Below are 56636 nucleotides of genomic sequence, written 5' to 3'. Positions count from 1 at the left end.
ATCGAAATGCCGAGGATGGACGGCATCACCTTTCTGCGCAAACTGATGAGCGAACGGCCGACGCCGGTGGTGATTTGCTCGACGTTGACCGCGCGCGGCGCCGAAGTGACGATGCAGGCCATGAGTGCCGGCGCGGTCGATATCATTACCAAGCCTACCGTCAACTTGAAGGGCTTTTTGCAGGAAGCCCAAAGCCAGGTTGCCGACGCAATCCGCGGCGCCGCCCGTGCCCGCGTCAAAAAGACCGCACCGGCCGGCCCGAAAGCCACGTTGACCGTCAACCCGAAATTGAACGCCGACTCGGTGATCGCGCCCTCGACCGCGACGACGATAGGCGAAACCACCGACCGGGTCGTGGCGATCGGCACTTCGACCGGCGGCACTCAGGCCCTGGAATACGTATTGACCCGACTGCCGCGCACCACGCCGGGCATCGTCGTCGTGCAACACATGCCCGAAGCCTTTACCGCCGCGTTCGCCAAGCGCCTGGATAGTTTGTGTCAAATCAACGTCAAGGAAGCCGAGCAGGACGACCGGGTTATTCCCGGCCTGGCGCTGATCGCGCCGGGCGGCAAGCATATGTTGCTGAGGCGTAGCGGCGCCCAATATCGGGTGGAAATCAAGGACGGCCCGTTGGTCAGTCGGCATCGGCCGTCGGTCGACGTGCTGTTCCGCTCGGCGGCCCAGGCGGCCGGCCGAAACGCGTTGGGCATCATCATGACCGGCATGGGCGACGACGGCGCCCACGGGATGAAGGAATTGCACGACACCGGCGCCTTGACCGTCGCACAGGACGAGGCCAGTTGCGTGGTCTACGGCATGCCCAAGGAAGCCGTGAAACTGGGGGCAACCGACGGCGAACTGCCGCTATCGGCGATACCGGAGTTAATCATCCATTCGCCGACTCGCGCCAAGTTCCTGAAAGGCTGAAGCGCCAAGGCATTAAGCAACTTGCAGCGCGCGGCACCGCCAGCCGTAATAGCCGATGTACAGATAGCACAGCAGCGGGACGATAAACGCATGTTGTATCCCCCAAAGGTCCGCCAACGCGCCTTGCAACACCGGTAAAATCGCGCCGCCGACAATCGCGGCGCAGAGTATCCCGGAGCCTTGCCCGGTATGTTTGCCCAAGCCGGTCAAGGCCAGCGAGAAGATAGTCGGAAACATGATGGAGTTAAACAAGCCGACCGCTAAGATCGTCCACATCGCCCAGCCGCCGCCGATCAACATCGTCGCGGCCACCAAACCCGCCGCGCTCAAGGCGTTGAACGCCAGCACCCCGCCGGGCGCCAATGAACGCATCGCCGCCGCGCCGACGAAGCGGCCGACCATCGCCCCGCCCCAATAAAACGACACATAGCGACCGGCTTCGGCGTCGGTGAAGCCGCCGATGTCCGGCTGGCTCAGAAAACTCACCAAGAAGCTGCCGATAGACACTTCGCCGCCGACGTAAACAAAAATCGCCAGCGCGCCCAGCACCAGATGTGGGTAACACCAGGCGCTGGCCCGGCTGTCGCCGCCTACGCCATCGGCTGACGACGCTTCGGCTTCGACGGCCGGCAGTTTCAGCAGCGCAAACACGACCGCCAGTAAAAACAGCACCGTCGCCAACAGCAAATACGGATGCTGTACCGCCGCCGCTTCGACGGCCTGATAGGCCGCCAAGTCCTCCGCGCTCAAACCTTGAATCTGCTCGGCGCTTTTCACCGCCGTCGCCAATATCAACCAGGACCCGAAAAACGGCGCCAGCGTTGTGCCCAGCGAATTGAAGGCCTGAGTCAAGGTCAAGCGACTCGATGCGGTTTCCGGTGGCCCAAGCACCGTGACGTAAGGGTTAGCGGCGACCTGCAACAAGGTAATTCCTGAAGCCAACACGAAAAACGCGGTCAAAAACAGCGGGTACAGGCGCAGCCAGGCCGCCGGATAAAACAACAGACAACCGCAGCCCGCCACCGCCAAACCGATAACGATGCCCCGTTGGTAACCGAGCTTTTCGACCAACAGGCCGCTCGGCACCGACATCACGAAATAGGCCGCGAAAAAGCAAAACTGAATCAGCATCGCCTGGAAGTAATTCAACGTGAACACCGCCTTCAAATGCGGAATCAGAATGTCGTTCAGGCAGGTGATGAAACCCCAGATGAAAAACAGCGAAGTCAGGATCGTCAGCGAACCCAGATGCGGGTTGGCGGCTTTCTGCGCGTCGGTCATGGCATTCTCCGCTTAATTCGGCAAGACACTGAACGGCACGGATTCGTCGCCGACCATCACCTTGAAATCGCCCGGTTCGACGACGCGCCGCATATTCAATCCGATGAAGGACATGGCCTGAGCGGTCAACGTAAAATGCAAGGTCTTTTGCTCGCCGGGCTGCAACTCGACTTTCTCGAAGGCTTTTAGCTGCTTGACCGGGCGCGATACCGAAGCCGCTATGTCGTTCAAGTAAACCAGCACGGTTTCCTTGCCGGTCCGCGTGCCGGTATTTTTAACCTTGACGCTAACTTCCACGCTGTCGCCGGCTTTGATTTGCGCCGGTTTCACCAACAATCCACTGGTTTCGAAACGGGTGTAACTCAAGCCGTGGCCGAACGGATACAAGGGCCGATATTGATTGGTCTCGTAAGCTTCGATGGGTTTGTGGTCGTAGGGCGTGATGTCGTTGACCGCGCGCGGGTAGGAAATCGGCAGTTTGCCGCTCGGGTTGACATCGCCGAACAAAATGTCGGCCAACGCCGCGCCGCCTTCCATACCGGGCAAAAAGCCCAATACCACCGCCCTCGCCTTTTCCGCAATTTCGGTGATGATGCGCGGCCGGCCGCCAAAAGTCACCAACACCACCGGCTTGCCGATCTCGAAGATCGCCCTAGCCAACTGCAATTGCACCGGATCCAGCGCCAACGAGTCGATATTGCCCTCGGTTTCGGTATAGGTTTTTTCGCCCAGCGCCAACACCACCACATCGTGTTTGCGGGCCTCGTTGACCGCTTGCTCGATGTTGATTTCATCGCTGAAACGCTGGCCGCCAACAAAGGTGACTTGGCCGCTGGTTTTGCGCTGAATCGCTTGCAACAATGTCGGATATTGTTTCGGATACAGTTCCTCGGACGCGCCTTGCCAGGTAATCGTCCAACCACCGTTCATCACACTGAGCAGATTGGCGGTCGGACCGGTCACCAAAATACTGGCTGTTTTGGATAGCGGTAGCATGCGGTTGTCGTTTTTCGCCAAGACGATGGCTTCCCGCGCCGCTTGTTGATTGATCTCGATCGCCTCTGCGGTGGCGACATAGCCGGCCACCGGCAAGGCCGGCTCGGTACGTTCGAACAAACCGGTTTGGAATTTGACCCGCAGAATGCGCGCCACCGCCTCGTCGATGCGGCTGAGCGGCACTTCGCCGCTCTTAGCTAAATCCAGCAACAAATCGTAAAAGCTGAAATTGAACGGCACCATGCTCATATCCACGCCGGCCATCACCGCCATTTTCACCGCCTCGCGCGGGCTGGCCGCCAGTTTGTCGCGGGTGTGCAGACGGATAATATCTTCCCAGTCCGACACTGTAAAACCGGTAAAACCCATCTCACCGCGCAGGATCTCGGTCAGATAATGATAATTGGCATGGCCGGGTATGCCATCGACTTCGGCCGAGTTAATCATCACGCTCGGCGCGCCGGCCAATATCCCGGCTTCGAACGGCGGTAGAAACCATTCGCGCAAGGCCCGTTCGCCAATCCAGGCCGGCGTGCGATCCTTGCCGTTCAACGGATAGCTGTAGCCGACGTAATGCTTTAGACAGGTCGGCGCCTTGTCGGCGGCGGCCATATCCTCGCCCTGGTGGCCTTTAATAAACGCGCCGCCCAAGGTTTGCGCCAGATGCACGTCCTCTCCGTAGGTTTCCCACAATCGCGGCCACAGCGGCTGGCGGCCAATGTCCATCACCGGCGAGAAATTCCAGTCCAGACCGGAGGCTTTCACCTCGCGGGCGACGATTTCGCCTTCCTTGAACGACAATTCGGGATTGAAGGTCGCCGCCATGCTGATCGCCTGCGGAAACAAGACCGAGTTTTGGGTATAGGTGGCGCCGTGGATCGCGTCGATGCCGTAAATCACCGGAATTTTCAAGCGCGACCGCGCGGCGGTGTCCCGAATGCTTTGGGTGATGTTCCGCCATTTTTCGATAGGCTGGGCACGGTTGTTCGGCGTGGTCGGCGTATTCAGAATCGAACCGACGTGATGATTAAAGATGGCGTCGTCCAATTTGGCTTGATCGACCGGATTCTCGGCATCCTGACCATTGGCGACCGACACCACGCTGAAGTCGATCTGGGTCATTTGGCCGACTTTTTCTTCCAACGTCATTTGCGCCAATAGCGCTTGCACTCGCTCTTCCACGGGACTTGGGTTGGGTTCAGCGCTCAAGACGGACTCCGACAAAACGAATAAGGAAAGGGACACTAAAACGGCTTTGATATTCAAGGTTTTGGTAAAGGTAACGGGATAAACCGGCCGGCCGGCGAACATACCGGCCGCGACACGACCGGAAAAACGGACGACATTAAATCATCTGCCCGCCTGCGTCTCAAGGCATCGCCGGACTTTTCCGGTCGGTTCGGAAGGTATAATCGCTCATTTAACCACGAACACAATCCGCCGATGACAACGAACGCCCAACGCTTGGATGTACTTTGCATAGGTCACGCCAGTTACGACCTGGTATTCGCGATTTCGCACCATCCCGGTCCCGACGAAAAGACCGTCGCCGACGACTTGCTTGGCTGCGGCGGCGGACCGGCCGCCAACGCGGCGGTGGCGGTCGCCCGATTGGGCGCTAGCGCCGGCTTCTGCGGCTATTTGGGCAACGACGTCTACGGCGACAGCCACTTGCGGGAATTCCTGGCGGCCGGGGTCGGTACGCAATGGGTGGTGCGCGGCGATTCGCCGACGCCGCTATCGGCGGTACTGGTCAAGCCCAACGGCCAACGGGCCCTCATCAATTTCAAAGGCGGGACCGAAGCCTTGCCGGCCGAGCGATTAAGCTTCACCGGCCGGGAAGCCAAAGTCCTGCTTTGCGACGGTCACGAACCGGAACTATCGCTGACCGCGCTGGCGGCGGCGGACGACCAGACCAGCAGCGTGCTGGACGGCGGCTCGCTGCACGCCGGCACCTTGGCCTTGCTGGACAAAGTCGATTACGCGATTTGCTCGGAAAAAATGGCCGTGCAATATGCCGGCGACGAACAGGCGGCGCTGGTCAAATTCGCCGAACTGGCGCCGGTTGCCGTCATCACGCTCGGCGCGCGCGGTTTGATCTGGCGGCGCGGCACGGAAACCGGCGCGTTGGAAGCGCCGCCGGTGCTGGCGGTGGACAGCACCGGCGCCGGCGATGCGTTTCACGGCGCCTTCGCCGCCGGTCTGGCCGCCGGCCTGGAATGGCAAACCCTGTTGCGCTACGCCAGCGCGGCAGGCGCCTTGTGCTGCACACGCTTGGGCGCCAGACCCGGCCTGCCGACGCTCGAACAACAGCTCGCGCTGCTCGCGCAATGGCGTCAGTAAACCAATGCCGCCAAAATCGGCTCCCTCTGGACTCTATTGCGTGACAGACATAAAAGCGTGAGCATGTACGATTTTTAACGCACCGGCCAATCTAGATTTTCCGGTCCGCCGCGACGGGCGCCTCTTTTATTTCAATCGCGGATTGGGAGAATAAAACTACCGGTTATATTGGAACCGATAGATTCAGGAAGCCGGTTGAATAAACCTTGGTCAGAAAATATAAGCTGCTTCGAACTGGGCGAGTTTCATAATTGGCGCGCACCGCTCTAACTGCCGATCAGAGATAACCTTAGCCTGGCATTATCTCAAAACACTGTGATTTGGAATATCGGCAACGACACAGTACGCGATTCGGTATCGGGAAATTATCCTGTTTATTATCGTGAAAATATCCAAATAGACTCGAAGCTACTCCAATGTCGAAACACCCGCCATCACGGCTAAACTCGCTCCAACACCGTTATTTTTTTATTTTCCGGGGCGAACACAGTTTCACGATCGTAAGGCGGCCATGGTATCCGAAAGATAGCCGTGGCGGTATTTGTGCGTGATATACCTCGGTAATTAACCAAAAATACCCGAATTAACATAGCTTACTATTTTTAAACTTACCGGCTACCCGAATCGGCGCTGAGTGAAAGTCGCCTTTTCGCCCGGCTGTCCTGGCCTCGCGCGACGCGACTCCCTCGCCTCAATCGGCACGTTTCGCTCGAATGACTCTGGCATCAAAAGTGCTTCGCCATTCGCCGAGTGCTTCGCGCCACGGTTGTCTCAACCAACCACTAAGCGATCGGAGCACTCATTCTTCAACAACAATAGTCGGGTTCGGTTGGCTTGCAATCGCTGGCGGCCGTTCCGGGACACATTCATTAGATTTTAAGAGGAGTCGTGGATTCATGAAACCCAAACTAAACCCGCTGGCCTTTGGCGCTAGCCTAGTACTTTGCAGCCTGGCGTCGCCGGGAGCTCATGCGACTCTGGCCGGCGGCACGGCTTATCTCAACTTCGATCAGGCGGCCTTGGCGACCGACTTAATTGGAGCTACTCAGTACATGAACACCAAAGCTAAGCCACTATATGGCGGCGCCCAATTTTCACCAGCTGACACAGACGGCAAACGCTTTTTTTATATTCAGAGCTTCGACGATTACACCGTCAACGCCCCGGTACTCAACCCGAGTTACGCTTCGGATTTAAATATCGGCCGCCAATTCCCAAACCCGGAGACCAACGCTGCCGCAGTAGAACAGTGGCGCATCCCAACCGCCGAAGAAAAGCCAATGAGCTTGCCTGATAGCGGTTTCGCGCTGCCGGTGCATAGCTATACTACCGGTACCGATGCCGGTTGGGGTTCCGGTTACGCAGTGACGACCTGGGATTCCGAATCCAATCCGAACGGAATCATCAGCCTGGGTGGCTCATTCCGGGTCGCGAGCGACTTCAACCAGTCTTCAATTATGGCGGCAACGGGTACCGGCCCAGACGATCCCAATAATGTCTTTACCTATAATCCGAACGGCGGCGGTTCGATTTGGTGGCGGGGACTGGATTTACGCCACGACGCCAACGGCTGGTGGATAGGCAACAACGCTTATGCCGCCGCCGCCGGCACGATTTTCCATCTGGTCAACCCGACTATATCAATCAACCCCGATAACGGCCTACTGAGTATCGATGCTGATTTCAACTGGGGTTCGGATGTAAACGGCGGACTAGGATCGGCTTGGTACCTATTTTTGCAAAGTAGTAATGGCAACATTGACGGAACAAAAATCCTCGGCCATCTATCACTTAATCTGTCAAGCGACGTCGCTCCGGTGCCCTTACCCGGCGCGGCTTGGCTGATGTTAAGCGGCTTGCTCGGCGTGATAGGTCTAAAACGGCGCAAGTCCGCGGCGCTGTAACAACCGTAAACTCTGGACAGGCGCTGCGATAGTCCGCTCAGCGAAACCGCCGCGCCATCCGTATTACACCAATCAAATTAGGATCCAACCCTTGAATACCCAAACTTCGATGCTATTCGGCGGCCTGTTATTGGCCGCAACCTTCAATGCTCAGGCGACACTGACTACATATACCAATACCGGGGCTGACTTGGTGTACAGCAGCGTCAGCGATGTGACCTGGACCGCCGACGCAAATTTGCTCGGCACCATGATGAATCAACAGGGCTACGGTAATGTAGTTGGTGCAATACTGGCGGTTACGTCGGTGATTTACGATACTCCAAATTCCCTTGACACCCCCGCGAACAGCGGACAATACACGCTAAGCAGTGGCGATTTTAGCGCTAGCACTTACGGCCAAACTAACTGGTTCGGCGCAATCGCGTTTATAAATTACTTGAACAGTATTAATTACGGCGGCGGTAATCAATGGCGCTTACCAAGCGCCGGCACGAATCCCCAAGCAGATACCGGGCAAACAACCAGCGAATTGGGTCAGCTCTATTACACCGAGCTAAATGGGATTGGCGGAAACGGTAATGCTTTACCCGATTCAAGCTTTTTCATCAATGAGCCCGGTGTCGGTGGCACGAATTGGACCGGCACTGAAGCCCAGAACCCTCGCTCCGCTTGGACATTTAATCTGAATAATGGCAACCAGAGCACCACACGAAAAAATAGCGCAACTGTTGGTGTATGGGCAATCTCATCCGGCCAGATCGCCCCAGTTCCATTGCCCGGAGCGGCCTGGTTGTTTGCAAGCGGCTTGGCGGGCTTGATTGGCTACCGCAAGCGTACATTCGCGGGGATTCAATAGGCCTCTTCGCAGTCCCTAAGCGCCGTCTTCAATCTTCGCGTTAGTTCAGTATCCGTGAGAGACATTGTGACTACCTCGCGCCCCTATCCCCCTTCCGAGTAGCGCCACGACCGCAATGGTCGGCGGCGCTTTTTCTCCCCGGTATCTTCCGGTAGTTCGATTCCGTTTCCGTTCGATTAGTCCCCAAGAAACCTAAGGTCGCGGACGGACATGTCCTGTTACATCGTAGCCAGAGTCCAACCGTAGTGACAACGCTATTTCTCTCGGCATTCGATTCGCCGAAATGCACCGGTATGCCAAGACTCGGTTCCTATCGAACCCACCGCGTGCCAGGAGTACAAACCTGGCTTTATACGGAATTGAAACCAACCGGAAAATTGCGAGTTTCCGCTCCGTAGGTCTGGGACACAGGATGCTATAACGACTAGGAATATTCAGTATTGAAATACCTCACTAAGGTACAATTTCTGATAGGAATTACTCCCGGTATAAAATGCCAACTAGCTCACGATTTCCATTGACTTTAACTCGCGTGAACTTTCGGGACCGTACGCTGAATAAATAAACTGTGTTACGAATCATTGGGTGATTACGTTTTTGGCGACAGCGACAATAAATTTGCAACATTCTCCCGCAAAACCACAACGATTTTCTTCAATTATACGGGATACGACATCGAATTAGCGAATCATCCAGGCAGTTAACTATGTTATTTAATGTTAAATATTTAATTTAAATAACTAAAATTCAATCAGCTCCGAATACCTTATCAATACCCTTTTGATTTAACTAAAATTTATTCCATCCGATTTTTTCAGAATTATGTTATATCGCTCATGCAGTCATCGCGGTCCTCGTCATTCAGGCCGCATTCGGCCGATTGTTCCCTAAACAAGCGATCACCTTTTTTCGCGTATCCGACTCTCGCACAACGGTGCTATTTCTCCTGTTAGCCACAAACCATATATTTCTTTATTTATCAAAGCCATATGCTTTATTTATTTAGCCAACATACTGATGGCATATTTCTTGGATACTAATTTTCGGCGCTAGCCGTTACAACATGACTCCTATCGAAAATGGACGTTACGAAGGAAGTAGGTCAGGGATAGCGACCAGAAAGTTGTTAACGACGGGCGCCTAAAACATTCGTTTAAAACGCTACCGGTTCCGAGGCATAGCTTCTTCGAACCGGCGGTATCAAACACCAAGAGGAACTTATGAAAAAGCAAAAACTAAGACCCGCAATGGTAGGCTTTTCAGCGTTGTGCGTGTCGCTATTCGCGGCGGAAGCCAGCGCTTTGAGTTGCACTAACGGCTCTAGCAACACTGGAATGCTTACTCTGAACGGCCCGGCCTTAAATACTGTCGGGAATATCTATTTGAATAAGTTTTATACCGATAGCGCCTTCACTTACTCGTCTTCAGGTGGAAATAGTGGTTGTAGTAACCCTGCAGCGCCTCCGGCGGCGGTCCACACCCCGGCCTATTCTGCCTCGAATATGTTGTGCAACGACTCTCCGACTGGCGTTTCTAGTCCCGTCTACAGCGATTATTATTACACCGCATATACTGATACTGGCGCTCTGAGCTACGACAACGGTAGCGATTGGGAAAAAGATTTGCCAGTGGTTTGTTCGACTGGCGGAACCTACCAAACCGGCAATACCGTGACCAATGTCAGTTATACCAGCGGCTCAACCGTCAATTCTGGTACCGTATTAGGTCTTGCTGGCGCACTGAAAGTCAGGAGTTCCAATACTAACAATCCAGATAGCCCCACTCGTTCAGTCAGATGGGCGCAGTTATCTCTTGTTAAGGACGGTTCTACTTGGTGGTTGGAAGATTACTACGGGAAATTATTCAAATTAGCCGGAACCGTATCTGAAGTAGTCAGCGGCAGTGGTGTCAATAGGCATTTAACATTGAGCGCCACGGCATTGTATTACACTGTTGACTCAGGTACCTGGGGAGAATGGTTCCGAGATAACGGGTTGTACAAAAACGGTAATACCACTATCGTTCCCGACAGCGATTATACAGGTACCGATCTTGGGGCTTTTGAAGTTGAAGTCTATTTTTAACAAGAGCCAGACTTTTATTGTGTTATTAGGCTAATAATTGCAGGGCAGGCGTCGTCTGTCCTGCATTTTTATGCCAACCTAGATTTCAACTGTATTCGGATGGTTTAATGATATGGGGATGACATGCCTGATACTCGTAAAATTTTCTTTTTATGTGCAGTAATATTAGTGTTATGTATTTCGACTTATTGGTGCTCAGCAAAGTTAAGCCAAGGTGGCGCGTTAAATCCGATCCACCTTAACCACGCTTCGAATATCGAAGCACCTGAGGCAAAGCCGAATTCTGACAAAGCCGGTAAAATAATCCGTTATTCGCGTGGCGATCTGGACGTAGTGGAAATGGAATTGCTCGATGCGGTGGAAAATCCTACGTCTGCCGAAAAAGTAGACGAATTACTGACTGCTTTGGAACAGTTGTCCACTCAAAAAACGTCAGAATTAAATTCTGTTATTAATAGCCTAGAATTTACCCGTTTGAGACGCTTATTGGGCCGCGACCCGGCAGCGCGACTAGACACCTTAAACAGGTTGCAACAATCCGCCGGCACGCCTTATGGTTCTACTTTAGCCAGAGCGCTGAGCATGTCGGCGAATGCTAAAGAGCTACCGGAAGTCAAGACCTTGGCGATGCAGTTGCTTCGTTCCGATAACAAGGCTAAGCAGCTCGATGCGTTGCATTTGCTGAAGCACACCAACATCCAAGATGCCGACACTCGCACTTACGTTATCGATCTGTTACAACGAAACCAAGGCGGCGACGCCAGCCTGACTTTAGCGGCAATGGAAACAATACGGGCCAACGGCGAAGCGTCCGCCGAACGGCAAGCTGAATTGACGAATACCTTGTCGCCGTATTTGCACAGCGACGATGTGACTTTGCGCGCCGGCGGTTTACGAGCCTTGGCGCAAGCCGGCGGCAACGGTGCCGAAGCCTTACAGGCCTTTACCGAAGCGGCGCTTGGCGAGGAAAACCCCGGCGTGCGGGCGATCGCGATTTCGGCCTTGGGCGAGGCGAAGTTTCAATATGAAGACGTCAGGTCGACACTATTGAATATCTTGGCCGATCCCAATGAATCCAAGGGAGCAAAAGCCGCCGCCGGCCGGGCGATAGGCGTGTATCCGCTGGATAACGACGCGGAAGCACAAGCAATTTACGCCAGTCATAAGCTTGAGCAACAGACTGAAACCAAGCAAATCGGTTTTAACTAAACATAATACGCCGATAGCCTGCGATTCCAGGTTTGGCGGATTTGGCAGAAGTTATCAGGCAAATCGAGATTTGCCACTCCGGGCGTAGCAGTGCAAAACGATATTCGCCGCTCACGGATTATCAGTCGGGCCTGTTTTTGACCCGCAATCGCGACTCGGCGGCCAACTTGGGTCCATCCGAATCGTCTCTTGCCTCTCGCGTCACTTACCGAAATAGTCCAGCAGAAATTCGACGAAGGCGGTGAGTTTGGCCGGATAAAATCGGCGTTGCAAATAGGTGGCGTAGACCGCCAGCGCCGGGCGCTGGTAATCCTTGAGAATTTCGACCAACTCGCCATTTTGCAAATGCGGCGCGGCCGACAGGCGCGGCGCCCGCACGATGCCCATGCCCAACGCGGCGGCTTGGCATAGCGCCCGGCCGTTGTTGGAAGCCAGCAACCAATCCACTTTAATCCGCTGCAATTCGCCGGCGACGTTAAACAACCAATAATCGCCGTGCGGTGTATCGACGTAATGCAGGCAGCGGTGGTCGCTCAAATCCTCTATATGTTGCGGCGTGCCTTGTTCGGTCAAATAGGCGGGAGACGCATAGGTGCATAGTTCGGTTTCTGCGATCTTGCGCGCCACTACGCCTGGGTCCAGGGTATCGGTGACCAACAGCGAAATGTCGAAGTTGCCGATGCGCAAATTAGGCGGTTTGTTGTCTAAGGTCATCAATATCTTGATTTCCGGATAGGTCAGCAAAAAGCGTTCGATGACCGGTACCATGTACATGCCGCCGAAATCGATCGGCGCACTGACCTTGATGTGGCCCTTGATGCGCTCGCCCATCTGACCGGTAGCGGCTTCCAAATCGGCCAAGTCCTCCAGCAACTGCCGACTGCGATGGTAGTAAGCCTCGCCGGCGCTGGTCAAACTCAAGCTACGCGTGGTGCGGTTCAACAGAACCACGCCTAACGACGCTTCGAGCTGGGCCATATATTTGCTGATCATCATCGTCGAGCACTTCAATTCTCGAGCAACCGCCGAGAAGGTGCCGAGCTCGACGATCCGGCAAAACACCCGCATGTTGTTAAACTTATCCATGGCACCTATTTATAAACCTGTGGTTTAAGATTTATAAACCAATTCGCCTCTTTAAACCAGAGAGCAAGGTCGGTAGAATGCGCCCCGGAGATAGTCGTTACATCGTCTGGTTTTGCTGTCTTAAACCAGACGTCTTTTCCCCCACCCCACCGAGGTAATTATGAGCAAAATTCTTAACGAAGTACTCCTAGCCAATCGCGGCTATGTCGCCGAATTCAACAAAGGCGATCTGGCAATGCCGCCCGCCCGCCAATTCGCCATTCTGACCTGCATGGACGCCCGCCTGGACCCTGCCAAATACGCCGGTCTGTCCGAGGGCGACGCCCACGTCATCCGTAACGCCGGCGGCCGCGCCAGCGACGACGCAATTCGCTCGCTAGTGATTTCTTATAAATTGCTGGGCACGAAAGAGTGGTTTGTGATTCACCATACCGATTGCGGCATGGAAACCTTCACCAATGAGATCATGAGCGATTTGCTGGCCAGCAGCCTGGAAACCGCCAGCGTCGACGCGTCCGGCTGGCACGATCACGGCGCGGGTCCAGGCTCCACCGACGGCAAATTCATCAATTGGCTGACCATTAAGAATCAAGCGGACAGCGTGTTGGAAGACGTCAAGCGCATCAAGGCCCATCCATTGGTTCCGGGTAACATTCCGGTGTATGGATACGTTTACGACGTCAAAACCGGCAGCCTGATCGAGGTTCCGGAGGCCACCGCGGCCGGCGCCGCCAGTTAAGCGCCCGCCACGCGGAAAAATGCCGGCTCGTGCGTCACACCAGCCGGTTTTCAAGCATTTCCTTACTTCGAAAGCCGTCGATCGCGGCTGAAGCCACTACAAGCATTTTTTTCGTTCTCCAGACCGAAAACCATTTGACGATCATTGGTGCAAGGTGACCGAGCGACTAAAGCCACGGCCATCTCAGTCGCGGCCTTTCCCGCGATAAGCAACCCAGCCCAGCAGAGCGGAACCGAACATCCAAAACGCCGCCGGTAGCGGTACCGGCGCGACGTAGCCGGCCAAATCGGCGGCCGAAGCCTTGTAGGCGTGCAGCACGCCCGGCAGCAGGCTGTATTCGTCGGTCAGACTGGCGGCACTACCATTTGAAGTCCACGCGCAACCGCTGGTTTCGCCCAGCGGGCATTGAATCGAGCCGGCATAAGGATCGGCATCGCTAAACCGAAAGTACACGTCGAATTGCTGGCCGCTACCGTTTTGAGTGACGCTGTAGTCGTTGTCGGTGCCGGCTAACATTAGATAACTGCCGTCGGCCAATTTAGGTCCTATTGCCAGTCCTTCCCATTTCTCCGGCGACTTATTGCCCAACGCCGCCAGCGTGTTGGCGTCCAGGTCGATAATTTGCGCGGACTTGCTCACTTTGATATAGCCGACGCCGGAGTCCAGATCGATGTTGCTGACATCGGTCGCCCCGGCCAGATCGATCTTATAGACTTCCTTATCGGCGGTCGCCAAATCGGCGCCGACGCCGACACCGCGATTGTTGCGCTCCAACACGAAAAACTCGTGGTCGTTGATCGCCACCAACGCCGATACGCCCTGGCCTTGGCCGGAACGCTTCATTTCGTAGGCATACTGCGCCACGGCGGCGCCGGTTTCGGTATCGAACTTGACAATGCGGTTAACTTTGCCGTTACCGGCCCCTTCATCCAGCATCGCGCTTTGCAGGATCGCGTAGGCGTATTTGCCGTCCGGACTGATCGCCAAGCCTTCGAAACCACGGTTGGTGCGCTTGCCGGCATCGTTACCGGTGTCGGCCGCGTAATTGGCCGTACCGCTGGCGCTGTTGCGCGGCACCAGATTCGCCGGCGTCGCATAGGTTTTCACCACGGCGCCGGTGTTGCGGTCGATTTCGTACAAGGACGGACCGTATTCGTCGGACACCAGCAAATTACCACTGCGCGGACTGACCACCACACCTTCCGGATCGAAGGCGTTACCCAAGGTTCCGGTCGGATTGGGGGCAATGCCGTTCAGAGCCGCGCCGGACTTGGAAAACTTCAGCGTTTGCAGCAGCGTGAAATTCGAAATCGCGCCGGTTTGGCTATCGATGTCCAAACTGAAGCGTTGCACGCGGGTCTCGTAATTCAACGAACCGCCGCCGGGACCGCGGTCGGACAAGCCCCACCACTCGTTACGGTTGGGATCGTAATAAATGTCGGAGAAAAAGCCGACCCGGCCGTCGTTGACCGACGTGCCGAAACTGTCGCCGGTCGCACCGGAAATGGTCAATCCGTTGACGAAAACCGGTGTCGCTATAGCCGCATTGGCCAACAGCATCCCGGAGCAAAACAGGGTGGATGTTAAACGCATGAAGGATGTCTCGAATCATGGGATGGAAAAGCCCCGATTCTATCCAGCGTTTATGACAGCAACGTTGCAAAAAACCGTCGCTCTGCTTTAGTGGTCGGCCGTCCGGCCGGCGGCGTTTATTCAGGCCTTTTTAACGAATTCCGACTTCAAACCCATCGCGCCGATACCGTCGATCTTGCAATCGATATCGTGGTCTCCGTCCACCAAACGGATGTTCCTAACTTTGGTCCCGACCTTGACGACAGCCGACGAACCCTTGACTTTCAGATCCTTAATCACGGTCACGCTGTCGCCGTCCTGAAGCACGTTGCCGTAGGCATCGGTCACGACCTTGGCCGCTTCGCCGGCGTCGGTGTCGGCTTGCTTCGCCCATTCGTGTCCGCACTCGGGACAAACATAACTTTCGCCGTCTTCGTAGGTGAACTCCGATTGGCATTGGGGACAGTTGGGCAGTTGAGTCATATCGAGCTCCAGGCTTGGTTTTAAAAAACCTGCCAATTTACAGCGCAACCGGCGGAAAAGTCAAAGCGCTTGGACGCAACCACCCGGTAAAAATCAGCTGCTGCGAGGGATTTGTATGACTTGGCCGGCACGCAGATTGCCGTCGTTCATTGCGTTGGCATCGCGGATCGCCCGCATCGAAACGCCGTATTGTTGGGCGATTTCCGATAAAGTCTCACCGCGCCCGATCACGTGTTGGTTGGCCGACGGCGCCGCGATCACAACGGTTTCGCTAACTGCCGACGGAGTCGGCTCCGTTTTGACGGCCACCACCGGCTCGGTTTTTTCGATCGCGGCCAAACGGCTACCGCCGCCGGCTTTATACAACTGCGCCATCAGCGTGCCGGCCGGCGCGTATTGCCGGAAATGCGCCATGATGCCGCCGAACACCGCCGAGGCCATCTGTTGCTGATACCCGGCGCTGTTCAGTCGGCGCTCTTCGTCCGGGTTGGAAATAAACGCCGTTTCCACCAAAATCGACGGAATCGGCGACTTCAACACAACGAAACCGGCTTTTTGGACGTTGCTGCGATGTAAATGTCCCACCGACTTGACGTTTTTCAGGACCTTATTGCCGATGTGCAGGCTGGCATCCTTGGCCGCCTTTTGCGAGAGATCCATCAATACCGAAGCCAAAGCCTCATCGCGACCGTCGCCGCCCCCAACTTTATCCGCCGCGTTTTCGCTGTCCGCCAAAAACCGGGCCACCGCGCTGGACGCACCGTTATTCGACAGGGTATAGACCGAAGCGCCATGGGCGGACGGATCGTCGAACGCATCGGCATGAATGGACACGAACAAATCCGCCTTGGCGTCTTGGGCGATGCGCACCCGCTCGCGTAGCTTGACGAAATAGTCGCCGTTCCGAATCATCACGGCTTTCATGCCCGGTTGGCGATTGATGGAAGCCGCCAATCGTTTGGCGATAGCCAGTACCACGTCTTTTTCTTGCGTGCCGTTGTTACCCTGAGCGCCGACGTCCTTACCGCCGTGACCGGCGTCGATGGCGACGACAATGTCCCGGCCCTTGGCCTTAACGGCGGATTTCAATACCGCCGGCTTTAACTCCGGCTTCGCAACCGGCTCTTGGGCAAGCGCGGCTTTTTCCAACTTAGCGACTTCCGGCTTAACCAGCGGTTTCAGTGCCGCTACCGGCTCGTCCTTGGGCGTTAATTGAATTTGCAAGGCGTTACCGGACAGCGCGGCCTTGGCATCGGCGTCGCTTTTGAGTTCGACGACGACTCGCACATCGTTGCCGTTGTGCATGCCGCTACGGACATTCAGAAACAAGGGATGATCGGCGGGCGGCTGCGCGGGTGGCGCGGCGAATTTGGCGTCGACGAAATCGACGACCAAACGGCTAGGACTTTTCAACACGAATGCGTGGTGTTTGACCGGACCCGGCAACGCGAACGACACTTGCGACGCGGCTCCGTACTGGATACCGGCCAGTTCGGCCTGAGCCGCCAAAACGGCATGAGCGGCGGTAGACAAGACCACCGTCCAGAAAATTCGAGACATTCGCTGCATAGCCGTTAGCCCAAAAGTGACAATTCCGTTGAGATTATAGCAATAGGTCTTTGTTTTTCCAGTGTAGTTTTATCAAATTTTCCCAATCGCCACGTAAGTGATTGATTTGAACCGTGCGATGCTCGCCAACGTAATTCAGGGTCAATTCCAGGTCGGCCGCCGGCAGTTGTCCCATCCCCATCTCCGGCCATTCGATACAACACCAAGCCCGCTCGCCCAGATAGTCGGCCATCCCTATCCATTCCAATTCTTCGGGATCTTTCAGCCGATACAAATCAAAATGAAACAAGGCGCGGCCGTTCAAGCGGTATTCCTCGACCAAACTGAAAGTCGGACTTTTGACGGTTCCGCCATAGCCCGCCGCGCGCAACGCGCCGCGAATCAGCGTGGTTTTGCCCGCCCCCAGATCGCCGTTCAAAAACATCAGGCATTTGTCCGGCATTGCTTGCCACAACGCCGCGCCGAAGGCCTCGGTTTCCGAAGCGTCGATCAATTCGATTTCGATCAATTGAGTAACTCTCTGATTTCCGCCGGCAAATCGCCGGCCAACAAGCCGCGCTCACCGTGACGCAAGGCCAGGCGATCGGCGGCTTCGCCGTGTACGTAAACACCCAGTCTGGCCGCTTCCGGCGCCGACCAGCCCTGCGCCAGTAGTCCGCCCAGCAGTCCGGCGAGAACATCGCCCATGCCGCCGCTCGCCATGCCGGGATTGCCGGTGGACGACACGTAGATGCGTTCGCCATCGCCGACCAGGCTACCCGCGCCTTTCAGTACGCAAACGCCGCCGTAGCGCTGTTGCAAGCTCACTAACGCCGCAAACCGGTCGGCGCCGACTTGGGCGGTCGTCGAACCCAACAATCGAGCGGCTTCGCCGGGATGCGGCGTTAAAATCCAATGATCGCGGCGCTCCGGCCGAGCCGCCAACAGGTTCAAGGCATCGGCATCCACCACGCAGGGCTTGCCGGACGCCAGTACCGCCGCGAACATCGTCCGTGCCCAGGCGTCTTGCCCCAAACCCGGACCGACAACGACGACGCTGGCCTTGTCCAACAGACTTGCCAAATCCGCGGAGGATTCGACGCCGTGGCACATCAATTCCGGCCGGCCAAGATTCAGGACGGCGCTATGCACGGCTCGCGTCGCGATGCTGACTAAGCCGGCACCAGTGCGTAACGCGGCTTCGCCGGCCAATCGAATCGCGCCGCTATAACCCAGATTGCCGCCAACCGCCAATACATGGCCGCAGTGGCCTTTATGCGCGACGCGCGGGCGAGGCGGCGGCGGGGTTTTGGTCAGTCGGTAAATCGAACCGGCACCCGCCAGCACCTCGTCGGGCAAGGCCAGGCTATCGCACACGACTTCGCCGCAATAGTCGGCCGCAAAACCGGTCAACAAGCCGCGTTTCAGCCCGATAAAGGTCACGGTCAAATCGGCGGCCACCGCACAGCCCAAGACATTGCCGGTATCCGCGTCCAATCCGGACGGTACATCGAGAGCGACTACCGGCGCGGCGGATGCGTTGATCGCGGCGATTGCCGACGCGTAAGGCTCGGATACCGGCCGGCTCAAGCCGATGCCGAGTAGTGCGTCGACGACCACGCTGTCGCCGGGCAGACTGTCGCCCAAAACCTCGATGCGGCCGCCGGCCTGAAAATAACGCTCGGCGGCGTCGGCGGCATCCACCGGCAAGCGGGCCGAATCCGATAGTGCATGCACGTCGACGCGATAACCGGCCAGCAAGGCCAAGCGCGCCACGACATAGCCGTCGCCGGCATTATTGCCGGCACCGCAAAACACCGTCAGGCGCCTATGTTCCGGCCAGTGGCGCCGGATTTGTTCGAACGCGGCCGCCCCAGCCCTGGCCATCATGACCGCACCGGCGATGCCGTGTTCGGCCATCGCTCGCCGCTCGGCTTCGCGGATTTCGGCAACGCTGTAGAGTTGGTCGGCTGAGGGCATGGGCTTGTGTAAAATGACGCAGTAAACCCATTATATTTTCCAGCCCGCCATGCCCCCAAGTCATTTCGTCGCCACCGAAGAATTCGTTGCCAACATTCGGGCCTGGGCCCTGGACTTGGGCTTTCAACAACTCGGCATCAGCGATACCGATCTGACCAGCGCCGAAGGCCACTTGCAGCGTTGGCTGGCGGACGGGATGCACGGCGAGATGCACTATATGGCGGCGCATGGCCTTAAACGCAGCCGGCCGGCCGACTTGCAGCCCGGCACGCTCAGCATCATTTCGGCGCGGATGGATTATCTACCGGAGCATCGGAGCAGCATGGCCGAGCGGCTGAACGATCCGGCCGCTGCCTTCGTGTCGCGCTACGCCCTGGGCCGCGACTATCACAAACTGTTACGTAGCCGTCTGCAAAAACTGGCCGACAAAATCGCCGCCGCGATCGGCCCATTCGGCTACCGGGTGTTCGTCGACAGCGCACCGGTGCTGGAAAAAGCCATCGCCGAGAAAGCCGGGCTAGGCTGGATAGGCAAGCACAGTAATTTAATCAACCGCCGAGCCGGCTCCTGGTTTTTCCTCGGCGAAATCTATACCGATCTGGCCCTGCCGGCCGACACGCCGGTCGCTTCGCATTGCGGCAGTTGCCGAGCCTGCCTGGACATCTGCCCGACCCAAGCCATCGTCGCGCCTTACCGAGTCGATGCCCGGCGTTGCGTGTCTTATTTGACGATCGAATTGCACGGCAGCATTCCCGAGGAACTGCGACCGCTGCTCGGCAACCGGATTTACGGCTGCGACGACTGCCAATTGATTTGCCCGTGGAATCGCTACGCCACACTCAGCGGCGAAGCGGACTTTCAACCGCGCCACCGCTTGGACCGCGCCACGCTGATCGAACTATTCGGCTGGAGCGAAACCGAATTCCTGCAACGCACCGAAGGCTCGGCGATCCGCCGCATCGGCCACGCGCGCTGGCTACGCAATATCGCCGTCGCGCTCGGGAATGCCAGGCCAGACGCGGCGATTCGCGCGGCGTTGGCCGGCCGGCTGGACCACGATTCAGAGCTGGTCAGGGAACACGTGGTTTGGGCGTTGCGACGGCAGACCACGGAAGCCGAAACTTGAGCCACGGCTGAAACTTGCGGTAAAGTACCTGCCTATCCTTTCCGGAGGCCAGCATGTCGATTCCGGCCCTCGCCAACACTCAATTCCCCGACTATTCCGGTCCGGCGAAGAGCCGTTCCGCCGCCGCGCGGCAAGACTCGACCAAAACCCAGCAAACCGGGGTCAGCTCCCAGCTCAGCGACGAACAACTCGCGCAAGTTCAAAAACTGAAAACCCGCGACCGGGAAGTCCGCGCGCACGAGCAAGCCCATCTGAGTGCCGCCGGCGGCCTGGCAACCGGCGGCGCCCACTTTCAGTACGTCACCGGCCCGGACGGGGTGCGCTACGCGACCGGCGGCGACGTCGGCATCGACACGTCGGAAGTCAGCGGCAATCCCCAAGCCACGTTGGCCAAGGCCGATACGATACGCCGAGCTGCCTTGGCGCCTGCCCAACCGTCAGGCCAGGATTTGAGCGTGGCCGGGCAAGCCAGCGCGATGGCGGCCAAAGCGCGCGCCGAATTGCTAAAAAGCCAACAAACGCCAAACTCCGGCCAGCACCTGAACGTGCGGGCCTGATCAGTCGGCGCCGAACTCGACCGCAAAACCGCCGTTCGGATCGATCCTGACCACCCTGGCCATCTGCACCGGCGCGTCGTCGAACTCGGTGGTCTGGACTTCGACGACCGCCCCCATCGGCGGGATCAATTCCACCGGACAGAACAAATACAACCCGGTTTCGGAGAAATCCCGCATGTCGAGGATTTGCGTCTCGGTCGAAACCGGAACCGTCACCCGGATCTTAGCCCGGTGTTTCAGACGCGGATGTCTGCGCTTGTTATCTACCACGAATACTCCCGACTCTCTCCAAGTTCCAATGCGCGCAGCCGGTCCTCAAACCAGCAAATAAAGCCCTAATCCTACCATGACCAGTCCGCTGAGCAATTTGAGCCAACGTCCTTCGCGTTCCCGCAGCCGCCGCTGACTGAGCGTCCAGACGCCGACGGCCAGCACAATCACATCGTCCAGCATATAGGCGGCATTATAGAGCAGCAAATAACCGTAATATTCGGCCCCTTGCAACTGGCGCAGCGTCAGTATCCGGGTATACAAAGCCGGAAAACCGGAAGTACACATGAACTCGACGATCTGGACCAACACGGCCAGCACCACGGCGCCGACGATGGCGCCGAACAGGTTGTCGGCTTGTAGGATGGCCCGCATCCGCGCGTATATGCCCGGCTTGGCGGACGCCGGAATCGATAGCGAAAATCCGCGTCCGAACGCCCAAAAGTCTTTCAGATGGATGGCGCCGGCCACTATCGCGATAGCCGCGATCGCCCACTGCGAGCCGCGCGACCAACCGATCAGCAAAAACAGATTCAGCCACGCGGCCATGAACGCGAAATAGGCAATGCCCTCCACGACCACGAAGGTGCCGGCCACCGCTAGCATCCGCATCCGCTGTTGCATCGGCGCCAGCATCGAGAGCATTAAGAGTAGCACCCACATCGAACACGGATTGAAACCGTCGAGCAAGCCCATTGCCAGCGTAAACAGCGGTAACCCGACCTGATCTAAATCAATCCGCCGGCCCAGAAACGTGAAGCCGAAACTTTCCGGCTGCGAGTCGGGTACCACCGCAGGCGTTTCGCAACTTGTCTCGGGGACGACGCTGCAACTGCCGGCGTCGCCGGTCGCGATACCGGCCCGCTGCGAGCCCCGCAATGCCGAGCGGATCTGCTCGTCGCTGAGACCGCCCGCGCTATACCCGATAATCCAGCGCCCTCCGACGTAAAACGCGGGTAAGCGCAAACCCGCCGTCTCGGCGCCGGCTAGCGACCGCATCCGCGCGGCGGCGTCGGCTTCCCGACTGACGTTATGCACATCGATACGCAAAGTGGGTTGCTCGGCATGCAAACGGTCCAAAAACGCTTCGGCTTGCAGACAATGTTCGCAGCCGTCGCGCACGAACGCTTCGATGTCGGCCGCGTCCGCCGCGCGGAGTCCGGTCTGCATGATCAGCGCGAGTATGCCGCACAGCAGCCAGGGGCCGCATGGTCGGAAAACACTCATGTTGACCCGGAACAACCGTCCGATTGAACTCATCCGTCCCCCTTGCGTCTACCGCCGGTCGGCCACGTTAGTCGCGACCGAGATAAAATTATTGGATAATACGCCGTTATTGCCAACGACCCGCCTCCACCGCGGTGGAGCCACACCGCAACACGCCTTAGAGCGGCAGACTCCCAACGACACTGAATGGCCAAACGACCCAACAGATACCGAAAACTCACCGTTAGACGCAAAAAAACGCCCTCGAAATCCAACTGGTTGATACGCGGCGCAATCACCGTGGCGCTGGCCGCGTTGGCGGCCCTGGCAATTTATACCTTCTACCTGGATTATACCGTTCGCCAACAATTCGAAGGCAAGCGCTGGTCGATTCCGGCCCGGGTCTACGCCAGTCCGGTCGAGCTTTACAACGGCTACGAGATGTCCGCTAAAAGCTTCGAGGACTTGCTGCAACAACTGCATTACCGGATGGACCCGCAACTGGCCGCCGAAGGCTCCTACGTGGTCAAGGGCAGTCAAATATCGCTAAAAACCCGTGCCTTCAATTTCGGCGATACACCTCAGGAGAGCCGAAAAATCAACGTCGGCTTCGCCGGCGGCGGCGTTGCTAACATAGCCGACGCCGCGACCGGCGAAAGCGTCGCCATCTTGCGGATGGACCCGGTGCAAATCGGCAGTTTTTACCCGACCCGCAAGGAAGACCGCATTCTGATCAAGCTGGACGAAGCACCGCCTACACTGGTGCAAGGCTTGCTGTCCACCGAGGACCGCGACTTTTATCATCATTTCGGCATCTCGCCCAAGGGCATCGCCCGGGCGATGTGGAACAATCTGAAGGCCGGCGGCATGGTGCAAGGCGGCAGCACGATCACCCAGCAATTGGTGAAAAACTTCTTCCTGCACCCCAAACGCACTCTACGGCGCAAGCTCAAGGAAGTGCTGATGTCGCTGATTCTAGAATACCGCTACAGCAAGGACGAGATACTGGAAGCCTACTTGAACGAAATCTTCCTGGGCCAGGACGGTTCCAGCGCGGTACACGGCTTCGGTCTGGCCAGCGAGTTTTATTTCGGCCAATCGCTGAAAACGTTGAATCTGCCGCAGGTCGCTACGCTGGTCGCGCTGGTGCGCGGACCGTCGGAATACGACCCGCGCCGCAATCCGGACCACACTCTGGATCGACGCAATCTGGTGCTGGACTCGATGCTCGCCGAAGGCTATATCGACGAACAACAGGCCAGCGAAGCCAAAAAGCAGCCGTTGGGCGTGGCCAAGGTGATACACCGCTCGGCCAACCGTTTTCCGGATTTCATCGACTTGGTCAAGCGCCAACTTAGACAGGAATACAAGGAAGAGGATCTGACCTCGGAAGGCTTGCGCATTGTAACGACGCTGGACACCCGTACGCAGGACACCTTGGAGCAAACGCTGGCGAACAAACTGAAACACCTGGAGAAAAGCCCGAAAAGCGACGACTTACAAAGCGCCGCCATCGTCACCCGCCGCGACAACGGCGAGATCGTCGCGTTGGTCGGCGGTCGCGACAGCGCGGTCACGACCGGCTTTAACCGGGCGCTGGACGCGGTCCGGCCGATCGGCTCGTTGATCAAACCGGTGGTATATCTAACCGCGTTGGAACACCCCGACCGCTACACGATCGCCACGCCGATCAGCGATACCGCGATCGCGTTGGACGACGGCAGCGGCAAAACCTGGTCGCCGGATAACTACGACAATCGCGAGCACGGCGTGGTACCGCTGCATACCGCGCTGACCCATTCCTACAATCTGGCGACGGTGCGGATCGGCATGGACATCGGGTTGGGCAAAATCGCCAACACCCTGAAGGCGATGGGCGTGTCGCGGCCGGTGAATCTATATCCGTCCTTCCTGCTCGGCGCCCAAGCCCTGACGCCGTTCGAAGTCACCCAACTTTACCAGACCCTGGCCGGCGACGGCTTCGCGACGCCGCTACGCTCGATTCGGGCGGTTAATGCCGCCGACGGCAAGGCGTTGCAAAGCTATCCGTTCACGGTCCATCAGGCCGTCGATCCCGCCGCCGCCTTCATCACCAACACGATACTGCAGGAAGTGATGTATGCCGGCACCGGCCACTCGGCCTACAACTACATGCCGCAAAGCATGGCGCTGGCCGGCAAGACCGGCACCACCAATCAGTTGCGGGATAGCTGGTTCGCCGGTTTCAGCGGCGATTTGTTGTCGGTGGTATGGGTCGGCCGCGACGACAACAAGCCGACCGGCCTGACCGGCGGCAGCGGCGCACTGCAAATCTGGGCCGATCTGATGCGGCAGGTCTCGAAAAAGCCGGTCAGTCTGATCCGGCCGGACAATGTCGAAATGAAGTGGATCGATCCGTCCACCGGTTTGCTCAGTACCGAGGACTGCCCCGGCGCCAAATTACTGCCCTTTATTGACGGCTCCGGCCCCAGCCAATTTTCCGAATGCGGCGGCGGCGGCGAAACCGACGGCAACTGGCTTAACAACCTCAATCCTTTTTAACCGATGAAAATTCTTAGCTTCGTTTTTTGCTTGATATGCGCCACCCCATTGCACGCGGAGGAAACGCCGATCGCCCGATTGAAAACTTTTTTGGCCGGCTCGAGCGCGCTGGCCGCCGACTTCCGCCAAGTGACGCTGGACAAGAGCGGCAAACCGGCACAAACCAGTAGCGGCAAGTTTTATTTGAGCCGCCCCGGCAAATTCCGCTGGAATTATCAAAAACCCTTCGTCCAGGAAATCGTATCCAATGGCGGCAAGGTCTGGTTTTACGATGCGGATTTGGAGCAGGTCACGGTCAAGCAATTGGACGATTCGCTGGGTTCGACGCCGGCCTTGCTGTTGACCGGTCAAATCGACATCGAAGAGAAATTCACGTTGCGAGAGCAAGGCGAGGACGAAGGCATGAATTGGGTGAAATTGTCGCCCAAGAACGAGGAAAGCGGCTTCAAATACATCCTGATCGGCTTGGAGCGCGACCAGTTGGGCGGCATGGAATTGAGCGATAATTTCGGCCAATTGACGCGTATCTATTTTTCCAACATCCAGATCAATCCCAAGCTGGAAGAAGCCTTGTTTAACTTCAAAGCACCCAAGGGCGCCGACGTGTTCGAAAACTAAGCGGCCGGAGCCGGCAAGATTTTGCCGGCCTTGCCGTCAGGCGGCCAATTCCACCCGGTTGCGGCCGCGTTGTTTGGCCGCGTACATTGCTTTGTCGGCGCGCTTGACCAGCGATTCCGCGCTGTCGTCGCCTTGCAGCGTGGCAACGCCCAAACTGGCGGTCAAATTCAACACATCCATGCCGTAAGCCAGGGTATGCGACTCGATGTCGGCGCGCAGACGCTCGGCGATAATCCCGGCGCCGTCGATGTCGGTGTCGGCCAATAAAATCACGAACTCTTCGCCGCCGAAGCGGTAAACCGCATCGCTGCCGCGCACGCTATCGCGTAACCAGGCGGCCACCGATGCCAAGGCCAAATCGCCGCAAGCATGGCCGTATTGGTCGTTAATATTCTTAAAATGATCGATATCGACGAAGACCAAGGACAAATGCTGGCCATGGCGTACCGCCCGCTTGACCTCGCGTTGCAAGCTATCGTTAAAGGCCGCGCGATTGTTGGTTTTGGTCAACGGATCGGTATACGCCATCCGTAAGGCTTGTTGAAACAGCGTGGCATTGCGTAACGGATAAATCAGACAGCACAACAGGCTTTCCAGCATTTTCAGCTCTTCGCGGCCGAAGCGTTGGGTACGGGTCAGCTTCAGTTCGCCCAGCTCCTGCTCTTCGACTTTCAAGACATAAGAGCATGAGTGGCGAGCCATCACCCCGCGCTGATAGTGCATATTGAACAGCGGATGGTTGTATTCGACGCCGTTGTGCGGGATCGTAGCTTGAATCTTGTTGCAGAAAATACCGATCAGTTCGTCGAACTCCAGCGTAGTTTGCAAGGCACTGCTGATGTCGTAATGATGAAGATTGACCGCCGTCGAGGCTTCGAAGGTTTTATTGCTGACGACGGCTAATTCGGCGGATTGTTCTTTCATGACGGTCCCCAGTGATCGAGTTGGCGTTCAAGCCATCGAAAGCCAGGACCGTGCCAGCTTGTTTTAAGCGTTTTTTTTCAATTGGTTAATAAATTAAACGCCGATTCGAAGCAACAAGGCGGCAAATTTCCGCCGGATTCCCGGCGCCGCTCAAAACAGACCCAATTGAACCTGAGCCACCTCCGACATCATTTCCCTGGACCAGGGCGGGTCCAAGACCACTTCGACATCCACGCTGTCGACGCCGGGCAAACCGCGGATACACTTCTCGACGTCGCCTTGAATCACCGGCCCCATGCCGCAACCCGGCGCGGTCAACGTCATCCGTATCCGGACGTCGTGACCACCGTTGGCGTTGGCCGTCACGTCGCAACCGTAGACCAAGCCCAAATCGACGATATTCACCGGAATTTCCGGATCGTAGACGGTTTTCATCACTTCCCAGCAATTGCGCTCGACCGCCTGCGCATCGGTTTCCGACACCAGGGTATGCAAATGCTGAGGCTCCTTGCCGAGCGCGTCGGCGTCGACGCCGGCGATCCGCACCATGTGGCCGTAATCGGTGAAAACCGTATAGTTACTGCCCAAGGACTGGTGGATCGTAACTTCCTGACCCTTGCGCAACATGCCGTGATGGCCGTCGGGAATCGTGACGATGTTGACGTCACGGTTTAAAAACACCACTTCTCTGTCTGCCATAGCTCGTTTCAACGGTTGAATGTCTGGGCGTCAATAATTTGACCGGTGACGCCGAGGCTGGCGTCGCTGAATAAATAAACGTAGGCCGGCTGCAAACTGGCGGGCGCCGGCAGCGCCGCCTTGTCTTCGGCCGGATAGGCCTTACGCCGCAACGGACTGTCGACCGGCCCCGGCACCAAGGTGTTGACCCGAATTTTGCCGGCGGATTCCAATTCGGCCGCCAATATCGCCGCGAAACCTTCCAATGCGATTTTAGAAACGCCGTAAGCGCCGGAATAGGCCTGGCCCTTGCGAGCCGAGGAATCCGAGGTAAACACGATCGAAGCATGCTCCGCCGCCAGCAACACCGGCAGCAAAACCCGGCAGAGTAAAAACGCCGCGTTCAGGTTGACGTTCAACGCATGCCCCCAGTCCTTGGTTTTGTAATTGGCGATGGGGCTGAACGCGCTGAATTCCACCGCCGAGTGCAATACGCCGTGCAATGCGCCGAAGCGCTCGGCGATGGCGTCGGCCATTTCCTGATATTGAGCTTCGGTGGCGCCGGCCAAATCGAAAGGGTACATCGTCGGTTCCGGACCGCCGGCCGCGACGATCGCGTCGTAGGTCTTTTCCAATTTAGGGATGCTGTTGTCCAGCAAAATCAGGCTGGCGCCCTGTCCGGCCAGAGCCAGCGCGGCCGCGCTCCCTAAACCGCCGCCGGCGCCGGTAATTAAAATAACTCGATCGTTTAATGACATAGACTGGTTTGGATCCATTGCGTCAGTTGACGGGGATGTTCGATCATCGCGTCCGCCCCCCAAGTGTCCGGCTGGTCGTCGCTGTTCAAATAGCCGTACAAGGCCGCGAGAGTTTTCATACGGGCGTTTTTGCCGGCGGCAATGTCGTGCGGCGCATCGCCAATGTAGACGCAGCGCTCGGGTGTTACGCCGGCCAACCGGCAAGCTTCGAACATCGGCTCCGGATGCGGCTTGCTAAACGCGGTGGTGTCGCCGCTGACCGCGCAAGCCACGCGCGTGTCCAACGCCAGCGCTCGCAACAACGGCGAGGTAAACCGCTGCTTTTTGTTGGTCACGACCCCCCACTTCAAACCGGCGGTTTCGATGGCATCCAGGCAATCGCCGATGCCGTCGAAAAAGCGACTGTGTTCGGCAATATTGGCCTGATAGGCGTCCAACATGTCGCTCAACATCATTTGCGCCGTGGCTTCGTCCACCGTAACCGCTTGCCGAATCATCGCCATGGCGCCCCGCGAAATCGCCGGCTTCACCGTCGCCGGATCAATTTCGGCAAAACCGTGCGCCGCCAGGGTTCGATTTAGACAGGCGATCAGGTCCGGCGCGGTATCGACCAGGGTACCGTCCAAATCGAACAACACGCACTCCAGTTTGAAGTCGGTCATGCGGTTTATTCCGGACGCGCGAACGCGGCGATGTAGTTGACGTCGATATCGCGGCCCAGACTGAAGCGCTTGGCGAACGGGTTGTATTCGATGCCGGTCATTGCCTGCAATTCCAGACCGCCGGCCCGCGCCATTCGATCCAATTCGGCCGGTTTGATAAAGGTTTTATATTCGTGAGTGCCCTTCGGCACCATTTTCAGCAGATGCTCGGCGGCGACGATCGCCAGGAGCCAAGCCTTCGGCACCCGGTTCAAGGTCGAAAAAAACACCAGACCGCCCGGTTTGACCAACGTCGCGCATGCCTTGACCACCGAAGCCGGATCGGGAACGTGCTCCAACATTTCCATACAGGTCACCACGTCGAAGCCACCCGGCTCCTCGGCCGCCAATTGTTCGGCGCTGACCTTACGGTAATTGACCGCCACACCGGTTTCCAGACTGTGCAGATCGGCGATATCGAGCAAATCTTCGCTCAGATCGATACCCAAGGCATCGGCGCCCTGCCCGGCCAAACCTTCGGTCAGAATGCCGCCGCCGCAACCGACGTCAACCACCCGCTTGCCGGCCAAATCGACTTGCCGGCCGATGAATGCCAAGCGAAGCGGATTAACGGCGTGCAAGGTATGCAATTCGCCGTTCGGATCCCACCAGCGCTCCGCTTGAGCGCCGAACTTATGAATTTCGTGAGGATGTACGTTGTCTGCTGCCGTCATGATCTACCGCGCGCTGTGTAAGTTGGCGATAGTTTACTTTAACACTAGGTTATTCGTCATGCGGCAACTGCAAGCATTCGGTTCGCCGCGACCCGCTTCATCGAATGGCGTTGAAATCGGCCGTCCAAGCACCCAAGATTGTCAGCGTTACTCGGGACGGGCAATTCTCCCCAACTTCCGCCGGATTTGGCTAGACTAAGCCTTCCACTCACCCAGAAGCGGCGTATGCGGGAAGAAAGCAAGACGGAAGACCACAAGCTGGACATCCAGCGCATTATCCAGTGGCTGGACGACGACGGCATATTGTCGAAAGCGGACCTGGAAAAATGCCGCCAATACGCGGCCGCCAAGATCAATCTCAACAAGCATCCGTTGAAAATTTTGAGCGAATGCGAATTGGCCGACCGCAGTCAACTCGGCAAGCTGCTGACTCAGGAAGACCTCACCCAATGGCTGGCCAAAAAGCTGGCGCTGCCCTACTACTATTTCGACCCGCTGAAAATCGACGTACCCAGCGTTACCGCGATCTTCAGCAAAGCCTATGCGGTCAATTACAACATCCTGCCGATCAAGATCAACGACGAGGAAATTGTCGTCGCCACCGCCGAGCCCTTCATCCGCGCCTGGCAACTGGACCTGGCCAAGATGCACCACGGCAAGATTCGCTGCGTGTTCGCCAATCCCGACGAAATCAAGCGCTATCTGGACGAGTTTTACAACTTCTCGCAATCGCTGAAAGGCGCGCAAACCCAAAACGAAGGGCGCGGCGGCGGCCAGAACTTCGAGCAATTGGTCGAACTCAGCAAAATGGCGGACCTGGACGCCAACAACCAGCACGTCGTCAATCTGGTCAATTGGCTGTTGCAATACGCCTTCGACCAACGCGCCAGCGACATCCACATCGAACCGCGCCGCCAGCAAGGCAACGTGCGCTTTCGGATCGACGGCATCCTGCACCACGTCTACCAGTTGCCGATGCCGATCATGAACGCGGTGCTGAGCCGGCTGAAAATCCTGGGACGGATGAACATCGCCGAAAAGCGTTTGCCGCAAGACGGCCGGATCAAAACCCAAATGAATGCCAAGGAAATCGAATTGCGGCTATCGACGATGCCGACCGCGTTCGGCGAAAAACTGGTGATGCGGATATTCGACCCGGAAGTGCTGCTGCGCGATTACGAACAACTCGGCTTCAACAAGCAGGAATTGGCGATCTGGAATCGGATGACCGGCCAGACCCACGGCATCATCCTGGTGACCGGGCCAACCGGTTCCGGCAAGACCACGACGCTGTATTCGACGCTGAAACGGCTGGCGACGCCGGAAATCAATCTGTGCACCGTCGAAGACCCGATCGAGCAAATCGAACCGGTCTTCAACCAGATGCAGGTGCAGGCCAATATCGGCCTGGACTTCGCCAGCGGCATCCGCACCCTGCTACGCCAAGACCCCGACATCATCATGGTCGGCGAAATCCGCGACCTGGAAACCGCCGAAATGGCGGTGCAAGCCTCGCTGACCGGCCATCTGGTCATCTCGACGCTGCACACCAACAACGCCCCGGCCGCCGTCACCCGCTTGCTGAATTTGGGCCTGCCCGGCTACCTGATTCAGCAAACCGTATTGGGCGTGATGGCACAGCGCTTGATCCGGGTCTTATGCAAGTATTGCAAAACGCCGGTCGCCGTCGACGACGCGCAATGGCAAGCTCTGGTCGCGCCGTTCCGAGTGGCCCCACCCAAGCAAATCCACCGCGCCACCGGCTGCAAGGAATGCCGCAACACCGGCTTCGCCGGCCGGATCGGCATCTACGAAATCTTCGAGAACAGCCAGACTTTGGAAAAGCTAATCGTCGAAGGTTGCGACACAGCCTTGTTGCAAAAACAAGCCATCAAGGAAGGCATGCGACCGCTCCGCCTCAGCGGCGCCGAAAAAGTCGCGGCCGGCATCACGACCATCGAAGAGGTGCTCCGAGTCGCACCGGAGCGGATTGAATTTTAGCGGTCGGCGGAATCGCGGGGCAAAGTCTAGGCGCGGCTGAACCGGTGACAATGACATGTTCGATCATCGCATCCGAAGAATTATCCGTAGAGGAATGACATCGTCCTGGAAGTTATGAAATGCAGAAATCGACCCGTTAGCGACATTCAAGGCTTTTCATCTAATAGCAAGAGCAAAGCAGTAAGCTGCCGTTCATCGCATGGTTATCATGAGCGAGAATTCATATTAGGGAGCAGGCGCTTACGTCAAAAATGTTCGCAATCGCCTGCCTGAATTGACTAGCCTTTAATGCACATCACTTGCCGCAATTGATGCACGATTTCGACTAAGTCGTGTTGCTGTGCCATAACCTGTTCGATGTCCTTATAGGCGGCCGGTATTTCATCGATCACGCCGCTATCTTTACGGCATTCAATGCCTTGTGTTTGATGGGCTAGATCGTCGGCATTGTAACGTCGCTTGGCTTCGCTACGACTCATAAGGCGGCCAGCGCCGTGCGAGCACGAACAAAAGGACTGTTCGTTACCTTTACCGCGCACGATGTAAGAGCGTGCGCCCATGCTGCCCGGAATAATTCCCAGCTCACCCTCGCCAGCGCGAATTGCGCCTTTGCGGGTGACCAGCACTTTGGCATCGAAATGCCATTCGTGAGCGACATAGTTGTGATGGCAGTTAATGACTTCCTTGGTGAAGGTTAATTTCGGCCATTTTTTATGTAATACCTCGCCGATTAAACGCAGCATTTCCCGTCGATTGGTCATTGCATAGTCCTGCGCCCAACTGACTGCCAGCAAATAATCGTCGTAGTGCTTCGCACCTTCGCGAAAATAGGCTAAGTCTTTATCTGGCAAATTCACCAAATGCTGCCCGATGTCCTTTTTTGCCAGATTGATGAAATACTCGCCAATCACATTGCCAATACCTCGACTTCCGGAATGCAGCATGATCCACACTTGATCGCTTTCATCCAAACACAGTTCGATGAAATGATTGCCACCGCCTAGCGTACCTAATTGACGTATCCAAGTTTGATAAGGCTTGTTTTGCTTGGCATTGACTTTGGGGTGTTTATCCAAAATTTGATGTAAGCCCACGCCAAGCGCGTTTATGGTCGAGCGTTGTGCTTGATCGCTACGGTGCATGGCAAAACCGACCGGCACCGCCGCTTCCAGCGCTAACCGCAATGAACGTAAGCTGTCCGGCAAATCATTAGCGCTGACCGACAATCGCACGGCACACATGCCGCAACCAATATCCACGCCGACTGCCGCCGGTATAATCGCCCCCAGCGTCGGAATCACCGAACCGACCGTTGCGCCTTTGCCGCAATGCACATCGGGCATCACGGCAATATGGCTGTGCATAAAAGGCATCTGCGATAAGTTTAGCAATTGTTGATAGGCTGCCGGATCGACTTGGTCTGTGTAAATTTTGACCGGCACTTTGCCCTTGGTAATCAGGGTTTGAATAGGCATGATTCACCTCCTGTGTTGTTGCTGCCAACGTAGTGAAAACTGAGAGCCGGGACTTTTTTACGATGTAAGCTGGCTGCCACCACGCTACGCAGCACCGCTTGACTGTGTTTTAGCGCCGCTAAAATAGCTTCGCTATTAGTGGCATTGTTGGGAGAGCCAACGCTGACACATAGACGCTGTTTAGCAGGCTCATACTGTACGGCGAGCACCTCAACGCCTAACAAATCAGGGTGTTTGCATTCGCCTTCGAGAAATAAACTTAAAGTTCGATGTGCCTGTTTACTCAGTTGTTGATCTTTACGCGCCTGTTGTTTAACTGGGTCGCGTTGTTCGAAACGAGGCGCTAGACCATCGTCTTCGCGCCATTCTGCGCACAATAAACGTGTGCGGTTGGATTGATGTGTTTTCATAAACTTCCACAAAGCCTATCCGAAGCCAGCAGCCCAACGGCAATAGCAAGCCCTAACCGGAATCGGCCAAAAATTAAAAATAAGGGATTAATGCGGAAGCCCGATCCTGATGATCGGATGAAAATTACCGACCGGTAAAGGATGCGAGGCTTAAGCGCGTTGCAAAATCGAACATACAGCCTCCTTCGGTGGGTTGGTGGGTTAAAAAGATGCGCAGTTTAGTAACCTGGACTACGGATGTCAAAATATTGTGCTGCTTCTAATTGCAGTGATGGGGCTGATATCGCTGACGGTGTCAAAATACACCATGGTGAAATTACGGGAACGAAGGGGCGTTTATTGCTTGGGCTTAATCAATCCCGCAAGATATACAGAAATCATCCAACTATACGGGTCACAAATAAAAAGCATTTACCGATCAAGTCTTCTAGCACTTTTGCACCCGCCAGAAATCGTAAAAATTAAACCATTGTCGCGGGGCGGCCAGACAATGGTGTTGCAAACGCTCGGCGTAGCGGCGGACGGCGGCATGGATGACCGCGTCGCGGTTGGCGCGGGTCCAGGTCAAGCCGTCGCTGAACGGCTCGAAAATGATCCGGTGCCGGCCGGCCTGTTTGATACAGAACAAGCCGTACACCGGACATTGCAACAAGCCGGCCAGCACGAACGGACCCTGCGGCAACGGCGCCGGCGCGCCGAGAAAGTCAGCCCAGGCTATCCGGCCGCCGCCCACCGGCGTGCGGTCGGCGGCGATGACCACCAACTCGCCCTGCTCGACTTTTTCGGCCAAGCGCATCGCCACGCCGGCGTCGATCTCGGTGACTTGCAGCAAGTTCAACGCGCTAGCCGGATTGTAGCGCGCCAACAAACGGTTGAAGCGCTCGGCATGCTTGGTGTGTACCAGCACGTTGATCTTGACGTTCGGATCGCGCCGGGCCATGACCCGGCACACCTCGGGATTGCCCAGATGGCAGGCCAACAGCAACGCGCCGCGCCCCCGCCCCAAATCCGCCAATAGCCGTTCGCGGCCCTCGAATTCGACCGCATCCGCCGGCAAGGCATCGGCCCAGGCCGCCATTTTGTCGATGATAGCGTTGGCGAAGGCGATGAAATGCCGCCAACTCTGCCAATTCAGACACTCCGGCCGCTCGCCGTTAAATACCGCCAAGCGCCGCCAAAATTCGCGACTGGCCTGTCTGGCGCGAGGATGGCTTAGCCAGTAATAACTGACCACCGGATATAAGAACGCCTGCAACAACGGCCGGCCGCCGTAACGGAACACGCCGAACAGCACGCGCATGCCCCAAACGCAGGTCGATTCTCCGATTTGCGCCCAATGGCCGGCAGCCTTCATCGCAAACGCCTGAGCAACAAAACCGGCAGTCTGAGCAGCATCCCGAAGAACAGCCGGGCGTGCGTCGCGGAAATCAACGCGTTATCGCGGAACAACCGAAAGTGCGACACGCCGTCTTCCGGATAACGCACCGCCGTCGGCAGATTGAGCGCAGTGACGCCTTGCCAATACAGCCGGACCACGATATCGATGTCGAAGGCCATGCCGCTAGCCACTTGCTGCCTAGCCAGCAAGTGCTCGACCGCCGCCAGCGGATACAAGCGAAACCCGCACATGCCGTCGGCGATCGCATCCGACCAGGTGTTGATACGAATCCAGAAGTTAGTGATGCGCCGGCCGTGTACCCGGCTCTTCGGCGCGTCGGCGCCGTAACGCGGCGCGCCGAGTATCATCGCGTCCGGATACAACCTGGCCAACGCCAGAAACGCCGGAATATCGGCGGTATCGTGCTGGCCGTCGGCGTCGATTTGCAGCGCGTGGCTAAACCCGCGCGCCAGCGCTTGGCGAAAACCGTCCACGACCGCCGCGCCCTTGCCGCCGTTCGCCGGCCGTTCCAACAAGCTCAGCCAATCGGTTTGCGCGGCGGCCAGCTCGCGTAACACTTGTCCGCAGGCCGGCGAGCTGCCGTCGTTGACCAATAGGCACGGCAGTCCGTGCGGCTTGAGCCGCGCCAACAAGGCCGGCAGCGCCCGCTCGTGGTTGTACACCGGAATCACGATGCAGACCTTGATCGTCATGGTTGCCCCGTCATTCGTCTGGGAAGCGACGCCATTCCCTGTGTCGAAACGCCCTCAATCGCGGCTGAAGCCTCATCTACACCCATTTTTTGCATTCTCCGGGGCAAAACACTTTCATCCCAGAAAAATCCGTTGAGCATTCCAAACCCCGTTCGCCCTGAGCCCAGTCGAAGGGCGGGCGAGATTTGGAATGCTCGCCAAATGGGCGAGGTTTAAAATCCGCCCAGGCTTCGAAAAGCTCGGCACGAACGAATTTAGGGGTTCGAACTGATTTTTTAGGTTCATGGCGGTTAGATTTGGATCAAGCGACCGGAGCTATAGGCCCGGTCGGTATCGCGAAACTCGAAAGCCAGCCGGCCGGCGGCGGCGCGCCAAGTCAAATTCAACTGAAGCTCGCTATCGGGCCGAATCGGCTGTACGAATTTGATCGCTTCCAAACTCCGAAACGGCACGACGAAACCGAACAACAAGCGGCCGTAATACTCGACCCAAGCCAACTGCACCACGCCGGGCAAGATCGCAAACCGAGGAAAATGGTCGGCGAAGTAACGCAAATCGGCCGGGATCTTCAGCGTCAACTCGACGCTGTCGCCCGACCAGCGCACTTGGCGCGGCAACGGCAAGCGATCGTCGCTGACCAACCAGCGCCGCAAGGCCGGCACATCCGGCTTGCCCGCCGAGGTTTCCGGCAGCATCGAAAAAAACAGCCAACGCCTCGGTAACAGCACCGCCTCGAAATGCCGCAGCAGACCTTCTCGCAGCTCGGCTATCAGCGCCTTGCGGCCGTCGCCGAGCATTAAGCGATGGCCGGTCGCGGACAACACCCCTGCCACCGCGACGGCATCGCGCCGGCCGCTGATCGGCAAGGCCACGGCTTCGGCCAGCCAGCCGCCGGCCAATAAGCACTGCTCCAATTCGGTTAACGACAAACGCTTTTCCTCGATCTTGACGATGCGGTCGCGCCGGCCCATCAGTTCGAAACAGCCATCGGCCCGCCATGCCAGCGCATCATCCAGCGGATAGGGCTCGGCATCCGGTAAATAGGGCGAACTCAACTCGCCGTCGGGACTTAGAGTCAGCCCGGCGAACAAGCGCCAGCCGTTGTCGGGAAATCGTCTCCAGGCAATGCCGCCGGTTTCGCTACTGCCGTAGACTTCCCACGCGGCGTGCCCGGCCCGCGCCACCAAGCGCTCCTCGGCGGCGGCCGGTAGCGGGCCACCGGAACTGAAGACGGCTGGGAAACCGGCAATCTTGGCCCAAGGAGATTCGGCATCCAGGCGCTTCAGATGGGCCGGGCTGGCGATCCAGCAAACGCGCTCCGGCAAACCGGCCGCGTCCAACGCGGTTTCGCTGACGAAAGCGCGACCGGCCGCCAACGGCCACAACACCCGGAACAACAAACCGTAAATGTGTTGATGGCCGACCGTGCCGGCCACCGGGCTAGCGCCGAGAATACCGCCCCACTGGGCTTCCAGGCCGGCAACTTCCCGCCAAAGTTGGCGCCGGCTTTTAAAAATGGGCTTGGCGACGCCGGTCGAACCGGAGGTGAACAGGGCGAGGTCCGGCGGTTGGCGATCGGTCCCGCTCGTCCAGGCTCGCCAAGCGGCCCAGGGTCGGCTAAAACTCGCCGACCCGGCCAATTGAGTGTCGGTTGCGCCGTTCGCTTCAATGGAGATTGCGTTGAAATCCGGCCCGCTCAGGCCGTGCGCCGGCCAGTCGCCGAGCAAGCGGCAGTCTTCGCTTTCCAGCAAGGCGCCGGTGTCGGGCCGGTTATTGGCCGCCAGCCAGACCTGCTTGCCGGCTTGCCACAACGCAAACAACAACACCGCGAACGGATAGGCGTCCTGGCAATACAAACCGTAACGCGGGTGGGAATCGGCGGCAAAGCGTTCGGCCCAGGCCGCGACGGCCAACCGGAAATCGCCGCGCGTATAGCAGAGACCGCGATGCCAAGCCACCGGCCGGCCGTCGTCGGCGGTATCGAAAGCCCGAGCCACGCGCTAACCCCGCCAAGCGGCGCGGCGCCGGACACCGTATTCGCCGAGAAACAGCAGCCCCATCAACAGATAGGCGATCAGTCCGTTGTACAAACTCCACACCTCGAAGCTGGCATACAGCGCGGTGACCAGCGCGGCCGTGCCGTTCAAGACGAAAAAGCCGCACCACAACACGGTCACCCGGCGAGTGTAAATCACGCCGGCGGCCGGTAAATCCGGGGTTTGCAACCGGGCCAGCCGCTCGATCAGGCTGGGCGGGCGCAGCAGGCTGACGCCGAAGATCGCCAGCATCGCGGCGTTGACCACAACCGGATAGAACCGCAGTGTCAATACTTGATTGCTCCACACCGCGAAGCCGGCGAACGCCAGACTGGCCCAAGCCGCCTGACGCATCCAGCGTTGGCCGGCCAAGGCCAGGCGCGCGGCCAGCAATCCGGCCAACGCCGCCGCGATCCAGCGCGGTTCCCAATAGCGCAGTCCGAAATACACCGCCGCCGGGTACAGCAACATCAGTACGCCGATCGCCGCGTTCAAGCAACGCGCCATGCTACTCCTGCAACAGGCGGTAAACCGCCTCGACCACGTCGGCGATGCTGCGAGCGGTTTTGAAGTCTTCCGGTTTGACCATCTTGCCAGTAACTTCCTTCAGACGCACGATCATGTCCACCGCGTCTATGCTGTCGAAATCCAGATCTTCGTAGAGTTTGGCTTCCGGAACGATGGCCGCCGCGTCGATTTCAAACATTTCGACCATGATGTCGCGGATCGCCGCCAAAATGTCTTCGCGAGTTTGCATCATGCCGCGCTCCCGGCCGTCGCCAAAAAGCGCGCCAGCGACGCCACCGACGCGAATATCGCCGCGACGTCGTGCTGCTCGGCATCGATCTTGACCCCGTAGCGCTTGCGGATCGCCACGCCCAGTTCCAGCGCATCGATGGAGTCCAATCCCAGGCCGCCGTCGAACAACGGCGCCTCGCTATCGATGTCGGCGACATCGACATCCTCCAAGGCCAGCGTGTCGATAATCAGGCGTTTTAATTCAGTTTCCATCGTGTTCATCGTTCATTCGTCGTTCGCTAAAGTAGTCTTGCAAGGTTTCGGTCAGCCGCCGCACCGCGATCGAACGCGGCTCGATCGCTCGAAAGGCGTCGATATCGATGGCGTCGCCGACCTGCATTGTAAGCGCAAAGCGCCGCGCCGGGATGCGATACCACGGCTCGGCCTTGGTCAGCGTGCTGGGACGGCAGCGCAGCACCACCGGCGTGACGAGGCAGTTGGCCTGCAAGGCCAGCGCCGCCGCGCCGCGCTGAAACCGGTAGGCTCGGCCCGGTACCGAACGAGTGCCTTCCGGAAACACGATCAGACAGCCGCCTTCGCGCAGACGTTCGGCGCAGGCGTCCAACATCGCTTGCGAATCGGCGTTGCTGATGTAGCCGGCGTGCAATATCGGTCCGCGCATCGCCGGATTGCGCCATAGACTAGCCTTGACGATGCAACTGGCGTGTCGGATGCGGCTCAGCAGAAATACCACGTCGACCAGCGTCGGGTGATTGGCGACGATCAACTGGCCGGGCCGGTTCAATTTCTCCAGGCCGTCGATCCGGTAAGTCATCACGCCCAGCCGATGCATCAGACCGATGAAGGTGTAAAAGCTCAGGTGCACCGCGTATTGGGCGCGGCGCTGCTTGGCGGCCGGCAAACCGGGCCGCAACGCCAAGATCGGCAACACCAGCCACCACAACAGCATGCCGCCGACGCCGAACACCGCGAAACTTACGGCGGTGGCGAACAGCCGCCAAGCGTAGTCCAAACCGCGAATCAGCGCTTTTGCCATAAACAGCCCTGGCCGTTGTTGCCCAAACGCAGTTCGGCGCGGGTATCGAAAAGAAATTCGACCAAGGCCGGCAATTGCAGCGGCTGCTCGCCGTCGCCGCGCGGCGCGGCCAGCGGTTCGAAACGGCAGACCAGGCCTGCCCCGCCGCGCGCTAAACGCAGGGCCAAGGCCGCGCCGGGCGCCGACAACCGATAGCCGGTAGCCGGATAAAAGTCCGGCAGCGCTTCGTCGTAAAACACCAGCAAGACTTCTTGATTGCCTTCGCCGAGCAGCCCCAAGGCTTCGATAAAGCCCGGGCCCACGCCGCCCACGCCGGGCGCCAGAGCCACTGTTTCCAGCCGGTGGGCGTAAACCATCGAATACAGGCCGGCGATGGCATTGTGTACCGACAAGCTAAATCCGGCCGGCGACAAGTCCTCGCCGGCTTGCAGGGTTTGCAGCAAGGCCAGCGAATCGGCAATTTGGCCGTGGCTGGAGCTGAATACCGCCGGCAAGGCTTCGCCCGGTGCGATGCAGCCGTCGATCGCCCGAAACGCGCGGCGGGCCAGCGGGCTCAAGCGTCGTAACAAACTTTTCGGAACCTGGCGCGGTGCCGGGCCGTCGGCCGGGTTTAAATCCGCGTGCCAGCCGCGAATCGTAAAATCGAGTGCCATGGCTTCGCTTAAACCGCCGAACGCCGCCGCCACTCCGTGTCGGCCAATCGGTACAAAACATGCCGCCGCAACGGGCTGTTTGCCGGCAGCAGCGGGTGATCGAATTCGCGGTCGCGGCGCATGCCCAAGCGCCGCATCACCGCTTCCGAGCGAGCGTTCCCCAGTGCGGTGAACGAGACGATTTCCGGCAGACTCAGGGTTTCGAATCCAAAAGCCAACGCGGCCCGCGCCGCCTCGCTGGCGTAGCCCTGCCGCCAATGGCGGTAGGCCAGGCGCCAGCCGACTTCGACGCAAGGCGCGAAGTCGTGGCGGGTGGCGGGTACGTGCAATCCCACGTAGCCGATGAACTCGCCGGTACCGGTCAATTCCACCGCCCAGAATCCCCAACCACGCTCGGCGATCAAGGCTTGAAAACGCTCGGCCAACGCATCGCTGGCGGCCCGGTCCAGGGCTTGCGGCAGATGCGCCATCACGCGGACGTCGGCATTGATCGTCGCGAACGCCGGCCGGTCGGCGTCCCGCCACTGCCGCAGTATCAAGCGGGCAGTGGCGAGAGTGCGGACTTCGGTCATCTCCGCCCCCGTTCGGTTCCGATCAGGCGCACCGCGGTCACTCCTGCTTGTCGTTGATCAAGTCGTAAGTGATGTCAGGGTTCAAGCCGATAGGCCAGTAAATGATCGCGAACGGCGGCCAAAAGATCGAAACCACCCGGAACTTGGCGCGGAGTTTACCTTCCTTCAGCACCTTGCCGTTTTTCTCCAATTTGTACGGAATGCCGCCGCCGGGCGGCATGCCGGCCGCGGTCCAGAAATACGGTTTGGTGGTAACTTCGCCGTTCGCACTGATTTGCACCGGCTCCGGCCGTTTGTACAAATACAGTTGCGAGCCATCCGGCACTTTGAAGTGACCGGTCGTCGAACAGCCGGCCAATATCATCAGGGCCGCGAACCACAGGATTAATCGTTTCATGTCGTCTCCTATTAAAGTTAAGACCAGCGTTTGAAAATCAGCGAGGTATTGATGCCGCCAAACGCAAAGTTGTTGCTCATCACGTACTCGCAAGTCAACAAGCGAATACTGCCCTGAATATAGTCGAGTTCGGCGCAAGCCGGATCGACGGTTTCCAGATTGGCCGTAGCGTGAAACCAACCCTCGCGCATCATCATGATCGCGGCCCAGGCTTCCAACACGCCGCAGGCACCCAAGGTATGTCCGGTAAAGCTCTTTAAGGCACTGACCGGCATCCGCGCGCCGAACACCGCGCGGGTGGCGTGACTCTCGGCGATGTCGCCGTATTCGGTGGCGGTGCCGTGGGCGCTGACATAGCCGATCGCCGCCGGCTCCAACCCGGCGTCGCTCAGCGCCAGCCGCATCGTGGTTTGCATGCTGGCGCTGTCCGGTTGGGTCACATGCAGACCGTCGGAATTGGTGCCGTAACCGACGACTTCCGCGTAAATTCGCGCGCCGCGCGCTTGGGCGTGTTCCAGATCTTCCAGGATGAAGGTGCCGGCCCCCTCGCCTATCACCAAGCCGTCGCGGTCGCGGTCGAAGGGGCGCGGCGTTTGCTCGGGATGGTCGTTGCGCAAGCTGGTCGCGAACAAGGTATCGAACACGGCCGCCTCGGAAGCCGACAGCTCGTCGGCGCCGCCGGCCACCATCACTTGCTGCCGGCCGAATTTGATCGCCTCGTAGGCATAGCCTATGCCCTGACTGCCCGAGGTACAGGCGCTGGACGTGGTGTAAACCCGGCCGTTGATCCCGAAATACAGGCCGATATTGACCGGCGCGGTGTGCGCCATCATCCGGATATAGGAGGTGGCATTCAGGCCATCGGTGGCGCGGTTGAGCAGCATGTTGCCGAAATCGGCGATCGCATCGTAACTGCCGGCGCAACTGCCGTAGGCGATGCCGGTTTGACCGCTGTCCAGACAGGGGTGAAACAACAAGCCGGCGTCCTTCAACGCCCATTCGGTGGCAAGCGTCGCCATCAAGGCCACCCGCCCCATCGACCGGGTTTGCTTACGGGTATAGTGCGCCGGCCGCTCGAACTCGACCGGCCCGGCCAGGCGGGTGTTCAGTCCTTTATAAATATCCCACTCCGGCATGGTCCGAATGCCGGTGCGATCAGCCTGCAAATGTTCGGCGATGGTTTCCCAATCGTTACCGATCGGCGATAGTCCGGCCATGCCGGTCACGACGACGCGTTTCAACACAGGCCTCCGTTGACAGAAATCACTTGCCGAGTGATGTAAGCCGCATCCTTGGACAATAAAAACGCCACCGTCGCCGCGACTTCCTCCGGACGACCGACCCGGCGGACCGGAATCAAGCCCTTGATTTCGTCCAGCGGCAGTTCGTCCAGCATGTCGGTGGCGATCAGACCCGGCGCCACGCAATTGACGGTAATCTCGCGCTTGGCCAACTCCAGCGCCAAGGCCTTGGTCGCGCCGATGATGCCGGCCTTGGCGGCGCTGTAATTGACCTGGCCGCGATTGCCCATCAGGCCGGACACCGACGACAGCGTGACGATGCGGCCGGGTTTACGGCGCCGGACCATCGGCATCACCAGCGGTTGCAAGACGTTGTAAAAGGCGTCGAGATTGGTGTGGATGACGCTGTCCCATTCCTCGCCGGTCAAGGCCGGAAAAGCGTTATCGGCGGCGATGCCGGCGTTGCATACCACGCCGTAATAGGCGCCGTGACTGTCGATGTCGGCGTTCAATACCGCCGCGCATTCAGCCCGGTCGGCGACGTCGAATTGCAGGATGCGGGCCTGCCGGCCGAGTTCGGCAATCTGGGCCGCCACGACTTCGGCGTCGTGGCGTCGGCCGCGACAATGCAGGACCAAATCGTAACCCAGACCGGCCAAATAGAGGGCAATAGCGCGGCCTATGCCCCGACTGGAGCCGGTCACTAACACGGTATCATTCATGCAAATCGTCAGGTTGGAAAACGTTGAGGGTGGCGGAAATGTCGATATTGTCGCCGCGAATCCGGCATTCGAAAACTCCCAATTGACCTTCTTGCAGAATTTTCGCGGCTTCGACCGTCAGACGAGCGCCGACCGGCAGATAATCGACATTGCCGAGATAGCGCCGGGTACCCAGCAAAAAGCCCAGCCGGATCGGCTCGCCGGCCTGCTTGGCTTTCAGTCCGGCATAAACGCCGATGGTTTGCGCCATGTATTCGATACCGGCCCAGGCCGGCACCTGCTCGGCGTCGCCGAACAGCAAACCGTCGCCGCGCACCGTTAACTCGGTGGCAACCCCGGCCTCATCGAAATGCAATAGCCGGTCCAACAGCACCATCGCGCCGGTATGCGGCAACAGCTCGGCGATCGGCGTATCGAACCCGATCATGCCCGCGCCACGACTATCGAGACGTTGCTGCCGCCGAACGCAAACGAATTGCTCTGGCATACCGCGACCGGCCGGCCCAGCGTTTGCCCGGGCCGTACCCAGTTCAGCTGGGGCAAGGCCGGATCATCGTCGGCGTCGTTGACGTTGGGAATCAGTGCGCCGGCCGGGTTGGCATCGGTCAGCAACAACCAACAAAATCCCAATTCCAGCGCCGCCGCCGTGCCTAGCGTATGACCGGTCATGCCCTTACTGGAGCCGACCGGCACTCGACCGCCGAACACTTCACGCACGGCCCGACTCTCCATCGCGTCGTTCAACGGGGTCGCGGTACCGTGCAGGTTGACGTAATCGACTTGCGCCGGCTCTAGGCGAGCTTGCTCTAGCGCCTGCCGCATCGCGGCGACGACCGCGACGCCGGTCGGGTCGGGCGCGGAAAAATGATGGGCGTCGCTAGTCGCCGCCGCGCCGAGCAGGGCCACCGGCCCCGGCACCCGGCTCATCACGAACAGCGCGGCCGCCTCACCCAAATTGATGCCGTCGCGCCCGGCGCCAAACGGCCGGCACAATCCCTTGCTGACCGATTCCAGCGCCGCGAAGCCGTTGACCGTCAAACCGCACAGGCTGTCGGCGCCGCCGACCAGCACCGCGTCGCACAAGTCCAGATCTAGCAAGCGCCGGGCCGACAATATCGCCTTGCCGCTGGACGAACAGGCGGTCGATACCGTGTAACGCGGCCCGCCCAAGCCCAAATAGCCGGCCAAGAAATCGGCACCGGCCCCCATTTGCTGTTGCTTGTAATGGAAACCGGCTGGAATCGCGCCGGTCTCGGCCTGCGCTTGCAAAGCCAGTTCGCTGTTGCGCACGCCGGACGTGCTGGTGCCCAGAACGACGCCGATCCGGTCGGCACCGTAACGCGCGGTCATTTCGAACAGCGTGTTTTCGAGCTGACGCGCGGCCGCCAATAGCAGGCGATTGTTGCGGCAGCGATACGCGGCCCAAGCATCCGGCAGTTCGGGCAATTCGGCCCCGACCCGGCCTAGATACAGCGGTCGGCCCGGAGTGAACTCGTCGCTGGCCACCAAGCCGGAGCGGTCGCCTCGCAGCAACGCCCCGAGTATCTCGCTCCGCTGGTGACCCAGCGCGCACAGCAATGCCGCATCGTTGAAGTAATACCTCATCGGCCCGGCGCTATTTCACCGCCACCAGATTCAGCAGCGTCGGTTCGGGACGCGTGGGCAGCGACCAGCCGAACCATTCCAGCGCGCCGGCATCCGGCCTACTCCACCACAAATACGGCGTCGAAATCCGCTCGGCATCGACGCGAAAACCGGTGTCGCGAATCAAGCGCAAATATTGGTCGGCGGTCTTTTGCACCGCCATCGGGTGGCGAAACAGCAAGCGTATCGGCAGCGAATGGATGAAACGCTTGCAAGACTCGGCGAACAACAGCAGGCCGCCGGGCTTTAAGACCCGGTAAAACTCCCGCATCGCCTCTGGATGCCGAACGATGTGATGAAAGCTCTGATGGCAAAACACGATATCGAAGCCGGCGTCCGGATACGGCAGGCGCTCGGCGTTGCCGAGGCTGACCGTCACCGGACAAGGGCAACGGCCGGCTTGGCCTTGGGCGTCGGCCAGCAGCGCGGCGTCGATTTCGATCGCGGCGATACGGCTGGGCGCGAAAGCTTCGGCCAATAGCGCGAACGAGTTGCCCCGGCCGCAGCCCACGTCCAATATCGTCGGTGCCGCCGGCGCGGCGGGCATCAAACGCCGCAAATCGGCGATCGCCACCCGCAACACCCGCTTGCGCCAGGTTTCGGTGTTCAAAAACCAAATGCCGAAGGCGCTTTCCTTGATCCAGCAGGTTTGGGAGAGAGTCATGTCAGCAACGCTATGATCGGGCGATTGGGAAACCAGCGGAAAATGTAGTCATCGCACCGCGAATTTCGGTTTTTTGACCCGTCCTAGGTCTTGCCGGGCGAGCCAGAGGCGGATAAGTCGAAATTGACCGCGCGACACGGTTAAACAGCGGCGCATTATAAGCGGATAGGACCGATTCCGGCACGCCGGCGGCGGTTTAGATTTTCGCCAGCAACATCACCGTCGACCGGGCTTGAGCGCGGTAAACGAACTCGCCCACCGCGACCGCCGCCTCGGCACCGACGCAATCGTCCGGCGACGCCAGCGCGGTATCGATCACCCGCGCCCATTGCAGCGGGGCGTTTTGATAACTCGACGGCAATTCGAAAGCCAGGCTTTCCCAGTAGCTATTGAAAATAAAATAAATCAGATACGGCCGCTGCAGCTTGGCGATCAGAATCGCCAAGCCGTGCGAATCCCGTCCCCAATCCGGCTGATGCAGTTTAACGCCGTGGTACTCGATATACAGCTGTTGGAAAAACAGATTCAACGTGGCTTGCGACTCCTTCCAGGTATACAGCAAGCCGCGCAACTCGATCAGTAGTTTGACGAAGCGGTGGATGTCGGCATGTTTGTCCCGCAAGGACCAATCCAACCAGCTCAGCTCGTTATCCTGGCAATAGGCATTGTTGTTACCCCACTGACTGCGGCAGACTTCGTCGCCCATCGTCAGCATCGGCGTGCCGGCGGAAAGCAAGGTCAAGGCCAGGAAATTCTTGATCTGCCGCTTGCGCAGCCGGTTGATGTCCGCGGCATCGGTTGGTCCCTCGGCGCCGCAATTCCAGCTGAGATTGTTGTCGCAACCGTCGCGGTTGCCTTCCCGATTGGCTTCGTTGTGCTTGACGTTGTACGACACCAAATCGTAGAGCGTGAAACCGTCGTGGCAGGTCACGAAGTTGACGCTGGTCTCCGGCTCGCGCCGTTCAGCGGCAAAAATATCGGGACTGGCGAACAGACGATTGGGCAATTTGGCGACGCTACCCGGCGCGGCGCGCCAGAAATCGCGGATGTCGTCGCGAAACTGGCCGTTCCACTCCTTCCAGAAGTCGCCGATGAAACAGCCAACTTGGTACAAGCCGGCCGCATCCCAGGCTTCGGCGATCAATTTGCTGCCGGACAACACCGGATCGGTTTCGATGTCCCATAAAATCGGCGGATTCGGAAACGGCCGGCCTTCTTCGTCGCGCGACAAAATCGACGCCAAATCGAAGCGAAAACCGTCCACGTGCATTTCGGTAACCCAATAGCGCAAACTATCCAAAATCAAGCGCCGCACCACCGAATGGTTGGCCTTCAGGGTGTTGCCCGTGCCGGCGTAGTTGGTGTAGGCGCCGTTTTGGGCATCAAGGATGTAATAGACATCGTTGGCCAGACCCTTGAAACAAAACATCGGCCCGCGCTGATCGCCCTCGGCGGTATGGTTGAACACCACGTCCAGGATCACTTCGATACCGGCGCGGTGCAGGGCTTTCACCATGTCGCGAAACTCGGCGATCGCGGCCAGCGGCGCCGAATCCGAGCTGTAACCGCAATGCGGCGCGAAAAACGAGACCGGCGAATAGCCCCAATAATTGCTCAGACCCGGCGGCGCGTCTTGCGGATCGAATTGAAACACCGGTAGCAACTCGACGGCGGTGACGCCCAAATCCTTCAAATACGGAATTTTCTCGATGACGCCGGCATAGGTGCCGCGCTTGTTCGCCGCGACGCCGGAACTGGCGTGCTGGGTGAAACCGCGCACGTGCATTTCGTAAATCACGGTACCGCGAAACGGTTTACGCAGCGGCGCGTCGCCTTCCCAGTTGTAGCCCCGGTAATCGACCACGACGCTTTTCATCGCCGCCCCCCAATTGACGCCTGGCCGGCACGCGGCCTGGCGATCGTAATTCGGCCCGGCCGCGACGCCGCGCGCGTAAGGATCGAGCAGCAGTTTTTCCGGATCGAAACGCAGGCCGCGCTCGGGATTGTTGGGCCCGTTCACCCGGTAACCGTACAACTGGCCGGCTTGAATGTCGGGCGCGTAGATGTGCCAGTAGTGGAAGGTCCGGTGGCGTAGCGGGTCCAGCGGCACGATGCGGCTGGGTATATCGTCATCCGCCGCGTCGAACAGCAGCAGCTCGACCGAGGTAGCATTCTTGGCGTACACGCTGAAGTTGGCGCCCCCCGGACGCAAGGTTGAACCCAGCGGATAGGAACTGCCCGTGTTGACTTTGCCGTTCATGTCGCAAAAACTCCCGGTTACGTGGGATTCCCGAACCAAGATCCCTGACCGAAAGTTTAGGAGAATATCTAGAAACTGGACGAAACCTAGGGTTTTGCCGTTGCCGATCGGGCGGCCGCCAAAACGCGCGGAATCGTCAAGGGAGGTATCGCGGTTTCGGTTTGGTCATAGGGGATGACGACGCGGACCAGACAAGGTGTAAGCTCCGTTAGCCGCTGGATCGATATTGGTCGCAGACAGATTGCCTTCCCGATAGGCTTAGCACGAATTGATCGGCGCCCCTCCTGGACCCGAAAAGCCTTCAACGCTTGATGCAACTGAATACCGAAAACTTCGGATTGGCCGCCACTAACCGACAGCTGCCGAATAACTTGCCCAAACTCAGCTGATAATTCAAATGACGGTTGCCGATCACCCGCAATTCGCCGCCGCTACGCAAGACCCGTTGGGCGTGGGTAAACATCGACCAAGCGATCTGGTCGCCAACCGTATGTTGTTGATGAAAGGGCGGATTGCAAACGACGCAATCGGCGCTTTCGGCCGGAAACTCTGTCAGGCCGTCACCGGCGACAAATTCGGCGTCGCGGCTATCCGCGAATGCCGTTTGGAAATTTTCCCGCGCCGACGCCAAGGCCATGAACGATTCGTCGACGAATACCAAACGGCCGGCCGGATAGCGCCGGGCCAGCATCACGCCGACGATGCCGTTTCCGCAACCCAGGTCGATCAAATCGCGGTAGCCGGTCCGATCCGGCAGGTGCCGCAACAAAAAGCGGGTGCCGATGTCCAGCGAATCGCGCGAAAACACATTGGCGTGGTTGGTGACGATCAACTCGTCGTCTTCCAACCGGTAACGGGTCGGATAGGGATTGGCCGGCAGTTCCAAGTCGGAATTGACTTGCACGAACAATAAGCGGGCTTTTTTGACCGCCAGCGACGGCGTGCAAGGGCCGAGCAAGCGTTCGAGTAACTTCCAGGCGGTGGGCGGCAGATTCTTGACCATGCCGGCCGCGATCACGCGAGCGCCGGGGGCCAATCGCGGTTTCAAGCCGTGTAGTTGGTGTTCCAGCAAAGCCAGCGTTTTCGGAATTTTGATCAGCAGGCAATCGATACCGGGGCTAGGCAATCCGAGGCTGTCCAGCAATGCGACGTTTGCCACGTCTAGGCCGTTGCGGCGCAAATTGTCGCGGGTGGCTTGTTGCGACAGCCAGGAATCGGATATCGCGGTCGGCCGGTACGCGTGCAGCGCGACGGCCAAAGCGCCGAAGCCGTCGTTTAAAATGGCGATCCTCGCGCGGTCGGAAAGCCCGATTTCCGCGAGATGAGTCAACAGATATTCGTCGGCCGCATCCCACGCTCTGAGCGTTTCCTGGCGCCGGTGTGGCAGGCGCGCCAGTTGAAAACGCCCCTGGGGCACTATCATCTCTTGTTCCATATTCGGTTGACGGCTTCCGCCTAGAGCTTGGCGGCTAGGTCGCCGCACCCAATGGTTTCAGTAGCGACAATTTGCCACGCGGCAATATGCCACATTTTCTACCGCACTTTAGTTCAGTAGACTAAACGCGACTCTTGTATGCGCCCCAGACGGGGAATGAGAGTTATACCCCACCTCTCTATGCGGTCAGCCTCAAACATCCGGGTCCTGACCGCTTTTTTTTCCCACTCGATCAATGCGCCTCGCCAAAACCGCCGGCAAATAAGCGATAAAAATTCTCGGTGGACTGCCGGGCGACCGTCTCGACGTCGACGCCGCGCAATTCGGCGATGTGCTCGGCGACATACCGCACATATAACGGATAATTGGGCTTGCCGCGATGCGGTACCGGCGCCAGATACGGCGAATCGGTTTCGATCAAGTAGCGGTCGGCCGGAATTCGCCGGGCGACATCCTTGATCGCTTCGGCGTTCTTGAAGGTCACGATCCCGGAAAACGAAATATAAAAATTCAGTTCCAAGGCTTTTTCGGCATAATCCCAGTCCTCGGTAAAACAATGGATGATACCGCCGACCGTATCGGCGCCTTCTTCCCTGAGCACCTGCAACGCATCCTGGCCGGCTTCGCGGGTATGAATAATCAGCGGCTTATTCAGCTGCTTGGCGACGGCGATGTGGTTACGAAAGCGGCGAAATTGCCAACCCAGATCGCCTTGGCTGCGAAAATAATCCAGTCCGGTTTCGCCGATGGCGATTACCTTGGCGTCGCTCCCCAGTTCCAGCAAGTCCTCGACGCCGGGTTCGCGGCCGTCGGTCACGTTTGGATGTACGCCGACCGATAGCGAAATGTCGGGGTAAGGCTCGATCAAGCGCCGCATGGCGGGATAGGCCTCCAGATCGATGCCTATGCACAGCATGCGGCTGATTTGCTGGGCGCGAGCGGCGCCGACGAAACCGGCAAAATCGCCGCCGTAGGGCTGCAAGTCGATCCGGTCGAGGTGGCAATGGGAGTCTATGAACATCGGATGGTTTACGAAAATCAAGGCCGGCGGACATGCCGACAATACTACATGGTATGGGTGGAGCGGTCGGATTCCAGCGCGCCGGCCAGATAGGTTTCGATTTTATTGCGGGCCATGCCGCCGTCCTGATCGCTGAATTGCACGCCGATGCCGGCGGCCCGATAACCCTCGGCGCCGTTCGGGGTTTTCCAGATGATCTTGCCGGCGATCGGCAATCGCTCGGTTTCATCCATCAAATTCAGCAGCATGAACACTTCTTCGCCCATTTCGTATTCGCGCTTGGTCGGAATGAACAATCCGCCGTTTTTGACGAAAGGCATATAGGCGGCATACAAGGCATTCTTGTCCTTGATCGACAGCGAGAGTATGCCTTGCCGGGGTGACGGAGTTTCTGCCATGGCTTAATTCGGATTGAGTTGCGACCAACGGATCAGGAGTTGCTCGACCAGTAATTGCCGGTTCATTTGGGTCGCCAATTGCGATTTGGCGAGCAACAAGGCGTCGTAAAAACGGTACAAGCCTTGCAATTCTAGCCGCTTGGACAGGGCTTGCAAGGCATTTTTCATGTCGGGATCGGCTGCGTCGGCCGGCTCCGCCACATGAGCGCAGCGAATGATGTCCGCCACCCATTGCGCCATCCAGGTCAAGGCCACCGCTAATTCCACCGGCTCGCCCTTCTGCCACTGTTCGGCAACCGCCAACGGATTGCCCTGCCCCCTAACTATCGCCAGCCAGTCCTGGAAATAGCGCTGGCGATATTCGGCGATGTTGCGTTGTGCATATTCGCCGGCCAGTAGCGGGGCACCGCGCGCCAACTCCAATATCGGTTCGGCGTCGGTCAATATGCCTTGTCCGGCTAGCCATTCCAAGGCCAGCGCCTTGGGCGGCAATGGACAATACAGCTTTTGACAACGACTGCGTATTGTTGCCGGTAGCCGGCCCGGTTTCTCAGTCAGCAACAGCAAACAAGTCCTTTCGGTCGGTTCTTCCAAACACTTAAGAAAGGCGTTGGCCGATGCGGTGTTGAGCAGTTCGGCCGGGCTCAAAATCACCACCCGGTAGGTGCGGTCGTATTGCGGCTTCAGCGCGAGCTTGGCGATCAAGTGGCGGATTTTGTCGATACCGATCGCCTTGCCGGGTTCGTCGGGTTCGACGCTCAAATAGTCGGGATGCGTGCCGGCCGCCACCAACAGGCAAGCATGACAGCGCCCGCAGGCTGAAGCGTCGCCCGCCGGCGTTTCGCACAACAACGCCCGCGCGTAGTAGTCCAGCAAATGCCGCCGGCCGATGCCGGCCGGACCGGAAACCAGCAAGGCCTGCGGTATCCGCCCTTGGGCAAGGTAGGCTTGCAAGGTTTGCCAAGCCGGCTGCTGCCAGGGGTAAAGCGTTGTCATTGCCGCTCCAACAACGCCGCCAATTCGTCGGCCAAACTACCTTGAACGTCCTCCAGCGGCCGCCCGGCATCGACGACCCGGTAGCGTTCCGGATATTGCGCGGCCCTGGATAGATAGCATTGGCGAACGCGCTCGAAAAACTCGCCACGCTCGGCTTCGAAGCGGTCGGCCGCGCCGCGCCGTCCGACCCGCCCCATACCAATTTCGACCGGCGCATCCAACAACAAGGTCAGGTCGGGCCGCAGATCGCCCTGCACGCAATGCTCCAACCATTCGATCGTCGCGACGTCCAGTCGGCGTCCGCCGCCCTGATAAGCGTAAGTCGCATCGGTGAAACGGTCGCACAGTACCCATTGTCCGGACTCCAAGGCCGGCAAGATCACTTGGCGGATGTGCTGAGCCCGCGCCGCGAATACCAGCAACAATTCGGCCTGCTCGGACAAGGGTTCGTCGGCTTTTTCCAGCAGAATCGCTCGGATCTTCTCGGCAATCCCGGTGCCGCCCGGTTCGCGAGTCACCACCGAAACGATGCCGCGCATCTCCAGCCAAGCCTTAACAAATTGTAAATTGGTGGACTTACCGACGCCTTCGCCGCCTTCCAAGGTGATGAAACAACCGCGACTCATCGTTGGTAACGCTCCACATACTTTTCGTGCTCGGCCAAGGTGGACGAAAACGCGTGACGGCCGTTGCCGCGCGCGACGAAATACAGCGCATCGCCGTGGTCGGGATGCAGCGCGGCGACGATAGCCTCCTTGCCCGGCAATGCGATCGGCGTCGGCGGCAAGCCTTCGATGATGTAGGTGTTATATGGCGTGGGCTCGCGTAAATCCTTGTGGCGAATATCGCCGTGATAACTGTCGCCCATCCCGTAAATCACGGTCGGATCGGTTTGCAGCAGCATACCTTTTTTCAGGCGCCGGGCGAATACGCCGGCGATTTGTCGACGCTCTTCGGCCGCTCCGGTTTCCTTTTCGACGATCGACGCCAAGATCAAGGCTTGGTAGGGGGTTTCCAGCGGCACGTTTTGATCGCGCTTGGACCACTCCTCGGCCAACACTTTTTGCATCCGGTCGTGTGCGCGTTTCAGCAGTTCGATATCGGCCGTGTATTTTTCAAAGTAATAAGTATCCGGAAAAAACAAGCCCTCCGGATGGGGTTTGTCCGAGCCGATGCCCTTCATCAACTCGGTCAACTCGGCGTCGCTGAGCGTATGCGCCAAATAAGGATTGGTTTTGACGGCTTGAAACAGTTGTTTGAACGACCAACCTTCCGGAAAAGTGATGGAATATTGGCGGGTGCGACCTTCGGTCAGCTGTTGCAAAATGTCGGCCGCGCTGGCGCCCTTGGCCAAGACGTACTCGCCGCGCTTGAGGCCGCGATCCAAGTGTTTTCGATAGGCGAACAGCTTGAACCAGAAGCGGTTGATTTGCACGCGGTGGGCCAGCAGTGTCGAAATCACGCTGTCCAAGGTATCGCCGCGGCGGATTTCGATGACGGTTTCGCTGGCCACCACCGGTTTTTTCTCGATCAGATGATAGTGCATCCCGGCCCAGATCGAGATCAGTCCCGCCAGCATCAGCAGCGTGAACGCGGCAATGCTGTGACCCATGACATGCTTGGCCATCACGACAACTCCCGTTGTTTGGCTAGCCGATAAGCCGCGCATATACGTTGCGTCACCGGCCCGACCGGGAAATCTTGTCCGGCCACGCGCCGCACCGGCCAAATCCCGATCACCGAATTGGTCACGAACACTTCGTCGGCCGCCAAAACTTGATCCACGGTGATAGCCGCCTGCGCCGACGGCAAGCCTTCGGCGGCCGCGAACCCCAAAATCCATTCGCGAACGATGCCGGCCACGCCGCAATCGGTCAACACGGGCGTCAGCAAAACGCCGTTCTCGACGATGAACAGATTGCTCATCGTGCCTTCCACGACATAATCCTGGACATCCAGCATCAAACCCTCCTGACGGCTGTCGTCCGACCACTCGGCTCGGGCAAGTACCTGCTCCAAACGATTCAAATGCTTGATGCCAGACAGAGTGGCGTTGCTGGACAGGCGCTGCCGGCAAAAGTCGGCGACGATGCCGTCGGTTTGGTAATACGCGGGGTAATCGGGATAGGGATGCAGGCTAAACAGCCGAGTAGGCTGGATAACGTCCGGTTGCCGGTAGCCTCTCCCGCCGCAACCGCGAGTAACGATCAGTTTAAGCACCGCGACGTCCCGACCGGCGGCGAAAGAACAGGCTTCCGCTTCGAGCAAGTCGGCGTCCGGCATCGGAATCATCAAACGCCGGCAGCCCGACGCCAGACGTCTAAGATGCCGATCGAGAAATAAAGGCCGGCCCTGCCGGACTTCCAGCGTTTCGAACAGGCCGTCGCCGTATTGCAAGCCGCGATCGGCCGGATCGATGCAATGCGCGGGTTCGCCGTTCAGCAGAAACATCGCCGGTCACTGCCGCGGCCCGCAAAAATTATGCGTAGCGTTTGAACACCAGAGAACCGTTGGTGCCGCCGAACCCAAACGAGTTGGAGATCGCGACGTCGATTTTCATGTTTCTGGCGATGTTGGGAACATAATCCAGATCGCATTCCGGATCGGGATTTTCCAGGTTGATCGTCGGCGGCGCGATCTGGTTGCAAATCGCCAGCGAGGTCAGTACGGCCTCGATGCCGCCGGCCGCCCCCAGCAAATGGCCTATCATCGATTTGGTCGAACTCACCGCGACCTTGTAAGCGTACTCGCCCAACGCGGCTTTCATCGCATGGGTTTCTCCGATGTCGCCGGCCGGCGTCGAGGTGCCGTGCGCGTTGATGTAATCGATATCTTCCGGATTCAACTTGGCGTCGCGCATGGCGTTACGCATGCAGCGAGCCGCGCCCTCGCCGCCCTCGGACGGCGACGTGATGTGATAAGCGTCGCCGCTCATGCCGTAACCGACCAACTCGGCGTAAATCTTGGCGCCGCGCGCCTTGGCGTGCTCCAACTCTTCCAACACGATCACACCGGCACCGTCGCTCAATACAAAGCCGTCGCGATCGCGATCCCAAGGCCGGCTGGCCCGTTGCGGATCGTCGTTACGGCGAGACAAGGCCTTGGCGGCGGCAAAACCGCCCATCGCGGTCGGCGATGTCGTGCAGCGCTCGGCGCCGCCGGCGACCATCACGTCCGCATCGCCGTATTTGATCAAGCGAGCGGCGTCGCCGATATTGTGCGTGCCGGTCGAGCAGGCGGTGACGATCGCGAAATTCGGGCCTTTCAACCCGTATTTAATCGACAAATTGCCGGAGATCATGTTGATGATGTTGCCGGGCACGAAGAACGGCGAGATCCGCCGCGGGCCGGCCGCCGTGTAGGTGGCGTAGCACTCTTCGATACCGGTAATCCCACCGATGCCGGCGCCGATCGCGACGCCGATACGCTCGGCATTCTGTTCGGTGACGACGATACCGGAGTCTTCGAAAGCCTGACAACCTGCCGCGATGCCGTAGTGCACGAAACCATCCATACGTTTGGCGTCTTTCTCGGCGATGTAGTCGCCGATATTGAAGTTTCTGATCACACCGCCGAAGGTGGTCGCAAAGGGCGAAATATCAAAGGAATCGATCGGACTAATGCCGCTCTTGCCATTGACGATACCGTCCCAAGTATCGGCAACATTGTTGGCTAAAGGCGTGACGGCGCCCAAGCCCGTAATAACAACTCGACGTGTGCTCACAGAAAACTACCGGTAAAAAAGAAGACAACCAGGAAGAGAGGGAGGAACCGGCTAGTGGATGGAAACGCCATCCACTAACTGACTTGAATCGACTTATTGCAAGTTGGCGTTGATGTAATCGATAGCCAATTGGACGGTGGTGATTTTTTCGGCTTCTTCGTCCGGAATTTCGCACTCGAATTCTTCTTCCAGAGCCATGACAAGTTCAACTGTGTCTAAAGAATCAGCGCCAAGATCGTCAACAAAAGACGCATCGTTTGCGATTTCTTCCTTTACGCCTAATTGTTCCGCGACAATCTTTTTTACTCGTTCTTCGATATTACTCATATATTTTTCCTCGAACAATGCAAATGCCTGATTGCAAGCACTTACCTTATCTTTAGTGTTGTATTAATTGAATTTGCAATCTCGTCACCGGCCGGGCCTAACGACTTAGCGGATTATACTTGATGTTCAAAAATTTTCACAACATTAGCCCAACCCGCTATGACTGAGGCTTGGCGCTCAAATTCCTGACGATTTCCTCGAGCGGCACCAGATTGAGCTTGATTCTGAACAGGATTTCCCTATCCTCCAACACGCCGTAACACTCGTAAGTCCGCAGCAGAATATCGGTGTGGTTCAGCGTATTGTCCTTGGATTCCGGCAGTTGCTTGACCAGAATATGCAGCTTGTCGTTGTTCTTCAAACGCTGTACCAAGCAGCGATCGACCGAGATGTCGTGCGAGGTGTACACCATCGGATTCGCCTTGAAATCGTGGTGTTCCAGCTGGGCCTTTTCCAGCAAGGCCCCCGAGGTCAAACAGCAGGGAAACACCTCCGGATAACTGGCGATGTGCGCCAGTTCGTCGAAATACGCCGATTGTTCCGCCAACGATCCCGACAGGAAATTCTTGACGTTACCGTTATGCATCCACTTCCGTTTCAGGAAGAAGTCGGTGCCGGGTACGATGCTGTCGTCCGCCAGCGCATTCAGGTCCGGCAAGCCGCTCAGATCGGTATTGGCCAGGAACAACGGGGTCTTGGTTTCCTTCTTGTAACCCAGCAAGATCGTCTTGCCCTGCGATTTGATCGCCACCCGGTTGGTCAAGGTCAATTCCGGAATCGTCGCGATCAGGGTTTTTTTGATGTCCAGCGTCATTTCCTGCCGAGGCCGCAAGGCGTTGACGAAGGTGATCTGGTAATTACTGAAACGTAGGCCGCGATCCGCGATGATCTTGTCCTCCTGATGCGCTTCGCGGTACAAGCGCATCTGGTATTCGATCAAGGTATTCAACTGAAAACCCAGCACGATAGGCCCTTTGAACGGGTTATGCGTAATCTGCAGCCACTTATGCTTATCGTGAAACAAATTGAAGTCGTCCGACGCGTTGCGGGCAACTTCAATATGGATTTGTTCGAACTGAAAGGTTTGCTCTGTCATCAAAATAACCGATTGTTTGAAGCGTAACTAGCCGCATTTTAGGCCGAATACGCGCCGATCGCGAACCGAGGCGCTCGCTGCTCTGTTTCCCGACCCAAGCGCGCCAGTAGCGCGACAGGAAAAAATTTTGTAGGCTTGACGGAACGCCGGCCCGCTTTTTAGCCGACCCACGATCAAACCAACCGGGAATCTCAATGAACCTCGATCTGCGCACGATGATGGTGATGATAGCCGTGCTCAGTTTTCTGTTCTCGATACTGCTCGCGGTCGCCAGCCTGCACGCCCGCGGCGTGCAAGGACTCCGGCATTGGGCCTTGGCAAGCTTTTGTATCAGTCTGGGCTCGTCCATCGCCTTGCCCAATCTACACGCCGGCCAGGGCTGGCCCGTGGTCGCCGGCGCGGCATTGCTGGCGGCGGGATCGACGACCCAATTGGCCGGCATTCAAGCCTTCAAGGGAGAACCCTGCCACATTCGCTGGATGATCGCCGTCGTGGTAGCGGTCGGATTTTTCAGTTATTGGTTCAGTCTGGTACACATCAATATTCAATTTCGAGCCATCGCCAATTCGCTGGTGTTCGGGGCGATCAATTTCACCTGCGCCCGCGCCTTG

Annotated in this window: 56 protein-coding genes (2 of these 56 cut by a window edge); 13 read left to right on the top strand and 43 right to left on the bottom strand. The window is 58.2% G+C overall.

Features of this window, described 5'->3' with window-relative positions; translation table 11 throughout:
- A protein-coding gene (locus BJL95_RS11225; RefSeq protein ID WP_064025678.1) for a chemotaxis response regulator protein-glutamate methylesterase crosses the window boundary here: on the top strand, positions 1–930 show its 3' portion. Its footprint begins 168 nt before the window's first position; only the last 930 of its 1098 coding nucleotides appear in the window; the start codon falls outside the window, past its left edge; it ends in the stop codon at positions 928–930.
- A gap of 12 nt (positions 931–942) precedes the next feature.
- Here BJL95_RS11225 and fucP read toward each other — a convergent pair whose 3' ends face one another.
- Both fucP and BJL95_RS11215 read right to left on the bottom strand, forming a co-directional pair.
- Positions 943–2211: an L-fucose:H+ symporter permease gene (fucP, locus tag BJL95_RS11220; protein ID WP_071157995.1), complete on the bottom strand. Its 1269-nt coding sequence runs from the start codon at positions 2209–2211 to the stop codon at positions 943–945.
- Between the two features lie 12 nt (positions 2212–2223).
- Positions 2224–4416 carry a glycoside hydrolase family 3 N-terminal domain-containing protein gene (locus BJL95_RS11215; RefSeq protein ID WP_254786779.1) on the bottom strand — a complete coding sequence of 731 codons (2193 nt, stop codon included), beginning with the start codon at positions 4414–4416 and terminating at the stop codon, positions 2224–2226.
- Between the two features lie 234 nt (positions 4417–4650).
- On the opposite strand from BJL95_RS11215, the gene BJL95_RS11210 reads away from it, so the two are divergent.
- The 5 genes from BJL95_RS11210 to BJL95_RS25160 all read left to right on the top strand — a co-directional run bounded on the left by BJL95_RS11210 (position 4651) and on the right by BJL95_RS25160 (position 11606).
- A complete protein-coding gene (locus tag BJL95_RS11210; protein WP_071157991.1) occupies positions 4651–5550 on the top strand; it encodes a carbohydrate kinase family protein in 900 nt (299 codons plus the stop codon).
- A gap of 713 nt (positions 5551–6263) precedes the next feature.
- A complete protein-coding gene (locus BJL95_RS11205; RefSeq protein ID WP_139306225.1) occupies positions 6264–7454 on the top strand; it encodes a VPLPA-CTERM sorting domain-containing protein in 1191 nt (396 codons plus the stop codon).
- A gap of 91 nt (positions 7455–7545) precedes the next feature.
- A complete protein-coding gene (locus BJL95_RS11200) occupies positions 7546–8313 on the top strand; it encodes a DUF1566 domain-containing protein (RefSeq protein WP_139306224.1) in 768 nt (255 codons plus the stop codon).
- Between the two features lie 1220 nt (positions 8314–9533).
- Positions 9534–10397: a hypothetical protein gene (locus tag BJL95_RS24615; protein ID WP_139306223.1), complete on the top strand. Its 864-nt coding sequence runs from the start codon at positions 9534–9536 to the stop codon at positions 10395–10397.
- A gap of 582 nt (positions 10398–10979) precedes the next feature.
- Complete coding sequence (locus tag BJL95_RS25160) at positions 10980–11606, top strand: HEAT repeat domain-containing protein (protein ID WP_175463701.1); 627 nt, start codon at positions 10980–10982, stop codon at positions 11604–11606.
- Positions 11607–11807: 201 nt separating this feature from the next.
- Here BJL95_RS25160 and BJL95_RS11190 read toward each other — a convergent pair whose 3' ends face one another.
- A complete protein-coding gene (locus tag BJL95_RS11190) occupies positions 11808–12692 on the bottom strand; it encodes a LysR family transcriptional regulator (RefSeq protein WP_071157984.1) in 885 nt (294 codons plus the stop codon).
- 160 nt (positions 12693–12852) lie between these two features.
- Between BJL95_RS11190 and BJL95_RS11185 the strand changes: the two genes are divergently transcribed.
- Positions 12853–13431, top strand: a complete 579-nt coding sequence (locus tag BJL95_RS11185) for a carbonic anhydrase (protein WP_064025688.1) — start codon at positions 12853–12855, stop codon at positions 13429–13431.
- A 183-nt stretch (positions 13432–13614) separates the two neighbouring features.
- Here the strand turns inward: BJL95_RS11185 and BJL95_RS11180 are convergent, their stop codons facing one another.
- The 5 genes from BJL95_RS11180 to BJL95_RS11160 form a co-directional block, all read right to left on the bottom strand.
- Positions 13615–15024: an esterase-like activity of phytase family protein gene (locus tag BJL95_RS11180; protein ID WP_071157982.1), complete on the bottom strand. Its 1410-nt coding sequence runs from the start codon at positions 15022–15024 to the stop codon at positions 13615–13617.
- A gap of 120 nt (positions 15025–15144) precedes the next feature.
- Positions 15145–15486 (bottom strand): zinc ribbon domain-containing protein YjdM, encoded by a 342-nt coding sequence (locus BJL95_RS11175; RefSeq protein WP_064025692.1) that lies wholly within the window; start codon positions 15484–15486, stop codon positions 15145–15147.
- 93 nt (positions 15487–15579) lie between these two features.
- Positions 15580–17046, bottom strand: a complete 1467-nt coding sequence (locus BJL95_RS11170) for an N-acetylmuramoyl-L-alanine amidase (protein WP_254786778.1) — start codon at positions 17044–17046, stop codon at positions 15580–15582.
- Positions 17047–17089: 43 nt separating this feature from the next.
- Positions 17090–17563 (bottom strand): tRNA (adenosine(37)-N6)-threonylcarbamoyltransferase complex ATPase subunit type 1 TsaE, encoded by a 474-nt coding sequence (gene tsaE / locus BJL95_RS11165; protein WP_083385925.1) that lies wholly within the window; start codon positions 17561–17563, stop codon positions 17090–17092.
- Positions 17560–19014, bottom strand: a complete 1455-nt coding sequence (locus BJL95_RS11160) for a bifunctional ADP-dependent NAD(P)H-hydrate dehydratase/NAD(P)H-hydrate epimerase (RefSeq protein ID WP_071157978.1) — start codon at positions 19012–19014, stop codon at positions 17560–17562. The genes tsaE and BJL95_RS11160 overlap by 4 nt, the downstream gene beginning before the upstream one ends.
- A 49-nt stretch (positions 19015–19063) precedes the next feature.
- Here BJL95_RS11160 and queG point away from each other — a divergent pair, with 49 nt between their 5' ends.
- Together queG and BJL95_RS11150 are read left to right on the top strand one after the other, a co-directional pair.
- A complete protein-coding gene (gene queG / locus BJL95_RS11155; protein ID WP_071157976.1) occupies positions 19064–20140 on the top strand; it encodes a tRNA epoxyqueuosine(34) reductase QueG in 1077 nt (358 codons plus the stop codon).
- Between the two features lie 53 nt (positions 20141–20193).
- Positions 20194–20697 (top strand): putative metalloprotease CJM1_0395 family protein, encoded by a 504-nt coding sequence (locus BJL95_RS11150; protein WP_071157974.1) that lies wholly within the window; start codon positions 20194–20196, stop codon positions 20695–20697.
- Here the strand turns inward: BJL95_RS11150 and BJL95_RS11145 are convergent, their stop codons facing one another.
- Positions 20698–20967 (bottom strand): PilZ domain-containing protein, encoded by a 270-nt coding sequence (locus BJL95_RS11145; RefSeq protein WP_064025702.1) that lies wholly within the window; start codon positions 20965–20967, stop codon positions 20698–20700. It lies immediately after the preceding gene.
- 45 nt (positions 20968–21012) lie between these two features.
- Entirely contained in the window at positions 21013–22137 is a 1125-nt protein-coding gene (locus tag BJL95_RS11140; RefSeq protein WP_254786789.1) for a glutaredoxin, read from the bottom strand.
- A 243-nt stretch (positions 22138–22380) separates the two neighbouring features.
- Here BJL95_RS11140 and mrcB point away from each other — a divergent pair, with 243 nt between their 5' ends.
- Both mrcB and lolA read left to right on the top strand, forming a co-directional pair.
- Entirely contained in the window at positions 22381–24714 is a 2334-nt protein-coding gene (gene mrcB / locus BJL95_RS11135) for a penicillin-binding protein 1B (protein WP_083385921.1), read from the top strand.
- Between the two features lie 3 nt (positions 24715–24717).
- Entirely contained in the window at positions 24718–25332 is a 615-nt protein-coding gene (gene lolA / locus BJL95_RS11130) for an outer membrane lipoprotein chaperone LolA (protein WP_071157970.1), read from the top strand.
- Positions 25333–25368: 36 nt separating this feature from the next.
- On the opposite strand, the gene BJL95_RS11125 is transcribed toward lolA, so the two are convergent.
- From BJL95_RS11125 to ubiG, 5 genes are all read right to left on the bottom strand, one after another.
- A complete protein-coding gene (locus BJL95_RS11125) occupies positions 25369–26256 on the bottom strand; it encodes a GGDEF domain-containing protein (protein WP_071157968.1) in 888 nt (295 codons plus the stop codon).
- Positions 26257–26406: 150 nt separating this feature from the next.
- Positions 26407–26955: a putative Fe-S cluster assembly protein SufT gene (gene sufT, locus BJL95_RS11120; RefSeq protein ID WP_071157966.1), complete on the bottom strand. Its 549-nt coding sequence runs from the start codon at positions 26953–26955 to the stop codon at positions 26407–26409.
- 8 nt (positions 26956–26963) lie between these two features.
- Positions 26964–27692: an SDR family NAD(P)-dependent oxidoreductase gene (locus BJL95_RS11115; RefSeq protein ID WP_071157964.1), complete on the bottom strand. Its 729-nt coding sequence runs from the start codon at positions 27690–27692 to the stop codon at positions 26964–26966.
- Positions 27683–28354, bottom strand: a complete 672-nt coding sequence (locus BJL95_RS11110) for an HAD family hydrolase (protein ID WP_071157962.1) — start codon at positions 28352–28354, stop codon at positions 27683–27685. The genes BJL95_RS11115 and BJL95_RS11110 overlap by 10 nt, the downstream gene beginning before the upstream one ends.
- Before the next feature lie 5 nt (positions 28355–28359).
- Positions 28360–29067, bottom strand: coding sequence for a bifunctional 2-polyprenyl-6-hydroxyphenol methylase/3-demethylubiquinol 3-O-methyltransferase UbiG (gene ubiG / locus BJL95_RS11105; protein WP_064027479.1), 708 nt, complete (start codon positions 29065–29067; stop codon positions 28360–28362).
- 225 nt (positions 29068–29292) lie between these two features.
- Here ubiG and BJL95_RS11100 point away from each other — a divergent pair, with 225 nt between their 5' ends.
- Positions 29293–31068, top strand: a complete 1776-nt coding sequence (locus BJL95_RS11100) for a GspE/PulE family protein (RefSeq protein ID WP_071157960.1) — start codon at positions 29293–29295, stop codon at positions 31066–31068.
- A gap of 278 nt (positions 31069–31346) precedes the next feature.
- On the opposite strand, the gene BJL95_RS11095 is transcribed toward BJL95_RS11100, so the two are convergent.
- The 28 genes from BJL95_RS11095 to BJL95_RS10965 all read right to left on the bottom strand — a co-directional run bounded on the left by BJL95_RS11095 (position 31347) and on the right by BJL95_RS10965 (position 56025).
- Positions 31347–32543, bottom strand: coding sequence for an RtcB family protein (locus tag BJL95_RS11095; RefSeq protein ID WP_071157958.1), 1197 nt, complete (start codon positions 32541–32543; stop codon positions 31347–31349).
- On the bottom strand, positions 32525–32953 hold the full coding sequence (locus BJL95_RS24610) for a ribosome-binding factor A (RefSeq protein ID WP_139306221.1): 429 nt from the start codon (positions 32951–32953) through the stop codon (positions 32525–32527). The genes BJL95_RS11095 and BJL95_RS24610 overlap by 19 nt, the downstream gene beginning before the upstream one ends.
- Before the next feature lie 427 nt (positions 32954–33380).
- Positions 33381–34307, bottom strand: coding sequence for a hypothetical protein (locus BJL95_RS11090; RefSeq protein WP_071157956.1), 927 nt, complete (start codon positions 34305–34307; stop codon positions 33381–33383).
- The gene (locus BJL95_RS11085; RefSeq protein ID WP_071157954.1) at positions 34304–35044 is read right to left on the bottom strand and encodes a glycosyltransferase family 2 protein; all 741 of its coding nucleotides are present in this window, start codon (positions 35042–35044) and stop codon (positions 34304–34306) included. The genes BJL95_RS11090 and BJL95_RS11085 overlap by 4 nt, the downstream gene beginning before the upstream one ends.
- Before the next feature lie 290 nt (positions 35045–35334).
- Complete coding sequence (locus tag BJL95_RS11080; RefSeq protein ID WP_071157953.1) at positions 35335–37041, bottom strand: AMP-binding protein; 1707 nt, start codon at positions 37039–37041, stop codon at positions 35335–35337.
- A 3-nt stretch (positions 37042–37044) separates the two neighbouring features.
- Complete coding sequence (locus tag BJL95_RS11075; RefSeq protein ID WP_071157952.1) at positions 37045–37587, bottom strand: hypothetical protein; 543 nt, start codon at positions 37585–37587, stop codon at positions 37045–37047.
- 1 nt (position 37588) lies between these two features.
- The gene (locus BJL95_RS11070) at positions 37589–37837 is read right to left on the bottom strand and encodes an acyl carrier protein (RefSeq protein ID WP_071158423.1); all 249 of its coding nucleotides are present in this window, start codon (positions 37835–37837) and stop codon (positions 37589–37591) included.
- Positions 37837–38100: a phosphopantetheine-binding protein gene (locus BJL95_RS11065; protein ID WP_071157951.1), complete on the bottom strand. Its 264-nt coding sequence runs from the start codon at positions 38098–38100 to the stop codon at positions 37837–37839. Before BJL95_RS11065 ends, BJL95_RS11070 begins: the two co-directional genes overlap by 1 nt.
- Positions 38081–38875 carry a 1-acyl-sn-glycerol-3-phosphate acyltransferase gene (locus tag BJL95_RS11060; protein WP_071157950.1) on the bottom strand — a complete coding sequence of 265 codons (795 nt, stop codon included), beginning with the start codon at positions 38873–38875 and terminating at the stop codon, positions 38081–38083. Before BJL95_RS11060 ends, BJL95_RS11065 begins: the two co-directional genes overlap by 20 nt.
- Entirely contained in the window at positions 38860–39528 is a 669-nt protein-coding gene (locus BJL95_RS11055; RefSeq protein WP_139306220.1) for a beta-ketoacyl synthase chain length factor, read from the bottom strand. The genes BJL95_RS11060 and BJL95_RS11055 overlap by 16 nt, the downstream gene beginning before the upstream one ends.
- Positions 39529–39536: 8 nt before the next feature.
- Positions 39537–40100 (bottom strand): GNAT family N-acetyltransferase, encoded by a 564-nt coding sequence (locus BJL95_RS11050; protein ID WP_071157946.1) that lies wholly within the window; start codon positions 40098–40100, stop codon positions 39537–39539.
- Positions 40101–40137: 37 nt separating this feature from the next.
- Entirely contained in the window at positions 40138–40497 is a 360-nt protein-coding gene (locus BJL95_RS11045; RefSeq protein WP_064027453.1) for a hypothetical protein, read from the bottom strand.
- 17 nt (positions 40498–40514) lie between these two features.
- Positions 40515–41741, bottom strand: a complete 1227-nt coding sequence (locus BJL95_RS11040) for a beta-ketoacyl-ACP synthase (RefSeq protein WP_217631681.1) — start codon at positions 41739–41741, stop codon at positions 40515–40517.
- A complete protein-coding gene (gene fabG, locus BJL95_RS11035) occupies positions 41735–42460 on the bottom strand; it encodes a 3-oxoacyl-ACP reductase FabG (RefSeq protein ID WP_071157944.1) in 726 nt (241 codons plus the stop codon). Before fabG ends, BJL95_RS11040 begins: the two co-directional genes overlap by 7 nt.
- Complete coding sequence (locus BJL95_RS11030; RefSeq protein ID WP_071157942.1) at positions 42453–42887, bottom strand: hotdog family protein; 435 nt, start codon at positions 42885–42887, stop codon at positions 42453–42455. The genes fabG and BJL95_RS11030 overlap by 8 nt, the downstream gene beginning before the upstream one ends.
- Positions 42884–44065: a beta-ketoacyl-[acyl-carrier-protein] synthase family protein gene (locus BJL95_RS11025; protein WP_071157940.1), complete on the bottom strand. Its 1182-nt coding sequence runs from the start codon at positions 44063–44065 to the stop codon at positions 42884–42886. Before BJL95_RS11025 ends, BJL95_RS11030 begins: the two co-directional genes overlap by 4 nt.
- A gap of 10 nt (positions 44066–44075) precedes the next feature.
- Positions 44076–44768 (bottom strand): class I SAM-dependent methyltransferase, encoded by a 693-nt coding sequence (locus BJL95_RS11020; RefSeq protein WP_071157938.1) that lies wholly within the window; start codon positions 44766–44768, stop codon positions 44076–44078.
- A 196-nt stretch (positions 44769–44964) separates the two neighbouring features.
- Positions 44965–47028, bottom strand: coding sequence for a glycogen debranching protein GlgX (gene glgX / locus BJL95_RS11015; RefSeq protein ID WP_071157936.1), 2064 nt, complete (start codon positions 47026–47028; stop codon positions 44965–44967).
- Positions 47029–47329: 301 nt separating this feature from the next.
- Positions 47330–48451, bottom strand: a complete 1122-nt coding sequence (locus BJL95_RS11010; RefSeq protein ID WP_254786777.1) for a methyltransferase — start codon at positions 48449–48451, stop codon at positions 47330–47332.
- 244 nt (positions 48452–48695) lie between these two features.
- The gene (locus tag BJL95_RS11005) at positions 48696–49484 is read right to left on the bottom strand and encodes a TatD family hydrolase (RefSeq protein ID WP_071157932.1); all 789 of its coding nucleotides are present in this window, start codon (positions 49482–49484) and stop codon (positions 48696–48698) included.
- Between the two features lie 44 nt (positions 49485–49528).
- Entirely contained in the window at positions 49529–49882 is a 354-nt protein-coding gene (locus BJL95_RS11000) for a PilZ domain-containing protein (protein WP_071157930.1), read from the bottom strand.
- Positions 49883–49885: 3 nt separating this feature from the next.
- Positions 49886–50878, bottom strand: coding sequence for a DNA polymerase III subunit delta' (locus BJL95_RS10995; RefSeq protein WP_071157928.1), 993 nt, complete (start codon positions 50876–50878; stop codon positions 49886–49888).
- Positions 50875–51504: a dTMP kinase gene (tmk, locus tag BJL95_RS10990; RefSeq protein WP_071157926.1), complete on the bottom strand. Its 630-nt coding sequence runs from the start codon at positions 51502–51504 to the stop codon at positions 50875–50877. The genes BJL95_RS10995 and tmk overlap by 4 nt, the downstream gene beginning before the upstream one ends.
- Positions 51501–52505 carry an endolytic transglycosylase MltG gene (gene mltG / locus BJL95_RS10985; RefSeq protein ID WP_254786776.1) on the bottom strand — a complete coding sequence of 335 codons (1005 nt, stop codon included), beginning with the start codon at positions 52503–52505 and terminating at the stop codon, positions 51501–51503. The genes tmk and mltG overlap by 4 nt, the downstream gene beginning before the upstream one ends.
- Positions 52505–53329: an aminodeoxychorismate lyase gene (gene pabC, locus BJL95_RS10980; protein ID WP_071157923.1), complete on the bottom strand. Its 825-nt coding sequence runs from the start codon at positions 53327–53329 to the stop codon at positions 52505–52507. The genes mltG and pabC overlap by 1 nt, the downstream gene beginning before the upstream one ends.
- 28 nt (positions 53330–53357) lie before the next feature.
- Positions 53358–54602 (bottom strand): beta-ketoacyl-ACP synthase II, encoded by a 1245-nt coding sequence (gene fabF / locus BJL95_RS10975; protein WP_064027430.1) that lies wholly within the window; start codon positions 54600–54602, stop codon positions 53358–53360.
- Between the two features lie 93 nt (positions 54603–54695).
- The gene (gene acpP, locus BJL95_RS10970; RefSeq protein ID WP_013820083.1) at positions 54696–54929 is read right to left on the bottom strand and encodes an acyl carrier protein; all 234 of its coding nucleotides are present in this window, start codon (positions 54927–54929) and stop codon (positions 54696–54698) included.
- Positions 54930–55086: 157 nt separating this feature from the next.
- A complete protein-coding gene (locus BJL95_RS10965) occupies positions 55087–56025 on the bottom strand; it encodes a hypothetical protein (RefSeq protein ID WP_064027428.1) in 939 nt (312 codons plus the stop codon).
- A 194-nt stretch (positions 56026–56219) separates the two neighbouring features.
- Between BJL95_RS10965 and BJL95_RS10960 the strand changes: the two genes are divergently transcribed.
- Positions 56220–56636 carry the start of a GGDEF domain-containing protein gene (locus BJL95_RS10960; RefSeq protein ID WP_071157921.1) on the top strand. 762 nt of this gene lie beyond the right edge of the window, so only the first 417 of its 1179 coding nucleotides appear in the window; its start codon is at positions 56220–56222; its stop codon lies beyond the right edge, outside the window.

It is taken from the genome of Methylomonas sp. LWB (assembly GCF_001856095.1).
Classification (GTDB): domain Bacteria; phylum Pseudomonadota; class Gammaproteobacteria; order Methylococcales; family Methylomonadaceae; genus Methylomonas; species Methylomonas koyamae_A.
The sequence above is the reverse complement of the archived record's forward strand: the minus strand, read 5'-3'. Positions and strand labels throughout refer to the sequence as shown.

What these genes read in the sequence shown, in the direction of transcription:
- fucP (WP_071157995.1), bottom strand. Translation starts at nt 2,211, where the DNA reads ATGACCGACGCGCAGAAAGCCGCCAACCCGCATCTGGGTTCGCTGACG.
- BJL95_RS11210 (WP_071157991.1), top strand. Translation starts at nt 4,651, where the DNA reads ATGACAACGAACGCCCAACGCTTGGATGTACTTTGCATAGGTCACGCC.
- BJL95_RS11205 (WP_139306225.1), top strand. Translation starts at nt 6,264, where the DNA reads ATGACTCTGGCATCAAAAGTGCTTCGCCATTCGCCGAGTGCTTCGCGC.
- BJL95_RS24615 (WP_139306223.1), top strand. Translation starts at nt 9,534, where the DNA reads ATGAAAAAGCAAAAACTAAGACCCGCAATGGTAGGCTTTTCAGCGTTG.
- BJL95_RS25160 (WP_175463701.1), top strand. Translation starts at nt 10,980, where the DNA reads ATGTCGGCGAATGCTAAAGAGCTACCGGAAGTCAAGACCTTGGCGATG.
- BJL95_RS11190 (WP_071157984.1), bottom strand. Translation starts at nt 12,692, where the DNA reads ATGGATAAGTTTAACAACATGCGGGTGTTTTGCCGGATCGTCGAGCTC.
- BJL95_RS11185 (WP_064025688.1), top strand. Translation starts at nt 12,853, where the DNA reads ATGAGCAAAATTCTTAACGAAGTACTCCTAGCCAATCGCGGCTATGTC.
- BJL95_RS11180 (WP_071157982.1), bottom strand. Translation starts at nt 15,024, where the DNA reads ATGCGTTTAACATCCACCCTGTTTTGCTCCGGGATGCTGTTGGCCAAT.
- BJL95_RS11175 (WP_064025692.1), bottom strand. Translation starts at nt 15,486, where the DNA reads ATGACTCAACTGCCCAACTGTCCCCAATGCCAATCGGAGTTCACCTAC.
- BJL95_RS11170 (WP_254786778.1), bottom strand. Translation starts at nt 17,046, where the DNA reads ATGTCTCGAATTTTCTGGACGGTGGTCTTGTCTACCGCCGCTCATGCC.
- BJL95_RS11160 (WP_071157978.1), bottom strand. Translation starts at nt 19,014, where the DNA reads ATGCCCTCAGCCGACCAACTCTACAGCGTTGCCGAAATCCGCGAAGCC.
- queG (WP_071157976.1), top strand. Translation starts at nt 19,064, where the DNA reads ATGCCCCCAAGTCATTTCGTCGCCACCGAAGAATTCGTTGCCAACATT.
- BJL95_RS11150 (WP_071157974.1), top strand. Translation starts at nt 20,194, where the DNA reads ATGTCGATTCCGGCCCTCGCCAACACTCAATTCCCCGACTATTCCGGT.
- BJL95_RS11140 (WP_254786789.1), bottom strand. Translation starts at nt 22,137, where the DNA reads ATGCAGACCGGACTCCGCGCGGCGGACGCGGCCGACATCGAAGCGTTC.
- mrcB (WP_083385921.1), top strand. Translation starts at nt 22,381, where the DNA reads ATGGCCAAACGACCCAACAGATACCGAAAACTCACCGTTAGACGCAAA.
- lolA (WP_071157970.1), top strand. Translation starts at nt 24,718, where the DNA reads ATGAAAATTCTTAGCTTCGTTTTTTGCTTGATATGCGCCACCCCATTG.
- BJL95_RS11125 (WP_071157968.1), bottom strand. Translation starts at nt 26,256, where the DNA reads ATGAAAGAACAATCCGCCGAATTAGCCGTCGTCAGCAATAAAACCTTC.
- sufT (WP_071157966.1), bottom strand. Translation starts at nt 26,955, where the DNA reads ATGGCAGACAGAGAAGTGGTGTTTTTAAACCGTGACGTCAACATCGTC.
- BJL95_RS11115 (WP_071157964.1), bottom strand. Translation starts at nt 27,692, where the DNA reads ATGTCATTAAACGATCGAGTTATTTTAATTACCGGCGCCGGCGGCGGT.
- BJL95_RS11110 (WP_071157962.1), bottom strand. Translation starts at nt 28,354, where the DNA reads ATGACCGACTTCAAACTGGAGTGCGTGTTGTTCGATTTGGACGGTACC.
- ubiG (WP_064027479.1), bottom strand. Translation starts at nt 29,067, where the DNA reads ATGACGGCAGCAGACAACGTACATCCTCACGAAATTCATAAGTTCGGC.
- BJL95_RS11100 (WP_071157960.1), top strand. Translation starts at nt 29,293, where the DNA reads ATGCGGGAAGAAAGCAAGACGGAAGACCACAAGCTGGACATCCAGCGC.
- BJL95_RS11095 (WP_071157958.1), bottom strand. Translation starts at nt 32,543, where the DNA reads ATGCCTATTCAAACCCTGATTACCAAGGGCAAAGTGCCGGTCAAAATT.
- BJL95_RS24610 (WP_139306221.1), bottom strand. Translation starts at nt 32,953, where the DNA reads ATGAAAACACATCAATCCAACCGCACACGTTTATTGTGCGCAGAATGG.
- BJL95_RS11090 (WP_071157956.1), bottom strand. Translation starts at nt 34,307, where the DNA reads ATGAAGGCTGCCGGCCATTGGGCGCAAATCGGAGAATCGACCTGCGTT.
- BJL95_RS11085 (WP_071157954.1), bottom strand. Translation starts at nt 35,044, where the DNA reads ATGACGATCAAGGTCTGCATCGTGATTCCGGTGTACAACCACGAGCGG.
- BJL95_RS11075 (WP_071157952.1), bottom strand. Translation starts at nt 37,587, where the DNA reads ATGGCGCGTTGCTTGAACGCGGCGATCGGCGTACTGATGTTGCTGTAC.
- BJL95_RS11070 (WP_071158423.1), bottom strand. Translation starts at nt 37,837, where the DNA reads ATGCAAACTCGCGAAGACATTTTGGCGGCGATCCGCGACATCATGGTC.
- BJL95_RS11065 (WP_071157951.1), bottom strand. Translation starts at nt 38,100, where the DNA reads ATGAACACGATGGAAACTGAATTAAAACGCCTGATTATCGACACGCTG.
- BJL95_RS11060 (WP_071157950.1), bottom strand. Translation starts at nt 38,875, where the DNA reads ATGGCAAAAGCGCTGATTCGCGGTTTGGACTACGCTTGGCGGCTGTTC.
- BJL95_RS11055 (WP_139306220.1), bottom strand. Translation starts at nt 39,528, where the DNA reads ATGGCACTCGATTTTACGATTCGCGGCTGGCACGCGGATTTAAACCCG.
- BJL95_RS11050 (WP_071157946.1), bottom strand. Translation starts at nt 40,100, where the DNA reads ATGACCGAAGTCCGCACTCTCGCCACTGCCCGCTTGATACTGCGGCAG.
- BJL95_RS11045 (WP_064027453.1), bottom strand. Translation starts at nt 40,497, where the DNA reads ATGAAACGATTAATCCTGTGGTTCGCGGCCCTGATGATATTGGCCGGC.
- fabG (WP_071157944.1), bottom strand. Translation starts at nt 42,460, where the DNA reads ATGAATGATACCGTGTTAGTGACCGGCTCCAGTCGGGGCATAGGCCGC.
- BJL95_RS11030 (WP_071157942.1), bottom strand. Translation starts at nt 42,887, where the DNA reads ATGATCGGGTTCGATACGCCGATCGCCGAGCTGTTGCCGCATACCGGC.
- BJL95_RS11025 (WP_071157940.1), bottom strand. Translation starts at nt 44,065, where the DNA reads ATGAGGTATTACTTCAACGATGCGGCATTGCTGTGCGCGCTGGGTCAC.
- BJL95_RS11020 (WP_071157938.1), bottom strand. Translation starts at nt 44,768, where the DNA reads ATGACTCTCTCCCAAACCTGCTGGATCAAGGAAAGCGCCTTCGGCATT.
- glgX (WP_071157936.1), bottom strand. Translation starts at nt 47,028, where the DNA reads ATGAACGGCAAAGTCAACACGGGCAGTTCCTATCCGCTGGGTTCAACC.
- BJL95_RS11010 (WP_254786777.1), bottom strand. Translation starts at nt 48,451, where the DNA reads ATGATAGTGCCCCAGGGGCGTTTTCAACTGGCGCGCCTGCCACACCGG.
- BJL95_RS11005 (WP_071157932.1), bottom strand. Translation starts at nt 49,484, where the DNA reads ATGTTCATAGACTCCCATTGCCACCTCGACCGGATCGACTTGCAGCCC.
- BJL95_RS11000 (WP_071157930.1), bottom strand. Translation starts at nt 49,882, where the DNA reads ATGGCAGAAACTCCGTCACCCCGGCAAGGCATACTCTCGCTGTCGATC.
- BJL95_RS10995 (WP_071157928.1), bottom strand. Translation starts at nt 50,878, where the DNA reads ATGACAACGCTTTACCCCTGGCAGCAGCCGGCTTGGCAAACCTTGCAA.
- tmk (WP_071157926.1), bottom strand. Translation starts at nt 51,504, where the DNA reads ATGAGTCGCGGTTGTTTCATCACCTTGGAAGGCGGCGAAGGCGTCGGT.
- mltG (WP_254786776.1), bottom strand. Translation starts at nt 52,505, where the DNA reads ATGGCCAAGCATGTCATGGGTCACAGCATTGCCGCGTTCACGCTGCTG.
- pabC (WP_071157923.1), bottom strand. Translation starts at nt 53,329, where the DNA reads ATGTTTCTGCTGAACGGCGAACCCGCGCATTGCATCGATCCGGCCGAT.
- acpP (WP_013820083.1), bottom strand. Translation starts at nt 54,929, where the DNA reads ATGAGTAATATCGAAGAACGAGTAAAAAAGATTGTCGCGGAACAATTA.
- BJL95_RS10965 (WP_064027428.1), bottom strand. Translation starts at nt 56,025, where the DNA reads ATGACAGAGCAAACCTTTCAGTTCGAACAAATCCATATTGAAGTTGCC.